Raw genomic sequence first — 56,674 nt, 5'->3', positions numbered from 1 at the left:
AGCTATCGTTCCTACAGCGGCCATGCCGGCGCAGGCATCAAGACGCGCATTCCGCTGCAAGATGGCGTCGCCCTCGTTCCAGCACTGCGCCTGGACTACGGCACGGTTCGCAGCAATTCCTACGGCGAGAACGGTGCCGGCGGTTTCAGCCTCAACGTCGATCCTCAGATCTATCAGGAGCTCGTGACGACGGCGCAGCTGAAAGCTATCTACGCGCTCACCGGGCAGATTCGTCTGACCAGCGATATCGGCGTCGGCTACAACGCGCTGAATCAGCCGCTGCAGATCAGCGCGGCGTTCTCGGGCGGCGGCGAGAGCTTTGTCACCCATGGCCTCGGCCTGTCGCCATGGATCTATTCGGCGGGCCTTGGTCTTGTGGCCGCCGGCAATGACCGGCTCGACCTCAGCATCCGCTACGGCATCAACGCGACATCGTCGGGTCTCGTCCAGCAGTCGGGCCACGCGGTGCTGAAGATCAGGCTGTGACGCGCCTGAGCTCGTCGTTCTATTCGCGCCCGAAATAGGCCGGCAAGCGCTGGTCGAGCCCGAACTTGAGCATCGAACGCGCCATGTCACGCAGCACATTGTTGTTCGCAGCCTCCGGCGGCGAGGCGGGGAATGCGGAGATGTCGACGTCTCCGGCGTGAGACGGCGGGCCGACGCCGGAGGTCAGCCGTGAGAGCAGCGACTTCGAGCTCATGGCAGGCTCGCGCGTCTCGAATGTCGCCCCGTCGTAGAGCTGGATATCGAGCATGATGAAGACGTGGCTGATCCGGCCAAATCCCTCGCCCCTGTTGATGACACCGACGCCGGTAACCTCGTCGTTTGTCGACGGTTCGCTGTCGGTCCGGCGCGTGATCACGAGGTAACGAGCACACCCCACCGAGCCGGCCACCTTCCTGACGATGGGCGTGAGCTTCCCGTTCTCAGCCTTGATTGGGGGCGACTGATAGAACGGATCGAATGCGCCCTTGGGGACGCCGATGCGGCGGATTCCGGCATCACCCGCGGCTGCCTTCACACGCGCGTAGACGATGTCGTCGAAGCCCCAGGGCACCGGCACTTCGGCGTACTCGTTGCCCAGGCGGGTCATGCCGTTCTTCTGCACCGTGAAGACATCGCCGAGCGCGGCGATCACCCCGATGTCGCACGGTCCGCCCTCGCGGAGGGCCGTCGCCGGCTTGGCGGCCTTGGCATTGCTGCCTGCTGGCTTCGCGGGCTTAGCATTCAGCGGTGCCGGGGCCGATTGCGCCAGGGCATTGGTGGAGGACCAGAGCATGGCAATGATGAGCGCAGCAAATCGGCGAGAGATGGTCACTGGGAGAGCTCGTCGCAGGGAGGAAAAGGATCAAGCCAAGGGAGCTCGAAGGGAGCTCGTTCGAGTCGTCCGAAGTCTGCGCCCGCATCATTCGATCTTCAGATAGCTCGGCAGGTCGCGATCGAGCTTCGCCGCGACCAAGGTGCGCAGCCGCTCGCGCAGGACGGTGCTGGAGGCCGCAGCCGCGAGAGGCTCGGGGAAGTCGGCATTGTCGAGCTTGTTGAGAGGGTCTTCGGTGAGCCTCATGGTCTCGGCAAGCCTGGCGCCGGTGTCGGCCGAGAACGAGCTGATCTTCTCGTAGGACTGGCCGTCGATGAGCGTGATGTTGACGTTCGCAAACAGATGCGAGTGCCTGAGGATCGATCCGACCCCCTGATTGTAGGCGCCGATGCCTCTGAGCCTCAGGGTGGTGTTGGGAATGGTCGTCTCGAACCTGGTGACGACGAGATAGCGCGCGCAGCTCGCATTCGTCGTGACGTTGCGCACGATCGCGGTCAGGCTCTCCTTCGGATCGGGCAGGAAGCGCGATGTCGGGTGGTAGTAGACCTCGAACGCGCCTTTCGGATAGCCGATCCTGTGCACGGTCGGGTCGCCGCCGGTGGCCGCGCGCACGCGCGCCATGGCGAGGTCGTCCAGTCCCCATCCCGGCAACGTGACTTCGTCCTCTTCGGTTTCAAACACGGTGAGACCGAACTTGCTGACGGCGAGCTGGTCGCCAAGTGCGGAAATGACGCCAAGACGGCACGGACCACTTTCGATGGCGCCTGGTTTCGCCATCGCCTTTGTCTTTCCGGAGGGTTTCTTGGCCGCGGGCGCGGCCTTGGGCGCCGTTGTTGACGGAGCCTGGGCCCAAGCCCCGGTTGCGAAGGCAGCGGCGAGGGCGACGAGCGCAAGGCGGCGGATCGACAGGTGCGGAACGGACATGGGTACGGTTCGAGAATGCGAGGTCGTCGCGAACTCGAACTTAGTTCGCCTGCGAAGGCGCACGCAATGGTTTCCGGTCGCCACGCGTAAGATTTGCGCTTGCACGCCCTGCGATCAGGAGCCCGCCGCCTGACCGTCACGCTTCCATCGATAATATTTCATGATCCGGCCGTGCAGCGGGTCGGCTTCCTCCTTTTCCAGCACGAAGCCCTCGCGCTCATACCAGCGCCAAGCCTTGTCATTGCCCTTTGCGCAGCGCAGCCACACTTCGTCCGGCAGCAGCTCGCGGGTGAAGGTGAGCAGCCGGCGGCCGAGCGAGCGGCCCTGATGGGACGGGGCGATCATCAGCTGGTCGAGATAGAGCGCGGGGACGTTGATCGCGAGCATCGCGGCGAGGCGGCCGCCGTCGTCGGCGACATACAGGCTCCAGCCGCCAGCAATTTCACGCGGCACGCGCTCCCTGAGGAGCGCGAGCAGCCTCTCGCTCGGGGTCTCCAATCCGGTCGAGCACCAGCTCTCCATCCAGAGCCTGGCGACGGCGTCGTATTCGTCCGGGCGGGCAGGGCGGATGATAGGATGGAGCATGTGTGGTGACCTGAAGCGAGGTGACGGCTTGGCCTCTGCATCCGCAGCCGTGACCTGGGACGCGTGAGGGTGCGCGACCAATAGGACAACAAAAAAGGGCGGCCTGAAAGCCGCCCTTTGTATTTCATTCGAAGGGTGCGCCGGCTTTACTCGCCGGCAGCTTCGCGCGCCTCGGCGGGCGCGTCCTTCTGCTTGGCCTCGAGATCCTCGCCAGTGGTCTGGTCGACCGCCTTCATCGACAGCCTGGTCTTGCCGCGGTCGTCGAAGCCGAGCAGCTTGACCTTGACCTTGTCGCCTTCCTTGACGACGTCGGAGGTCTTCTGCACGCGCTTGTCGGCGAGCTGCGAGATGTGCACGAGGCCGTCGCGGGTGCCGAAGAAGTTCACGAAGGCACCGAACTCCATCACCTTGACGACGGTGCCGTCATAGACCTGGCCGACCTCCGGGTCGGAGGCGATCGACTTGATCCACTTGATGGCGGCCTTCATCGCCTCGCCGTCGTTGGAGGCGACCTTGACGGTGCCGTCGTCCTCGATGTTGACCTTGGCGCCGGTCTTCTCGACGATCTCGCGGATCACCTTGCCGCCGGTGCCGATCACTTCGCGGATCTTGTCGGTCGGGATCTTGAAGGTCTCGATGCGCGGCGCGTATTCGCCGAGCTCGGCGCGCGCGGCGGTCAGCGCCTTGGACATCTCGCCCAGGATGTGGATGCGGCCGTCGCGGGCCTGGCCCAGCGCAACCCGCATGATCTCCTCGGTGATGCCCTCGATCTTGATATCCATCTGCAGCGAGGTGATGCCGCTCTCGGTGCCCGCGACCTTGAAGTCCATGTCGCCGAGATGGTCCTCGTCGCCGAGGATGTCGGAGAGAACCGCATAGCGGCTGCCTTCGAGGATCAGGCCCATCGCGATGCCCGCGGTAGGCCGCTTCAGCGGCACACCGGCATCCATCAGCGCCAGCGACGAGCCGCAGACGGTGGCCATCGACGACGAGCCATTCGACTCCGTCACCTCCGACACCACGCGCGTGGTGTAGGGGAACTCGTGGTGCGGCGGCAGCACCGGGTGGATGGCGCGCCAGGCGAGCTTGCCGTGGCCGATCTCGCGACGCTTGGTGCCGCCGAGACGGCCGGTCTCACCGACGGAGTAGGGAGGGAAGTTGTAGTGCAGCAGGAACGTCTCTTTGTACGTTCCCGACAGCGCGTCGATGTACTGCTCGTCCTCGCCGGTGCCGAGCGTGGTCACGACCAGCGCCTGGGTCTCACCGCGGGTGAACAGCGCCGAGCCGTGGGCGCGCGGCAGCACGCCGACTTCGCAGACGATGTTGCGCACGGTCTTGGCGTCGCGGCCGTCGATGCGCTTGCCGGTGTCCAGGATGTTCCAGCGAACGATCTTGGCTTCCAGCTCCTTGAACACGCCGGAGAGGCGGAGCTTGTCGTATTTCGGCTCCTGCCCTTCCGGGAAGAAGTGCGCCATCACCTTTTCCTTGACGGCGCCGACGGCGGCGTAGCGCTCCTGCTTCACGGGAATCGCATAGGCCTTGCGCAGGTCCTGCTCGGCGATCCCAAGCATCTCCTTCTCGATCGCGCCGTTATCGATGATCGCGACGTCGCGCGGCTCCTTGGCGGCCTTCTCGGCGAGCTCGATGATCGCATTGATCACCGGCTGGAAGTGACGGTGACCGAACATCACCGCGCCGAGCATGATGTCCTCGTTGAGCTCCTTGGCCTCCGATTCCACCATCAGCACCGCGTCGGAGGTGCCGGCGACGACCAGGTCGAGCTGGGTGTCGGCCATCTCGTCGAGGGTGGGATTGAGGATGTATTCGTCATTGGCGAAGCCGACGCGAGCGGCGCCGATCGGGCCCTTGAACGGCACGCCCGACAGCGTCAGCGCGGCCGACGCGCCGACCAGCGCCACGATGTCCGGATCGTTCTCCATGTCGTGCGACAGCACGGTCACGATGACCTGGGTCTCGTTGCGCCAGGCGTCGACGAACAGCGGGCGGATCGGGCGGTCGATCAGGCGGGAGACCAGCGTCTCCTTCTCGGTCGGACGGCCCTCGCGCTTGAAATAGCCGCCGGGAATGCGCCCCGCAGCGTAGGTCTTTTCCTGGTAGTCGACCGTCAGCGGCAGGAAGTCGACGCCTTCGCGCGGCGCCTTGGCGGCGACGACGGTGGCGAGCACGACGGTCTCGCCATAAGTGGCGACGACGGCGCCGTCGGCCTGGCGGGCGATCTTGCCGGTTTCAAGCTTGAGCGGACGCCCGCCCCAGTCGATCTCGACGGAATGCTTGGTAAACATGGGTATCTTCTTTCATGAGATGATCGAAGGCGGACCCCGCAGAAACAAAAAAACCATGCGCAAGATTGCAGGGCGCTGGATTGCGATCAGCGCCCTGCGATCCTGCCATGGTTTTCTTATTTCGGATGGCGTCCATCCTTCTCGTAAGTAACGGGCACCTTGCCCGTCACGCCCAGCGGCCGGATTGCTGCTGAGGCGTACTGCACGGTCCGGGCAGGATCAGTCGAAGAGCGCATCTGCCTCTTTCCAGATCCAGCCAGACCGCATGATCCCGGATTCGCGAACGCCGCGATCGAAGCGGCGTCCTCGGCATCATGCCATCAACGCGCGCAACACCGCGCGCGCTCATTCCCAGTCGAAGCTCAACGGCGAATGTTGTGCTTCTCGAGCAGCGCCTTGTAGCGCGCCTCGTCGTTCTTCTTCAGATAGTCCAGCAGCGAACGGCGGGTCGAGACCAGCTTCAGGAGGCCGCGGCGGGAGTGGTTGTCCTTGCCATGGGTCTTGAAGTGGCTGGTCAGGTTGTTGATGCGTTCCGAGAGGATCGCAACCTGCACCTCGGGAGAACCGGTATCACCGGCCTTGGTGGCATTCGCCTTGATGATTTCCGCCTTGCGCTCTGCGGTCACCGACATCGTCAGTCTCTTTCGTTGCGACCGGAGCTGGCAGTCAGTCCGGTCAGGTTGAACACGCGCTTGGGGATGAGTTCGCCATTGCCAATTTCGGCAAGCGCCAGAAGGCGGCCTGCGACCGTGACATAGACTGTGCCGCTACTATTGGGCGCATCCCGTCCGCGCAACAAGACGGCCTGGCCCCTGTGGAGCCTTGCCGCATCAGCCCGAGTGACGGCCAGTGCCGGGATGTCGTCCAGCGCGGTCTCAACGGGCAAGAGTGCGTCGGCGAGGCTTCCCTCACCGGACGCGGCTCTATTGCACAAAGCCTCCAACTGTTCCAGCGGAATCATGTCGTTCTCGGTAAACGGACCCACCAGGGTCCGCCGGAGCGCGCTGATATGGCCGTAACAGCCGAGGATTCGGCCCATGTCGCGGGCCAGCGCCCGGACATAGGTTCCCTTGCCGCATTCCGCCTCGAACACCGAATGGTCCGGGTCGGGCTGGTCGACGAGGGTCAGTTCATGGATCTCGACCGGGCGCGGCTGGAGCTCGACGACCTCGCCGTCGCGGGCGAGATCATAGGCGCGCTCGCCCTGGACCTTGATCGCGGAATAGCGCGGCGGCGTCTGCTCGATCCGGCCGGTAAATTGCGGCAGCAGCGCCCGGATCGCCGCGGCATCCGGCCGGCTCTGGCTGGTCTCGACGACCCGTCCTTCGGTGTCATCGGTATCGCGCTCCTCGCCCCAGGTCACGGTGAAGCGGTAGCGCTTGCGGCCGTCCATCACGAACGGAACTGTCTTGGTGGCTTCGCCGAGCGCGATCGGCAGGCCGCCGGAGGCGAGCGGATCGAGCGTGCCGGCATGGCCGGCGCGCTTGGCCTGGAACAGGCGCTTCACCACCGCCACGGCCTGGGTCGAGGTCATGCCGATCGGCTTGTCGAGCACGACCCAGCCATGGACGTCGCGGCGATCGCGGCGTGGCTGGTTGCCCTGACCGTTTCCTTGGCGCTGCTTGTTGCGCGGATCGTTGTTGTCGCGCGGCGGGCGTCCGTCGGCAGAATGGATCGTCTTGGCGGCGGTCGGTTCGGCGCTCGGCGCGTCGACAGTGCCGGTTTCGGGGGGAATGGTCATCAGCTCTCTTCCGAATCCGAATTGAGGTCTCTCTGCACCGCGGGTGTTCGCAGTAATTTCTCGATCCGTTCCGCTTCGTCGAATCGCTCGTCGACGCGGAAGCGGATGTCAGGTGCAAATTTCAGGTTAACGCGCCGCGCGATGTCGCCGCGCAGGAACTTCTTGTTGCGCTCCAGCGCAGCGAGCACGACGTCCGTATCCTGTCCGCCGAGCGGCATGATGTAGATCGTGGCGAGCTTCAGGTCGGGCGACATGCGGACTTCGGGCACCGTAATGATGTGTCCCTCCAGGTCCGGGTCGTGCACGTCACCGTGGCTGAGAATGTCGGCGACAGCGTGACGCACGGTCTCGGCCACGCGCAACTGACGCTGCGAGCCGCCGGAAGCGGCGCTTCCCCTCTGGTGATGGCGAGGCATTTTTCAAAAATCCAATGGATCGTCGCCCGGCGTGAGCACGGGCGAGAGGATCATTCTGATTGAGTTCAACGACGCTTCGTTAAGTTCAAGGGACGCAGCGATTCCGCATGCGCACGGAATCGCTGCTCACTCGAATTGCAGCGCGCTCTGTAGGATTCGGACTTACAGCGAGCGCTGGATGGTCTCCACGCGATAACACTCGATGACGTCGCCGACACGCATGTCGCCGTAGCTCTCGAAGGCCATGCCGCATTCCTGGCCGGCCTGCACTTCCTTCACTTCGTCCTTGAAGCGCTTCAGGGTCGACAGCTTGCCCTCGTGAACCACGACGTTGTCGCGGATCAGGCGGACATTGGCGCCGCGCTCCACGGTGCCGTCGGTGACGCGGCAGCCGGCGACCTTGCCGACCTTGGAGATGTTGAACACCTCCAGGATCTGCGCATTGCCGAGCATGGTTTCCCGAAGCGTGGGGGCCAGGAGACCGCTCATCGCCTTCTTCACGTCATCCACGAGGTCGTAGATGATGTTGTAGTAGCGGATCTCGATGCCGTTGCGCTTGGCGAGCGCGGCCGCTTCCTTGTTGGCTCGTACCGAGAAGCCGATGATCGCGGCGTTGAAGCCTTCGGCCAGCGTCACGTCGGACTCGCTGATGCCGCCGACGCCGGCATGCAGGATGCGGGCGGCGACCTCCTCGGTGCCGAGCTTCTCCAGCGAGCCGAGAATGGCTTCCAGCGAGCCCTGCACGTCGGCCTTGATGACCAGCGGGAATTCCTTGCGGCCCGCAGTCTTCAATTGCGACATCATCTGTTCGAGCGAACCGCGCATGCCGGAGATCGAGGCTGCCGCGTTCTCGCGCTTCTGGTGCGCGCGATAGCTGGTGACCTGGCGGGCACGGGCTTCGTTCTCGACGACGGCGAGACGATCGCCGGCTTCCGGCGGACCGTTGAAGCCGAGCACCTCGACCGGCACCGACGGGCCTGCCTCCTGCAATGTCTCACCCTGATCCGAGATCAGCGCGCGGACGCGGCCCATCTCGGCGCCGGCGACGATGATGTCGCCGACCCGCAACGTGCCGCGCTGGACCAGCACGGTGGCGACCGGGCCGCGGCCACGATCGAGCTTGGCTTCGATCACGGTGCCTTCGGCCGGGCGATCCGAATTGGTCTTGAGGTCGAGAATGTCGGCCTGCAGCGCGATCATCTCGAGCAGACGATCGAGGTTGGTCTTGTTCTTGGCGGACACCTCGACGTCGACGACCTCGCCGCCGAGCGATTCGACCTGCACCTCGTGCTGGAGCAACTCGGTGCGGACGCGCTCGGGACGGGCGTCGGGCTTGTCGATCTTGTTGATCGCGACGATCATCGGCACCTTCGCCGCCTTGGCGTGGTTGATGGCCTCGATCGTCTGCGGCATCACGCCGTCATCGGCCGCGACCACCAGCACCACGATGTCGGTGACCTTGGCGCCGCGGGCGCGCATCGCGGTGAACGCGGCGTGGCCGGGCGTGTCGATGAAGGTGATCTTCTTGCCGGAATCCGGCGCGGTCACCTGATAGGCGCCGATGTGCTGGGTGATGCCGCCGGCTTCGCCCGAGACCACGTTGGCGTGACGCAGCGCGTCGAGCAGCGAGGTCTTGCCGTGGTCGACGTGGCCCATCACGGTCACGACCGGCGAGCGCGGCTCGGTGTCGGTCGAATCGTCGACGACGTCGAACAAACCCTCTTCGACGTCGGACGCCGCGACGCGCTTGACGCTGTGGCCGAGCTCCTCGGCGATCAGCTGCGCGGTGTCGGCATCGATCACGTCGGTGATCTTGTGCATCGCGCCCTGGCGCATCAGCAGACGGATCACGTCGACCGCGCGCTCCGACATGCGGTTCGCCAGCTCCTGGATGGTGATGGCTTCCGGAATCGTCACCTCGCGGACGAGCTTCTCCTTCTGCTCGTTGGCGGCATGGCCCTTCAGGCGCTGCGTGCGGCGGCGGAACGAGGCGATCGAGCGCTCGCGCACATCGTCGGCCGTCAGTGCCGTGACCACCGTCAGGCGGCCGCGCTGCTTCTGCGGACCCGGCTTGTGCGTGGTCTTCGGCGGCGGCGCGGGACGTGCGGCTCCGCCGGGACCCCTGCGGATCTGGCGCGGACCCTCATCCTCGTCCGGACCGGCGGCAACTGCCGCCGGCGCGCGGCCGAGCGGACCGCCGGCGGCAGGACGGGCGCCGGCCGGGCGTGCGCCCGCCGGCTGAGCGCCGCCGGGCCGCGAGCTCGGACCACCAATCTGCTGCGGCCGGCTGCCCGGTGCGCCGACGGGCCTGCCGGGGGCGGGCGTCGAGCGGGCCGGTGCGGTCGCGGCGGGCTGCGGCGCGGATGTCGCCGGACGGGGCGCCTCGCCTTCGCCGAACCGCTTCTTGGCCTCGAGCTCGGCCTTGCGTTTGGCTTCCTCTTCGTGGCGGTGCCGCTCTTCCTCGGCCTTGCGGCGCGCCTCGGCAGCCTCACGCTCGGCGCGTTCGGCGGCTTCGCGCTCGGCACGGCGGCGCGCTTCCTCTTCGGCCTGGCGGCGTTCCTCGATGTCGCGCACGCGGGCATCGGCCAACGCGCTGGCGCGGGCCGACCGCTCGTCCTCCGTCAGGGTGCGCAACACGACCCCGGACCCGCCGCGCTGCGACGAGCCGGATGGGCGCGGTCCGGATGAGCGCGGCGATGGCGGGGGCGGCGGCGCCTTGGCGACGGTCGGCTCCGGCGCATGCGGAGCATCGGGCCCCCCATCGCCGACGCGGCGCTTGCCGCGCTTCTCGACCACCACCTGCTTGCTCCGGCCATGTGGGAAGCTCTGGCGTACCGTGCCGGTCTCGACGCGCGGCTTCAGCGTCAAGGTCTTGCTCGGGACACTCAGTTTCTTGTCGCCCGGAGTGTTGTTGTCGGCCATTCAGTCGTCCTAATCTCGTTACCAGCGTGCGGGCTACCGCACCGTCTCATTCGTGCAATCGTCGCGATGTCTTCGTAGCTATGGCTTCAAAGTGCTATGTCTTCGAAGTCGAAGCAGATTTCGTGGCCGCGGTTCCGGCAATCTTGTCAGCGTCGGCCGACCGGTATCGGACCAGTGTCTGGCTGCGCGACAGGAATGTCCTGCTCGCCGGGCCTGCGAGCACGGCAGCATGTATCACATTTGAGCGCCCAAGTGCCAAATCCAATTCTGCCGAAGTGAGACAGCAGATGATCGGAATTGTCGGGGCTTGACCCTGGTCCCCGTCGTTCGGCCGCACCAGAGCGTCGAGCTTGCGGATCCCGTCGGCTGCGCCATCCGCGGCATGGACGAGGGCAGCCAATGTCGACCGCGATTGCCGCTGCGACAGCGCCGCTTCCACCTTGGAGAAACCGGAGACGACCTGGCCGGCCTTGGCGGCAATCCCCAGCGCTTCGATCGCGCTGCGGGCCAGCAAGGCTTCCAGGTCTTCGGCAAGGGTCGGCGGGACGCGGACGTTGGTCTTGAAGCCTCGGCTGAAATGGTGACGCCGCACCGCCTCCGCAACCGCCTGGCGCGAGGCGGTGATCCACAATCCCCGACCGGGCAGCTTGCGCTTGATGTCGGGCACGACCTCGCCCGACGGGCCGACGACGAAGCGGATCAGCTCGCCGATCGGCCGCACGTCGCGGCTGACCGCGCACATGCGCATGGTCGCGGACTTCTCGGTCCGCGGTCCATTGTCGAGCTCGGGGTCGGCCAAAGCGAGCATGCGGTGATGCGGCTCCTCATCTCAAGCGAGCTGGGTCAGGGTGGGGGTCATCGTGCCGTCCATGGGGCGAGCCAAACGGGTCAGGCGGGCTGTCCTTCGGTCGCTTCTTCCTCATTCTCGGCTTCCGCTTCGGTCTTGGCGAGGTCGGCCTCACTGATCCAGCCGGCCTTGACGCGGGCCTGCATCACCATGGCTTCGGCGTCGTCGCGGGAGACATCGAGACCATCGAGAATGCCGGGGAATTTGGTGGCTTCGCCGCCCTCCTTGCGCTCCGTCCAGCCGACCAGATCGTCGGTGGCGCAGCCCGCGAGATCCTCGACCGTCTTGATGTCGTTCTCGCCGAACTTGACCAGCATCTTGGTGGTCACGCCGGGCACATCCTTCACCGCGTCCTCGACGCCGAGCTCCTTGCGCCTGGCCTCGAGCTCGGCTTCCTGCTGCTCGAGGAATTCGCGGGCGCGGGTCTGCAGCTCGGTCGCGGTCTCCTCGTCGAAGCCCTCGATGCCGGCGAGATCCTTGAGGTCGACCAAAGCGAGCTCCTCGACCGAGGTGAAGCCTTCGGACGCCAGCAGCTGGCCGACGACCTCGTCGACGTTCAGCGATTCCATGAATACGCGGGTGGAATTCTCGAAGTCGGCCTGACGGCGCTCCGATTCCTCCTGCTCGGTCAGAATGTCGATGTCCCAGCCGGTCAGCTGCGAGGCGAGGCGGACGTTCTGGCCGCGGCGGCCGATGGCGAGCGAGAGCTGGTTGTTGGTGTCGGGCACCACGACCTCGATGCGCTCGCGGTCCTCGTCGATGACGACCTTGGCGACTTCAGCCGGCGCCAGCGCGTTGACCACGAAGGTCGCGATGTCGGGCGACCACGGGATGATGTCGATCTTCTCGCCCTGCAGCTCGTTCACCACGGCCTGCACGCGCGAGCCGCGCATGCCGACGCAGGCGCCGACCGGATCGACCGAGGAATCGCGCGACACGACGCCGATCTTGGCGCGCGAGCCGGGGTCGCGAGCGACCGCCTTGATCTCGACGATGCCGTCATAGATTTCCGGCACTTCCTGCGCGAAGAGCTTGGCCATGAACTGCGGATGGGTGCGCGACAGGAAGATCTGCGGGCCGCGGGTCTCGCGGCGGACGTCGAACACATAGGCGCGGACGCGGTCGCCGTTGCGGAACACCTCGCGCGGCAACATCTCGTCGCGGCGGATGATGGCCTCGCCGCGGCCGAGGTCGAGGATCACGCTGCCATATTCGACACGCTTGACGACGCCGTTGACGATGTCGCCGATGCGGTCCTTGAACTCCTGATACTGCCGGTCGCGCTCGGCCTCGCGCACCTTCTGCACGATGACCTGCTTGGCCGACTGCGCGGCGATGCGGCCATATTCCAGTGGCGGCAGGGTGTCGGCGATGGTGTCGCCGATCTGCGCGCCCGGATTGGCGCGGCGGGCATCATCCAGCGAGATCTGGTTGGAGGGGTTCTCGACCTTCTCGACCACCAGCATGTGGCGCGACAGCCGCAGCTCACCCTTCTTCGGATCGATCTCGGCGTGAACGTCGGTCTCGCTGCCATAACGAGCGCGGGCGGCCTTGGCGATCGCGTCTTCCATGGCAGCGATCACGATGCCGCGGTCGATCGACTTCTCGCGTGCGACGGCGTCGGCGATCTGCAGCAGTTCCAACCGGTTGGCGCTGACGGCCATGGCTCAAATCTCCTCTAATCAGGATCGATCTCGCCTCTGCGCGCGCGGTCGGCGGCGAGGCGATGTTTCTTGGTGTTGGTCGGCAGCGGCTTCTTGACCGGCTGCTTGTCCTTCGATTTCGGTTTTGGCTTGGCCTGGGCCGCCGGCTTGGCGTGCGGCGCCAACGGTGGCGCCAGCCCGAGGTCGCGCTTCTTCTCGCGCTCGGCGGCCTTGCCGCGGCGCATGGATTCGGCGATCAGCTCGTCGGTCAGCACCAGCTTGGCGTCGCCGATGTCGGCCATCGGCAGCACGACGTCCGGCTCCTGGTCCTTGGCCACGTCGTCGCGGATGATGCGCACGCCATCGCCTTCGACGCCGGCGATGATGCCGCGGAAGCGTTTGCGGTTCTGATGTGCCACCGCCATCTCGATCTTGACCAGATGACCGGCGTGGCGGGCGAAATCGGAACGGCGGACCAGCGGCCGGTCGATGCCCGGCGAGGAGATCTCGAGCCGGTAGGCGCGGTCGATCGGGTCGGCGATGTCGAGCACCGGCGACAGCGCCCGCGACACCGCCTCGCAATCCTCGATCTGCATCGTGCCGTCGGGACGCTCGGCCATCACCTGGACCGTGCAACCGCCCTCGCCCGAAATGCGGATACGCACCAGGCGGTACCCCATTCCCTGCAGCACCGGGTCGGCCACCGCCGCCACGCGCGCCGCAACCCCCGGCTCGACGACGAGACGGGGCTCGGTCAGGAGGTCGGTGTCAGCGGCTGCGAACGTAGGTTCCGTCATCGAGGCGTCGATCGCGTGTCTTGCTTGGTTGGGCCGTGGGGCCTCTTCGATCGCGCTCACCGGACCGATCCCGCCCGTGGCGGAGCGATCCAGGTAACAAAAAAGAGCGGGTCCGGAAGGGCCCACCCTCACTACGCGATCGTATATGAGATGATGTTTGATGGCGCTCATATAGCCGCTTTGCCGCCAGACGGCAAGGGTCGTGTCGGCTCAAACGGGACCTGGAACTGGGAATTCATTCCGCGCCGAGACCGCGGATCGGATCGTTTTCCCCGACCGGCAACGGCTGAATGCCGCAGGGTCTAACCCTTCATTCACCAAGATCGCTTAAAAATAAGCTGAGTTCGCGCTTTTCGCCCCGTCGTCATGCCGCAAGGAGCGGAGCGCACGGAAACGTGTCGTGTTGCGTATCGAGTAGACGTCATGACCCCCGCTACCGCGCTGATCCCCGGCCTCGGCGGGATCGTCAGGCATGGCAATGCTGAACGCGGCCTTGAGGCCACGCGCCGCATCGCCGACCTGTTCTTCGAGGATGCGACGAAGCTGCGTCCCGAGCACATCAATCTGTTCGACGGTCTCCTGATCGATCTGGTCCCGTTCGCGGATCTGCCGACGCGGATCGATCTGGCGGAGCGGTTGTCGCAGCTCCTCAAGGCGCCCCGTGCCGTCGTCAGCCGGCTGGCGCGCGACGACGAGGTTGCGGTGGCGGGTCCGCTGTTGCGCCGTTCGCTCGTGCTCGACGATCCCGTGCTCATCGCTATTGCGCGCGACAAGAGCCAGGGTCATCTGCTCGCGATGGCGGAGCGGTCGCGCCTGTCGGCTGATATGACGGACGTGCTGGTGCGCCGTGGTGATCGCGACGTGGTGCGGCGGACCGCTGCCAATGATGGCGCAGCGTTTTCCCCGCGCGGCTACGCCGCGCTGATCCACCGCGCGAGTTCCGACGGCGTGCTGACCCTCACGGTCGGTCGGCGCGACGATGTTTCCGACGATCATCTGAAACAACTGCTGGCCGGCTCGCTCGATGTCGTCAGGCGGCGGCTGTTCGATGTCGTGCGGCCGGACAAGCAGGCGAGGATCAAGCAGGCTCTCGCCGAGCTTGCCGATGCGGCGCGCGCAACGAACAGCACGCGCAATTTCGTGCCCGCGCAGCGGACCATCCTGTCGCTGTATGAAGCCGACGCCTTGGACCAGTCGGCGCTGTTCCGCTTCGCATCCGAGCACAAATACGAAGAGGTCATCGCGGCGCTCGCCGCAATGACCGGACTTAAGATCGCGACGCTCGACCGGCTGGTGTCGGGCGATCGTCACGATCCGCTTCTGATCCTGGGGCGCACGATCGGGCTCGACTGGCGCACCGTGCATGCACTGATCCTGCTGCGCCTCGGACCGAAACGCGTGCCGGCGCAGCGCGACATCGATGCGATCAGGGTCAACTACGCGCGCCTGCTGCCATCGACCGCCGAGCGTATCGTCGCGTTCTGGAAGACACGACATTGAACGACGTCGCCGGCATAGAGGTCAGCGCCGGCGGAAGATCAGATAGCTGGCGACGCGGCCTTCGCGCGTCGCCTTCCGTCCGTAGCGCGTCATGGTGTAGCCCGGCCAGGGCAGGCGCCAGTCGTCGGCGCGCTCGGCCGTCCAGGCGAAGTCGGGCGAACGCAGCAGATGCCACAGCGTCCAGGCGCAATAGTCGGCGATGTCGCTGACGAAGCGGAACTCGCCGCCGGGCTTCAGGACGCGCGCCATCGCGGCGACCGTTGCATCCTGCACGAAACGCCGCTTCCAGTGCCGCCGCTTCGGCCAGGGATCGGGATGGATCAGGTCGATCCGCTGCAGCGACTGCGGCGGCAGCCAGGCCAGCAGCTCGGCGGCATCGCCCGCCAGCAGCCTGATATTGCCGATGTTGTCGGCCTCGATGGCCGACAGGATCTTGGCCATGCCGTTGACATAGGGCTCGCAGCCGATGAAGCCGGTGGTCGGAAACGCCTTTGCTTCGGCGGCAAGATGCTCGCCGCCGCCAAACCCGATTTCCAGCCGCAGCGCGTCGACCGGCGGATGGTACAGCGTGGGCAGCACGGCTTCCGCGGGCGCGGCGAGATCGAGCGCGAGGTGTGGCAGCAGGTTGTCGACCAGGCCGGCCTGATGCGCCCGCAGCTTGTGGCCCTTGCGCCGGCCGAAGAACGAGCCCTGACCATGCAAGGCCTCGGTGCTGGCGTGATCGTCGTCGACAGGCATGTTGATCGCGGCGCTCATCGCAGGGTTTGATAGAGACGGTAGAGCAGCCTTGTCCGCGGCTCGATCGAGGAGATGTACATCTGCTCGTAATGCGTATGCGCGCCCTTGCCGTCGACGCCGAGCCCATCGAGCGTCGCCGTGAATGGTGCGGTGAAATTGCCGTCGGAACCGCCGCCCGTGTGAGTGTCGACGAGCTCGAATCCGATCTCTTCGGCCAGTGATTTCGCATGCTCGAACAAGGCCGCGCCGGCGTTGCCCTTGACGTAAGGCGGCCGGTTCACCTCGCCGCTGACTTCAACCGTGACGCCATCGCTGCGCGAGGTCAGCCCCAGGATCTTGGGCAGGATTTCCTCTGCATCGGCTGGCGTCGGTAGCCGCGCATCCACCTCCGCATGGGCTTCCTCTGCGATGACGTTGGGACGTGTGCCACCGCGCACCACGCCGACATTCACGGTAATGCCGCGCGCGGGGTCGTTGAGCGCTTCGAGCGCATGGATGACGTTGGCGAGTTCGCGGATCGCACTGCGTCCATCCTGTGGACGCGCGCCGGCATGCGCGGGCACGCCGCGGATGGCCACGTCGAACCGCGCCACGCCCTTGCGCCCGGTCACGATCTTGCCGCCGTCACGCGCCGGCTCGGTGACGAGGACGTATTTGGCCTTGCGGCCCTCCTCCTCGATCAGCGCGCGCGAGGTCGGGCTGCCGATCTCTTCATCCGAGACGAACAAATGAGTAATGCCGAGCGGCGATTTTTCACCGCCTGCGCAGAGCTGACGAAAGGCGTGAAAGGCGAGATACGCGCCGCCCTTCATGTCGTAGATCCCCGGACCGTACGCGACGTCACCGTCGACCGAAAACGGCAGCCGCGCGATGAACCCGATCGGGTGCACCGTATCGAGATGGCTGAGGACCAGAATTCCGGGCTCGGCCTGTCCCCATGACGAGCGCGCGATGAGATGGTCGCCGCAGCCGTCGCGTCCGGCGATCCGTTCGATCGTGGCATCAAGCCCGCGATAGCCATCCGCGACAAGGGAAGCCAGCTTGTTGACCTGATCAGGCGCCTCGGTTGGGGTCTCGATCTCGACCCATTGGCGGATGCCTTCGAGAATTGTGCGACTATCGAACGGGCTGCTGCTGGTGGTCATAGCTGTAAATCGTTCTCGATGGTTACGAAGTGGTAGCAGGCGGTGGACGCGCTGGCGCGTCGCAGGGCGGGTTGGCGGCTGGGACGCCGGAGTTCCAGGCCACATGTGCATAAAACGATTTAGAGCGCGATAGCGTTTCCCGAAGGGGAGCCATCGCGCTCTATTGGTCGCAATCGAAGTTGTCTATCGGCCCATTCGTCCTGCGAAGCGTTGCATGCCCAGCGCGACGCTCGCAAAACGCGTTCTGCTAATGGCCCCCCGAGGCGCTGACATTCATATGAGAGGAAATCGCGATAGGAATGTCAGCGCCGGCGCATCAGCTAGCCTTCTTCCGGAGCTTCGCGATCAGCGATCTGCTCGACCAGGTCGACGATGCTGCGACGAAGCTTTGAATCGTGGATCCGCGTGAATGCGCGGGTCAACGCCAGTCCTTCTGAGGTTGCCAGGAAATCAGACACATAGGCGGGCGAAGCGCCTTCGCCGAAAGCTTCACCGTTGGTCCCGCCACTCGGGACCCCTTCGAACAGGAAGGAGACCGGGACCTGCAGAACCTCCGAGATCTGCTGAATCCGGCTGGCGCCGACTCGATTGGTGCCTTTTTCGTACTTCTGTATCTGCTGGAACGTGAGTCCGAGAGCCTCACCAAGTTTTTCCTGGCTCATGCCCAACATGATACGGCGCATCCGCACCCGGCTGCCGACATGCTTGTCAACAGGGTTGGGCGCTTTCGTCGACATCTCTCAACTCCTTAGAATGGGCCTCGGAACGAGGCGGTCGCAGTATGCCTCAGGCGCTCACACCGTCAATTTCTGTTCGCATGCGTACTAACGAAGACGGCCGAGCAACGATCTGGACGGCTCATGCTGCCGCGCGAGAATGCGAATTGCAGCAGCTATCTGTCAACACTTGGGGTTTTGCTTGTCAAAAAAAATCTTACGGAGCCGGAAAGAATCGAGATCTTGCTGTCGTCAGGGAAGCTTTTGAGCAACACGTCTGCGAACGACGGTGCTCAGGGCGATCACTAACAGAATCGCAACCGGAATGTCGCCGAGCTTTGCATAGACTGTCGGCTGCAACGCAACAGGCAGCGCGGAATCCAGCACGCCCTCTGCACCGAGTGGCAATTGCTTAACGATACGGCCGACGGGATCGATCACTGCAGAGATGCCGGTGTTCGCAGATCGAACTAATGGAAGTCCTTGCTCGATCGCGCGCCACTGCGCCTGCTGCAGATGCTGATGAGGACCGGTCGAAATGCCGAACCATCCGTCGTTGGTCAAGTTGACGATCCAGCCCGGGCGTTCTTCGCTCGGCACGCTGTCACTCGGAAAGATCGCCTCGTAGCAGATCAAAGGAAGAACACGCGGAGCGTGTGGCACGTCCAGATTGCGTCGCGCCGTGCCCGGGATGAAACCGCCCTGCACCCGCGTCAGCTGCTCGAGCCCGATCCGCTCCAGCAGAGTCTGGAACGGCAGGAACTCGCCGAACGGGACCAGATGGAGCTTGTCGTAGACCGACAGCACGGTGCCGTCGTGGTCGATCACGTAGATCGAATTGTAGGCCCGGGTGATGGGAACGTTCCGAGGCACGTCGGGGGCGCGGACCGAACCGGTGATCAGCACCGCGCCCGGCGACAGCAGGTCGGCGATCTGGCCCATCGCGTCCGCCTCGCGGGTCAGGAAGAACGGGAACGCCGATTCCGGCCAGATCAGGACATTGGTGTCGCGGACACCGGTGGCTGTCGGACCGGAGGCGCGATCCGACAGCGCCAGATAGCGGCGCATGACGTCGGCCTTGGCGCCATAGTTGAATTTGACGTCCTGCTGCAGGTTCGGCTGCATGATCCGCAGCTTGAGGTCGGCGACGAAGGCGGTCGGATGCAGGCCGATCCGGATGACGCCGAACACGCCCATCACCACCAGCAAGGCGGCCGCCGCGGCCGGCGCCCGCCAGCGCTCGCGCCAGGTCTTGCCGTCGATCAGCACCGCAGGGCTGGCAAAGATCGCGATCGCCAGGAACGTCATGCCCCAGATCCCGATCAGCGATGTCGCCTGCGCCAGCGCGAGCGGCTGCGACAGGGCATAGCCGAACGTGTTCCAGGGGAAGCCGGTCAGCGCGTGGCCGCGGAGCCATTCGCTCGCGGTCAGGCAGACGGCGAGCGCCAGGATACGGGTTGCACCACGCGTCCAGATCAACCGCGCCAATGCGAAGCCCAGTGCCGGAAACAGCGCGAGATAGGCCGGCAGGCCCAGCACGGCGAACGGCATCAGCCAGGCGAAGGTGTCGGCATCGACCAGGAACGCGTTGCCGATCCAGTACAGGCCGGGCACGAAATAGCCCATGCCGAAGCAGAAGCCAGTGAAGGCGGCAGCCGGGATGCCGCGCCGCCGTCCCGCCGCCGCACCATCGATCAGCCAGACCAGCACCGGGAAGGTGATCGCAAGCACCGGCCAGGCGTTGAACGGAGCCATCGCAAGCGAGGAGAGCGCGCCGGCGGCGAGCGCGATCCCCGCGCGCTTCCAGCCCCAGGCCAGGACAACGCCGATGGCGAGGCCGCGAATCGTCGATGGGCGGATCACTGTGAGCTGGCTCCGTCGCCGCGTGGCGGGCTGCTATCGTCATGGCCCGGCGCCGGGCCGGCCTCTGCCGGCGGCGGCTCGGCCGGGACGTCCGTGTCCGGCGGGGTCGCTTCCGGCGCCATTTCGCGGCGCCGGCTCTCGCGCGGCGGGCGGGGTGTGGGACGCTCCTTGCGCGGCGCGATGCGCAGCCGCTTGACCCGGCGCGGATCGGCATCGAGCACCTCGACCTCGAAATTGCCGGGGCCGGAGATCAACTCGCCGCGCACCGGCAGCCGGCCGACATGATTGACGAGATATCCGCCGAGCGTCTCCACCCCTTCGCCTGCCTCTCCGGTCACGAACTCCTCGCCGATCACCCGGCGCACGTCGTCGAGGCTGGCGCGGGCGTCCGCGATGAAGGCGTTGTCGGCCTGCCGCACGATCGCCGGCGGCTCGTCGCTGTCGTGCTCGTCGTCGATCTCGCCGACGATCTGCTCGACGATGTCCTCGATCGAGACCAGCCCGTCGGTGCCGCCATATTCGTCGACGACCAGCGCCAGATGGATGCGCGAGGCCTGCATCTGCGCGAGCAGGTCGATCGCGCGCATCGACGGCGGCACATAGAGCAGCTTGCGGATGATGTTGGCCTCGAACAGCGGCATCGACAGGTCGACGGCCTTCAGGTCGAGACCGGCCGGCAGCGGCTTCTTGCGCCGCGCCTTCACCTCGTCCGAGACGCGCGCCTGCGCGGTGGTGAAGGCGAGCAGGTCGCGGATATGCACCATGCCCTCGGGATCGTCGAGCGTGTCGTTGTAGACCACGAGCCGTGAATGCGAGGCGCTCTCGAACAGGCTCATCAGCTCGCCGAGCGTGATGTCGCGCCTGACCGCGACGATGTCGGCGCGATGCACCATGACGTCGGCGATCCGCCGCTCGTGCAGATCGAGGATGTTGCGCAGGAGCGTGCGCTCGACCGCGGAGAAGCCGATGTCGTCGGGTGTCGAGGCGTCGAGCACGACCTGCAGATCGTCGCGCACCGATCCGCCGCCCTTCCATCCGAACAGATTACGCAGCGCGCGCAGGAGCCAATTCTCGCTCGGCGAGCGGCCGAGCTCGGATGCCGGCACCACGGCCGGAAGATTGCGCGTGTTGCGCGGATTGTCGTGAATGGGTTCGGAGTCGGCCATGATCAATTCGTCCGCTCCCGGTCGGCATAGGGATCGGGGATGCCGAGATGGGCGAGGATCTCGCGCTCGAGCGCTTCCATCTCCTCGGCCTCGTCATCGGTCTCGTGATCGTAGCCGACGAGATGCAGGAATCCGTGTACGGTCAGATGGCTCAAATGGTGCGCGAACGGCTTCTGCTCCTCGTCGGCCTCGCGCCGCATCGTCTCGTAGGCGATGGCGATGTCGCCGAGCATGCGCGGTGCGTCGTCCTCGCCGCGCGGCCCGGTCGGCTGCAGCGCCGGAAACGACAGCACGTTGGTCGGCTTGTCGATGCCGCGCCAATTGCTGTTCAGGGTGCGGATGCCATCGTCGTCCGTCAGCATCACCGCGATCTCGGCGTCTCCGACGTCCGCGTCGACCGTCTCAGCGGCGGCGACGATGGCGCGATGTATGACGTCCTCGGCGTCGGGCTGGTCCTGCCAGCAGTCGGCTGCGACGATCACCTCGGTGGTTGGAATGGGACTTTGTGGCATCCTGGTCGTTCTGTGCGGATGGCGCTCGGATCATGCGCCGATCGGCGAGCCTGCTCCGGGGGTCAGCGCGCCTTTGGGCTCTCATAGGCGGCGACGATACGCGCCACCAATTCGTGGCGAATGACGTCCTCGCCGGTGAACCTGACCTGTGCGATCCCTTCGACGCCGTCGAGCAGCCGCGCGGCCTCGGCAAGGCCCGACGTCTGGCCGTTGGGCAGATCGATCTGGGACGGATCGCCGGTGATGATCATGCGGCTGTTCTCGCCCAGACGCGTGAGGAACATCTTCATCTGCATCGACGTCGTGTTCTGCGCCTCGTCGAGAATGATCGCGGCATTGGTCAAGGTGCGCCCGCGCATGAAGGCGAGCGGCGCGATCTCGATCTCGCCGGCCTGCAGCGCGCGCTCGACGATGCGCGCATCCATTAGATCGTACAGCGCGTCGTAGATCGGACGCAGATAGGGATCGACCTTCTCGCGGAGGTCACCAGGCAGGAAGCCGAGCCGCTCGCCAGCTTCGACCGCCGGGCGCGAGAGGATGATGCGGTCGACTTCCTTGCGCTCGAACAGCTGCGCCGCATGCGCGACCGCAAGCCAGGTCTTGCCGGTGCCGGCCGGGCCGATGCCGAACACGAGCTCGTGGCGCTTCAGCGCGCGGATATAGGAATCCTGCGCGGCGGTGCGGGCGCGCACCGGGCGCTTGCGCAGGTTGATGCTCTCGAACGCGTTCTTGGCGTTCTTGGCGTCGAACTCGAACAGCGAGCCTTGCGCCACCACAGCGCGGATCGCGCCCTCGACGTCGCCCTGCGCCAGATCCTGGCCCTTGACGGCCTGCGCATAGAGCGATTCGAGCACGCGCCGCGCGGCATCGCAGCCGTCGCGGCTGCCGCCGATGGTGATGTGGTTGCCGCGGGAATCGACGACGACGCCGAGCCTTCGCTCGACCAGGGCCAGATTCTGGCCGTAGGGACCGACCAGGGCGGAAGCGGCGCGGTTGTCGTCGAAATCGATGACGACCTGGGTCTCGGGAGGCATGGACATGTCGCGATCGAACTTGCGGCTGGGAGCGAGGGAAGACGAATCCGATGCGCTCTTGGGCAAGTGCTCAGCCTCCGATGGATACAAGGGGCGTGGGGGAGATCACTGCCGGCGCGGCCGTGACGAGCTCGCCGAGCAGGCTGTAGCGTTCGAGACTGTCGATCCGCACCGGCAGAACCTGACCGATGATGTCGTCGGAGGCCATGACGTGGGCTGGCTGCAGATACGCGGTCCGTCCAACCAGCTGTCCGGGCTTGCGCGCCGCGCGCTCGAACAGCACGTCGACGACCTGGCCGATCGCGGCCTTGTTGAAGGCTGCTTGCTGGCTGTCGATCAAGCTCTGGAGGCGCTCCAATCGCTCGTCCATCTCGGTCGCTGACACCATCTCCTGCATGTCCGCTGCCGGGGTTCCCGGACGCGGCGAATACTTGAACGAATAGGCTGCAGCGTATCCGATTTGATCGATCAGCGCGAGGGTGGCGCGAAAATCTTCCTCGGTCTCACCCGGGAACCCGACGATGAAATCCGAAGAGAATGCAATGTCGTGACGGGCGGCGCGAAAACGGTCGACGACATCCCGGTAATCGGACGCAGTGTGTTTGCGGTTCATGGCATTCAGGATTCGGTCGGATCCCGACTGAACCGGAAGATGCACGAACGGCATCACCGCTCCGAGATCGCGATGCGCCGCGATCAGGCTGTCGTCGACGTCGTTGGGATGGCTGGTCGAGTAGCGAAGCCGCGCCACGCCCGGAATCTCGGCGATCCTGTAGAGCAGCCGCCCCAGCGTCCAGGGCCGGCCGTCAGGGCCTTCGCCGTGATAGGCGTTGACGTTCTGGCCGATCAGGGTGATCTCGCGAACGCCGTTCTCGGCGAGCTGCGTCACGTCGTCGACAATGCGCGCCACTGCGCGCGACATCTCGCTGCCGCGTGTATACGGCACCACGCAGAAGGTGCAGAACTTGTCGCAGCCCTCCTGCACGGTGACGAAGGCCGAGACGCCGCGGGCGCGGATCGCCTCGCGGCTGGGCTTCGCCAGGAAGCCGAACTTGTCCTGGGCCGGGAATTCGGTCTCGATGGCGCGCTCGCCGCGGCGGGCCTGGGCCAGGAGCTGCGGCAGATGGTGGTAGCTCTGTGGGCCGACCACGACGTCGACGGTGGGGGCGCGGGCGATGATCTCCTCGCCTTCCGCCTGAGCCACGCAGCCGGCCACGGCGATCTGCATCGTCCGGCCGGCCCTTGCGGCGTCCTCCTTCGCGACCCGCAGCCGCCCGAGCTCCGAATAGACCTTCTCGGAGGCCTTCTCGCGGATGTGGCAGGTGTTGAGGATCACGAGATCGGCGTCGCCGGCCTCAGCGGTCTCGACGAAGCCCTCGGAGCCCAGCGTGTCCACCATGCGCTGGGCATCGTAGACATTCATCTGGCAGCCATAGGACTTGATGTGCAGCTTGCGCGGCGGCGTCATGAACCCTTGCATGCAGTCGGAGGCGCGCCAATGCGGCGCCGCGCTCAAATATAGGCTAGGGGGCCGAAAATCCAGCGACCGCGGGCTTTTTCTCGGACAGCCGGCCCAGAATCGCCGGCAGCTGCCGCATGTCGTCGAAAACCAGGGTGGCGCCGGCCGCGCGCAGATTGTCGGCGTGCCCAGGCCGGCAGTGGCTGCCGCCATGGAACCCGAGCACCGTCATGCCGGCGGCGACACCGCCCCGGATGCCGGCCAAGCTATCCTCGACCACCACGCAGGCCCCGGGACGCGCCCTCATCTGCGCTGCGGCGAACAGGAACAGATCGGGCGCGGGCTTGCCGTTCTCGACCTGGGAGGACGAGAAGATGTGCGGGGCGAGGCGATCGTAGAGCCGGGTGGCGCCAAGGCTGACGCGCATGCGTTGGTGCGATCCGGAGGAGGCGACGCAGACCGGCACGTCGATGGTGTCGAGCGCCTCCGTGATCCCGTCGATCGCCGCGAGGTCCTGCTCGAAGGCGCGGAACAGGCGGTCCTGCAGTTTCGGGTTGAAATCGTCGGGCAGGCTGTGGCCGAGCTCGGCCTCGACCTCGAGCTTCGCCTGTTTCAGGGAGCGGCCCAGGAACCGCGCGAACACCTGCTCGGTCGTGATCGGATAGCCGCACAGGCTGAGCACGTCGGCGTGGGTCTGACAGGAGATCACCTCGCTGTCGACCAGCACGCCATCGCAATCGAAAATGACGAGATCGAAGCTGGAAGCCGGCGCTGCGTCAGCCATTCGTCTCTTCGTCGAGGGGCACGCAATACAGCTCCAGCCGGTGGTCGACCAGCTTGTAGCCGAGCTTGCGGGCGATCTCGGCCTGCAGCTTCTCGATTTCCTCGGAGGTGAACTCGATCACCTTGCCGTCGCGCAGATTGATCAGATGATCATGATGGCTGTCGCGCATCTGCTCGTAGCGGGCGCGGCCCTCGCGGAAATCGTGGCGCTCGATGATGCCGGCATCCTCGAACAGCTTCACGGTGCGATAGACCGTGGAGATCGAGATCTTGTCGTCGACGGCGACGCAGCGCCGGTACAACTCCTCGACGTCGGGATGGTCGCAGGCTTCCGCGAGCACGCGGGCAATGACGCGGCGCTGCTCGGTCATGCGCATGCCGGTGGCGGCACAGCGGGCCTCGATTCCCGTGGAATTGAGCGCTGGCGTGGTTTTCAAGGAGGTCATCGTGTCTCGCCTCAAGGATGCGCTTTCTGCCACCAAGCGCAGGTTACGACAAGTCCCGGCGCATCAGAAGCGCATTCAACTGTTCCCCGCCGGGCTGAAGGTAATAACGTTCCCGACGGCCCACGGTCGCAAATCCGGCGCGTTCATAGAGTCGGCGGGCCGGCTGGTTGTTTTCCTCCACTTCGAGAAAGACCGTCCGGACCCCGCGTCCCGCGAGGTGCCCGAGATGCTGCAGCAACAGATCACGAGAAAATCCGCGGCCGCGCTGATTTGGGTCAAGTGCAACCGACAATATTTCCGCTTCGTCCGCGCCGATTCGCGAGACGATGAGGCCGACGAGTTTCCGCCCGAGCCGCAGCCGATGGATCATGGTGTTGCGCTCGGCCAGCATGGCCTCGAACTCGCCTTCGCCCCACCCGCGGTGAAACGAGGCGGCGTGGATCTGGGCGAGCCTGGCGGCGTCGCGCGGCGCGGCCGCTTCGATCAACGGTTTGGGGCTGCCGAGCCAGCGGAAGAACATGTTCATGACGAGACGGCCGTCTGCGCCGGCGCGCGCGCCGCGCCGGCAGGCGGCTTGACGTCGGGCGCGCGCAGATAGAACGGCCGCGCCGGTGCGTGCGCCGGGTCCGCGGCCGCGCCGAGCCAAGCAACCCAGGCGATGTCGGGTCCGTTTTGCGAGTCGACCGCAACTGGCGCGGCGGCTTCCGGAGGCCACCGTTCGGCCAGCAGCGCTGCGGCGTTGCCGACGAGGTGCGGGGCGCCGAGCCGCGCGACCGCCAAGACGTCGTCGATCGCAGCGACCTGAGGCGCGACCAGCTCTTCGCCGCTGCCGCTCACGACTTGGTAGTAGACATGGTCGTGCCGGGCATCGATCGCCGAGATCACCGGGTTGGTACGGTCTTCGCTGACAATGGGTGCGGCGTAGGCCGAGAGCGTGGTGACGCCGATGACCGGCTTGTGCGCCGCCAATGCAATGCCGCGCGCGGCGGAGAGGCCGACGCGCAGTCCGGTGAAGCTACCAGGACCCGTCGTTACCGCGATGCGGTCTAGCTCGTGGAAGCCGACGCCCGACTGGCGCATCACGCGCGCGATCAGCGGCATCAGCGCCTCGGCGTGGCCGCGCTTCATCGGCAGCGTTTCCTCGGCGCGCATCGCGGCCGAATCAGTGTCCAGAACGGCAGCCGCGCAATGGTCGAGGGAAGTATCGATGGCGAGGATCAACATCCGGTCAGATTCGCATTGAAGGGAGCGCCGAATACCTTTTTGGGGCTTTGATAAAGTCGGTTGCCGCTTTCTTACATCCTGATCGGGAAAAACGCATCAAGACGCACGACCAAGAACGCAAACTACTGAATTGGCGCTCATTTAAGCAAATCTTTCCGGGCTATTGGAATGATCGTCCCGTTCGACGTTCAGGCCGCCGCGCCATCCGGTCGCAAAGGCCATGCCCGACGGTCCAGGTCGAGGCGATCAATCGCTCGCAAGCCCGTGCTCAGGATCGGCACCGACGGCATGGCGCGCAGAGCGCGGTAACCAGCGAGGTATCGTGGAGCATTCGGCGGGCGGCGGCCGTGGCCGCCACCGTCGGCAACGCAGCGTGAGCAGAGGCAGATGGCGATTGGCGCGCAGATCTATTCGCCAACCCCGTTCGCCGTTGGCTTGCTACATCGGCCGGACTTCGACCACCTCGGGCACGAAGTGCTTCAGCAGGTTCTGGATGCCGTGCTGCAGGGTCGCTGTCGATGACGGGCAGCCGGAGCAGGCGCCCTTCATGTTGAGATAGACGATACCGTCCTTGAAGCCGCGGAAGGTGATGTCGCCGCCGTCATTGGCTACGGCCGGGCGGACGCGGCTCTCGATCAGGTCCTTGATCATGCCGACCGTCTCGGTGTCGGCCTCGTCGTAGAACTCGTCGTCCTCGTCGGCGGATTCGTCATTGGCGGCGCTGCCATCGGCGAGCAGCGGCGCGCCCGACATGTAGTGCTCCATGATCGCGCCGAGGATCGCCGGCTTGAGGTGTTGCCACTCACCGTCGCTCTTGGTGACGGTGATGAAATCGGCGCCGTAGAACACGCCGGTGACGCCGTCGACGGCGAACAGGCGCTCGGCCAGCGGGGAGCGCGCGGCGGCGTCGCGGCTGCCGAACTCCATCGTGCCAGCAGGCAGCACGACGCGGCCCGGGATGAACTTCAAGGTGGCGGGATTGGGGGTGGCTTCGGTCTGGATGAACATGGTTTTCTCCGGCAGCGCCGGTTCAAGGCCGGCCTGTGGTGTCCTCATAGCAGATGGCGCGAGCGCGCGCACGATCAAGGGGACATGGCCGGCGTCTCCGATCTAAGCCTATGAAAGAGCGTCGAGATCGGCGTCACCGAGATCGCCCGGCACGATCACCAGCGGGATCGGGAAGGCGCCGCTGGTCTTGGTGACATGGGTGACCAGCGGGCCGGGGCCCTCGGGGCCGGAATGGGCGGCGAGCACCAGCAGCGCGATGTCGCTGTCGTGCTCGATCGTCTCCAGGATCTGCGCCGTCGGCTCACCCTCGCGGATCACCCGTTCCGGCGCGGTCACGCCGATCGCCGACAGCAGCGCCGCGGCCTGGTCGAGCTCGGCATGCGCCTGCTCCTGCGCCTCGGCCCGCATCAGGTCGGCGACCCCCAGCCATTGCTGGTTCTGGTCCTCCGTTTCGATGACGTGCAGCATGACGATACGGCCGCCGGAACGGACCGCCCAGCGGCCGGCATAGCGGACCGCGCGGTCCCACTCCTCGCTGTCGTCGACCACGACCAGGCATTTCGGCGCATGGCCGGTCTGGTAGCTCTGCCGCTGCGCCGCCATCGCGTTCCCGCCTGCTGCTGCAAGTCGATCCGGCTGCGATGCTGCCACAGCCCGCCTCCGTTGGGGAGAGGGCTGCGGGTTCCATCGCGCCCGCAATGACACCGGTGGTGCGGCTCCTAGTAGCCCGGATGTCGCTTCGCTCATCCTGGCTACGGCCGCAAGGCCGACTCCGGAGCGCGCGCCGTGCTGCTCAGGGCTTGCGGATGAAGCCGACGATGTCCTTGGCCGTCTTCATGGTCTCCGCGGCGATGGCCTGGGCGCGGTCGGCGCCGTCGACCAGGACGGACTCGACGTAGCCGGGATCGGCGGTCAGGCGCTTCATCTCGGCGGCGATCGGCCCGAGCTTGGTGACGCACAGCTCGACCAGCGCGTTCTTGAAGCTGGAGAACTGGCCGCCGCCGAAATCCCTGAGCACGTCGGCCTTGCTGCGGTCCGACAGCGCGGCGTAGATGCCGACGAGGTTGTCGGCCTCGGGACGTGCGTCCAGCCCCTTTTCCTCGGTCGGCAGCGGCTCCGGATCGGTCTTGGCCTTGCGGACCTTTTGCGCGATCGTATCGGCATCGTCGGTCAGGTTGATGCGCGAATAGTCCGAGGCATCGGACTTCGACATCTTCTTGGTCCCATCGCGCAGCGACATCACGCGCGTCGCGGGACCGGTGATGAAGGGTTCCGGAAGCGGGAAGAACAGGCCGTCGCCGAAGCCGTGGCTGCGGATCGAGTCGCCGTAGTCATTGTTGAACTTCTGCGCGATGTCGCGCGAGAGCTCGAGATGCTGCTTCTGGTCCTCGCCGACCGGAACATGGGTGGCGCGGTAGAGCAGGATGTCGGCGGCCATCAGCACCGGATAGTCGTAGAGGCCGACCGATGCGTTCTCGCGATCCTTGCCGGCCTTCTCCTTGAACTGCGTCATGCGGTTCAGCCAGCCGATGCGCGCGACGCAGTTGAAGATCCAGGCGAGCTCGGCATGCCCGGAGACCTGGCTCTGGTTGAACACGATGTGCTTCTTCGGATCGATGCCGGCGGCGATGAAGGCGGCCGTGACCTCGCGGGTGTTGCGCGCGAGCTCGGCCGGGCCGCCCCAGACATCGATCGGCATGGTGATCGCGTGCATGTCGACGACGCAATAGATGCAGTTGTGCGTCTCCTGCATCTTCACGAAGTTGACGATCGCGCCGAGGTAGTTGCCGAGATGCAGGTTGCCGGTCGGCTGGACGCCCGAGAAAACCCGTTCCACGAAAGCCATGGTCACTGTTCCGGATGATGATTTTGGGGGGTCGTTTGGCACGTGCGCCTCAAAGGTGCAAGTCGCCGGCAGGCTTTTGCCGGATCGCCCGGACGGTTTCGCGCCAGCCTACGGCGCCCAGGGACAATAGCAGCACTCCGTAGAGGATGATGGCGCCGCTGATCAGGGCGGCGAGCAGCACGGCCGCGCCGAGATGGCTGCTGCTCCACGTGCCGGCGAAGCGTCCGGCGACGGTCCAGAGGACGGTGCCCATGATCGCGGCGGCCAGGGTGATGCGCGGCAGCCGGCGCCGCGAGGCGGGAGGAAGCGCGAAGCCGAAGCTCGTGGCGCCACGCCGGATCAGGACCGCCGCATTGGCCCAGGCACCGAGCGCGAGCCCTGCCGCGATGCCACTTGCCGCAAACAATTGTGCGAGCAGGAACGCCAGCGCGATCGCGACACCGCATCCGATCAGCGTCGCGCGCAGCGGCGTCTGCGTGTCCTCGCGCGCGAAGAAGGCAGGCTGCAGCGCCTTGGTCAGTACTTGCGCCGGCAATGCCGCCGCGAGCCATGTCAGCACCTGCGCCGTCGCGGCGGCATCGTCCGAGCTGAACGCGCCATGTTCGAACAGCAAACGAATGATCGGCTCGTTCAGGATCATCAGTCCGAGCGCCGCAGGCAGCGCGAGCCCGATCGTCAGTTCGAGGCCGCGCGATTGCACTTCCGCCAGCGCCTGCTTGTTGCCCTCGTGCAGCGCGCGCGTCAGCTCCGGCACCAGCACCGTGCCCATGGCAACGCCGACGAGCCCGAGTGGTAGCTCGATGAGGCGGTTGGCGAAATACAGCCACGAGACCGCGGAAGGCGAGGCGGAGGCGATGATCGCGCCGCCGACCGCGATCAGTTGCGGGCCGGCGCTGGCGACCATGCCGGGCAGCGCTTTGGCGAAGAAGCCGCGCATTTCCGCATGGAAGGTGACGCGCACCGGTGAGGCGAGGGGGCCATCGCGGCCTCGCCGCGCGAGGACGGCGAGCTGCAGCAGCCCGGCGACGCCGATCGTTGCGGCGAGCAGCAGCGCGGCGTTCGCAGGATCCGGATGTTGCATCAGCAGCACGATGGTCACGACGATCAGCGCGACGTTGAAGAGCAGCGGCGCAAACGCGGCCAGCGCGAAGCGGCCTCGTGCACTGGAGAGTGCGAGCAGCACGGTCGCGGGGCCGGCGAAGGCGAGATAGGGCAGCATCAGCCTGGCATCATTGACGGCCAGGGTGAGCGTCTCTTCACCGGCGAAGCCTGGTGCGAGCACCGTCATCGCGAACGGCATCAGCAGCGCCAGCACGAGCGTTGCCGCGAGCAGGCCGGCGCTGACCGTGCCGAGCACGCGCCCGGCAAAGGCTGCCGCCTGCATTGTGCCACCGTGCTGGTATATTCGCAGCCAGGCCGGCACCAAAGCTGCATTGAGCGCGCCCTCCGTCAACAATCGCCTGACGACGTTGACGAGCTGAAACGCCGCGAGAAATGCGTCCGCGACCGGACCGGCGCCGAGCAGCGCGGCCATCAGCGCATCCCGGATGAAGCCGAGCAGGCGCGAGGCCAGTGTTCCTGACAACACAGTCACGAATGAGCGGATCATCAGGCTTCTATAGCAGCGCTGCTTGTGATAGGCCGCAGCGTTTGCAAAACGCCGTAAACGGGGCCAGTGGATGACTGACGCGAAATACGATGTTCTCGGGATCGGCAACGCGATCTTCGACGTGCTGGTGCATGCCGATGAAGCCTTTCTCGCCCGGCACGGCATGACCAAGGGCAGCATGGCGCTGATCGACGAGGCCCGCGCGGCCGCGATCTATGCCGATATGGGCCCGGCCACCGAGATGTCCGGCGGTTCGGGGGCCAACACCATCGCTGGCCTCGCCAGCCTGGGCGCGCGTGCCGCTTACGTGGGCAAGGTCAAGGACGACCAGATCGGCCGGATGTACAGGCATGATATCCGCGCCGCTGGCGTGACCTTCGATACCGCGCCCGCTGCCGACGGCCCGGCGACCGGCTGCTGCTACATCCTGGTGACCCCCGACGGCGAGCGCACCATGAACACCTATCTGGGCGCCGCGCAAAATCTCACCGCCGCGGACATCGATCCCGCGCAGATTGCGGCGGCGCGCTTCATCTATCTCGAAGGATATCTGTGGGACCCGAAGGACGCCAAGGATGCGTTCGTGAAGGCGGCGGCGATCGCGCATGACGCCGGACGCGAGGTCGCGCTGACCTTGTCGGATTCGTTCTGCGTCGATCGCTATCGCGAGGAGTTTCTCGACCTGATGCGCGGCGGCACCGTCGATCTCGTCTTCGCCAACGAGGCCGAGCTGCATTCGCTGTACCAGACCTCGGATTTCGACGGCGCCCTGAAGCAGCTGCGTGAGGACGCCACGCTCGGCATCGTCACCCGCAGCGAAAAGGGCTGCGTCGTGGTGTCGAACGACGGCGTGATCTCGGTGCCGGCGCATCCGATCGAGAGCCTGGTCGATACCACCGGCGCGGGCGATCTGTTCGCCGCCGGCTTCCTGTTCGGGCTGGTGCGCAAGTCCGGCTATGAGATGGCCGGCCGCCTCGGCGGCCTCGCCGCCGCCGAGGTGATCCAGCATATCGGCGCAAGGCCGCAGGTGTCGCTGAAGGAATTGGCGGCCCAGAACGGACTGAAGGTGTAGGTCGAAGCTGTGGTCACGCGTTCTTTTTCACCAGAGACACAACTCTCTCCACCGTCATGGCCGGGCTTGACCCGGCCATCCACGTTTTATTGAGCTGCGGGACCGAAGACGTGGATGGCCGGGCCAAGCCCGGGCATGACGCCAACTAACTCATTACGAGCTCACTCCGGTCAGTTGGCAATCTGCTCACGCCGCCTTCTGTCCGCCCGCGGCATCGAGTCCGGCATAGACCCCGCGCTCGAAGCCTGCAAACGTCTCCAGGCACAGCCGGTCTGCGAACGGCAGGAGCTGCATCAGGATCACGCCGGTGACGTCGCGCGCCGGATCGATCCAGTAGTAGGTGTTGGCGAGGCCGGCCCAGGCGAGGCTGCCGGCACTGCGGCCTTCCGGCGTCTGCGCCGTCGTGATCATGAAGCTCAAGCCCCATTTCTTGACGATGTCGGGATAGAGATCGACGTCGTTGGTCACACCGGGCACCGCCGCGGCCATCTTCGTCATCTCCAGCTCGCCGATATGGTTGTCGCGCATCGCCGCGACCGTCTCAGGCTTGAGCACCTGGTTGCCGTTGCCGCGGCCGTTGTTGAGGATCATCCGGGTGAAGCGGACGTAGTCGCCGGCGGTGCCGTAGAGCCCGCCGCCGCCCATGTGGAATTCCGGCTCCTGCTCGAGCTCGAACGGGATCGGCGCCAGGGTGCCGTCCTCGCCGCGGGCGTGCATGCCGACCAGGCGGGCGCGCTGCGATGGACCGAGCTTGAAGCCGGTGTCGTCCATGCCGAGCGGCGCGAACAGATTGTCGCGCAGATAGGCGTCGAGCGTCTGGCCGCTCGCGGCCTCGATCGCCTTGCCGACGAAATCGATGTTGATGCCGTATTCCCAGCGCGTGCCGGGATCGGAGGCGAGCGGCAATTTGAGAGCGTCGTTCTTGCAGGTGATGATGCCGGGCGTGCCGGCCTTCTGCACATAGGTGGCCATGTCGCCGTTCCACATGTCGTAGCAGAAGCCGGCTGTGTGGGTCATCAGATGGCGCAGCGTGATCGCGGTCTTGGCCGGCCGCAGGATCGGCTCGCCATTGGCGTCGAAACCGTCGAGCACCTTGGGCGCGGCGAGGTCGGGCAGCACCGCGCCGATCGGCGCATCCAGCGACAACCGGCCCTGCTCGACCAACTGCATCCCGGCCGCGCAGGTGATGGCCTTGGTCATCGAGGCGATCCAGAACACGCTGTCGGCGGTCATCGGATCGTCGCGGCCGAGGTCGCGCTTGCCGAAGGCGCCTTCATAGATGATGCCGTTGCTGTCAGCGGCGACGGCGACGACGCCGGGAACCTCTCCCGCCTCCGCCTTCTGCCGCAGCACGCCGTCGATGTCGGTCTTGTTCTGCATGGTCTCCTCCGTTCCGTTCTTGATGACGGTAGGCGATTGTTCCTCGGGCCGGCCCGGCCAGCAAGGACCGTCGGTCGAACGGCCGGTCGCGATCTCGTGATGATGCGGCGCGGACGAAGCAGGCGGGGACAACAGCGCCGCGGCAAGGCCACAGCGCTTCAATTTTTCGCCAGAATCATGATTAGTTCCACCCAGCCGCGAGGCCGACACATGGGGGCCACGTTCCCACCATGGGCTTGCGACTGTTGTGAGTTGCAACCATTTTTGCATTAAAGGGTTGAAGGACCGGCATTTTCGAGCCGATGACGTGTTTTTGGCGGCAATGTCCGCCGTTGGGGGCGATATGATTTCGACGTGGAGCGAGTGGAAGCGGTATCCCCGCCCGGGGCGCGGTGACAATATCGAGGCACCGATCACGCCCGGCCTCTATGAGGTGCGCATCGCTGCGACCGGTGCGCTGTATTCGTTCGGAGCGGTCGACAATGTGGCGCAGGCGCTGGCGCTCTTGCCCGTCGGCCACAAATCGTGGTTCGGGCGCCGCGATCCCGCCTCCTTGCCCGATCTCGAATACCGCACCTGCGCGACCTCGACCAAGGCCGACGCCAAGGCGGCGGCGGAGCGCATGATCGGCCGCCGCGAGACCTACATGAGCGGCGCGGCCTGATCCTGGTCGACTCCTCGTCATTCAGCATTTGGTGCCGTACAGGCACGGATCGCCGGATCGAATGTACCGTTGAGGAGGGGCACGAGCCGTGCGCCTCGGCCGGCGCGTGGCTATATTCGGGGGAAAGATCGCTCGCTTTCGAGGAGGAACCCGATGACACCGCCCGCCGCCGCCCGCGCCTCCACTGCCGCTCCGAGCCTGCGTGACCGCCTGAAGGATCCGTCGCTGCTGCGCGAGCAGTGCTACATCGATGGTGCCTGGGTCGGCTCGCCGGTGTTCCCCGTCGTCAACCCAGCCACCGGCGCCGAGCTCGCCAAGGTGGCGCAGCTTGGTGCTGAAGAGACGACGCGGGCCGTCGATGCTGCCGCGCGCGCGTTCCCGGCCTGGGCCAGGCTGACCGCCAAGCAGCGCTCCAATACCTTGCGCAAATGGTTCGAGCTGATCACGGCCAACCGCGAGGACCTCGCGCTGATCCTCACCTCCGAGCAGGGCAAGCCGCTCGCTGAGGCGCTCGGCGAGGTCGACATCGGCGCGGCCTATATCGAGTTCTTCGCCGAGGAGGCGCGCCGCGTCTATGGCGAGACCATCCCGACGCAGAAGCCGGATGCGCGCCTGTTGGCGTTGAAGCAGCCGATCGGCGTCTGCGGCGCCATCACGCCGTGGAATTTCCCGAACTCGATGATCACCCGCAAGGTGTCTCCCGCGCTCGCCGCCGGCTGCACCGTGGTGCTGAAGCCGGCCAACGAGACACCGCTGTCAGCGCTGGCGCTCGCCGTGCTGGCCGAACGCGCCGGCTTGCCGAAGGGCGCGCTCAACATCATCACCGGCGATGCACCTGCGATCGGCAAGGTGCTGTGCGAGCACCCAGCGGTGCGCTTCGTCGGCTTCACCGGCTCGACCGAGGTCGGCAAGATCCTGTATCGCCAGTCGGCCGGAACGGTGAAGAAGCTCGGGCTCGAGCTCGGCGGCAATGCGCCGTTCGTGGTGTTCGACGATGCCGATATCGATGCGGCTGTCGAAGGCGCCATGGTCTCGAAATATCGCAACATGGGCCAGACCTGTGTCTGCGCCAACCGCCTCTATGCGCAGGACGGCATCTACGACCAGTTCGTCGAGAGGCTCGCCGCCAAGGTCGCGGCGATGAAGATCGGCGACGGCACCGAGGCCGGCGTGACGCAGGGCCCGCTGATCAACGAGGAAGCGGTCGAGAAGGTCGAGCGCCACATCGCCGATGCGGTCAAGGGCGGTGCCAGGATCGTCACTGGCGGCAAACGCCATGCGCTCGGCCGCACCTTCTTCGAGCCTACCGTGTTGTCGGACGTGAAGTCGGACGCGCTGGTCGCGCAGGAGGAGACGTTCGGCCCGCTCGCGCCGGTGATCCGGTTCAAGGACGAGGCCGACGTCATCGCGATGTGCAACGCCTCGCCATTTGGTTTGGCGTCGTACTTCTACGCCCGCGATCTCGGCCGGGTCTGGCGTGTCGCGGAGGCGCTGGAGTCCGGCATGGTCGGCGTCAACACCGGCCTGATCACGACAGAGGTGGCGCCGTTCGGCGGCGTCAAGGAGAGCGGCCTCGGACGCGAGGGCTCGCACCACGGCATCGAGGAATATCTCGAGATCAAATATGTGATGATGGCGGGGGTGTGAACTTTGGACGCCTGCGCTCAGGCCGTCTTGGGCAGCTTGTCCACCGGCACCATGTAGGACTTGTTGCCGACCTGGTAGATGACCTTGCCGGTCTTGCCGTCGTCGGTCGAGATCTGCGTCTGGCCGAACATGATGACGTTCTTGTAGACGATGCCGGTGCCCTGGCGCGTCACGCCATTGGCGGTGACGCTGACCTGCGCCTCCTTGCCGGTGACGGACAGCACGCGAAAGCTCGCGCTCATGCCGTTCTCGCCGGAATAGCCGGCCCAGCTCCCGGTCAGGTTGCTCTGTTCGGCGGGAGGCGCATGCTTTTCCAGCATCGCCGTGGCCTTGCCGCCGCCGGCCGAGAACAGCAGCACCGCGTTCTTGCCGTTCTTGGTGCCGAGCGTGACGGACCCGAAGTCGATGGTCGAGCCGTTGACCTGGCCGATGCCGCGCTCGGTCCGTCCATTGTGGGTGTATTCCACCGTCGCCGCGGCGCCGCGAATGTTGACGACCTTGAAGCTCACCGCCTGGCCACTGGCCGTCCAGCTGCCTTTCCATTCGCCGAGCAGGTTGCTCTGGTGATAGACCCGCTCCATCGCGGGAGAGATCTGGCTGGTGCTTTGGACGATCGCCATGTGCTCTTCCGAAAAGTCTGAACGCTCTCTTCTCTATGTTTCTGATCGTTGCCGTCTGTTGCAAGAAGACGTAGGTCGATGAGGTTAACGGGTGATTAATGGCGCCTTGCCGGGCCGATGCGCCGCGCGCGACCTATCGCCTCAGTGCGGGATCTCCTTCGGGCTCAGCCGTCGCGCCGTCGTGTCACGGCCGTAGCCGGATGAACGCAAGCGCGCGCCGCCGCGCGCCGTGCCCATCCAGGACAGCCGCTTGCCGAGAGCCGTCTGATCATCGACCATGCCGAATGTTGCCACTGACCTCGAGATTGCGAGCTCAACCATGACCGCGGCACCCGCGCGCACCGGCGTCGGCCGGCTTTCTGAAGCCGATGCGCATCGGCTGGGGGAGGACGGTTATCTGCTGCTGCGCGGTGCGATCCCGGCGGACTGGATCGCGCCACTGCGCGATGCGTTCGAGTCCGGCACGCTGCCCTCGGAGCAATGGCCGGTGCCGCGCGGCCGCGACTGGCGGCACGCCATGGTCGATCTCGATGCGACGGTGCAACAGGTCTGCCGCCTGCCGGTGATGCTTGCCGCCGTGCATCATGTCCTGAAGGCGCCGTTCTTCCTCGGCCAGGTCGAAGGGCGCGAGCCGTGTGCCGATGGCGGCGCGCAGCCGCTGCATCGCGACAGCGTCGAGCGCCGGCGCACCGATTCCGTCTCCGCGCTGGCCTTTCTCGATTCCTTCGGCCCCGACAATGGTGCCACGCAAGTGGCGCCAGGCTCGCATCGCCCCGACACGGACGATGCGCAGGCCGCGTCCTCGGCGTTCGTCACGGCGGGCGAGGCCGGCGACATCCTGCTGTTCGACGTCAACATGCTGCACGGTGCGACGCGCAACCGCAGCGGCGCGCGCCGCCGCTCACTGCTGATCACCTACGCCACATGGGTGCAGCTGGAGGAGTGGCGCCGGACCCGCGCCTTGCGTGCGGTGCGCATGGATCAGGACGAGATCTTCGGCGCCGAGTAGCGGCACCATCCCGCTGCTTCCAGCCAAAATCCCGCAGAGAGGACGCTCATGAGGCTCTACGATTCCGCCACCGCGCCAAGCCCGCGCCGCGTGCGCATCTTCCTTGCGGAGAAGGGCCTCACGATTCCCACCGTCCAGCTCGACCTGCGCGCCGGGGAGCAGTTTCGGCCGGAATTTCGCGCGCTGAACCCGCAATGCACGGTTCCGGTCTTGAAGCTCGACAGCGGCGCTGCGATCACCGACATCATCGCGATTTGCCGCTACATCGAGGAGCAGCATCCCAAGCCGGCTCTGATGGGACGCAATGCGGAGGAGCGCGCCGTGATCGAATGCTGGGTCCGGCGGATCGAGTGGGACGGCATCTATGCCATTCAGGAAGCGTTCCGAAACAGTGCGCCGGGGCTGGAGAGCCGCGCACTGCCCGGCGCGCTGCCGCTCGAGCAGATCCCGGCGCTCGCCGAGCGGGGGCGTCTGCGCGTCGCGCACTACTTCGCCTGGCTCGACGCGCGGCTGGCCGATCACGCCTTCGTCTGCGGGCCGGACTTCACCATTGCCGACATCAGCGCCATGGTGACGGTCGATTTCGCGGCCCGCGCTAAGCTCGACCCGCCGGATCATCTCCGCCATCTCAAGCGATGGTACGGCGAGGTGTCGAGCCGTCCGAGCGCAAAGGCTTAGGCCGGCTGTGCGGCGCGCGAGACCGCAGCGGCAGGTTCGCGCGCCGGGCCTTGAGGTTCCACAGCGCGATGTCGAGCGCCGACAGCGCCAGCACGGTCGGTCCGCCGCGTCCGCCAAAATGCAGGCCCCACCACACCCGGTGCCAGATCGCCTCGGTGTCGTCGGCCTCGTGACGCGTGATCAGATTCGGGAATCTCCCGTCCGAGGATATCGGCGACGGCGCCGCCATTGCGGCCGACCGTGTAGGTGTAGCCCACGCCCTCCGCGCCGTCGGCATCGCGCACACGGCAGGTGTTCAGCTCGAATTCCGTCATCTCGCCATGCGTGCTGTCGGACAGCGTCACGCCGAGCGGAATGCGTTAGAGCCCGGTTTCGATCGTCGCGATCTGCGCCATCGGCGTGGGTCCTTCCCTGGAGTTACCTGACAGGGTAGGCCTGCGGCGGACCGCGGGCAGTTGTTCATGCCATCGGCCTGATGCATCCGTTCGAGCGGCGGAGCCGATGCCTGCGTGAGCGCGGGGCGGAGCGGTCGTTTACGCTTCTCGCGGCCGCCGCTATGATTGGACATGTCTTCGGTTCACTCTGTCCTGCTCGACCTCGACGGCACCCTCATCGACTCCCAGCCCGGCATCGCCGCGAGCACCCTGGCCGCGTTGCGCACGCTCGGGCATGCGCCGGACGAGACGCTCGATATCCGCAGTGTCATCGGGCCGCCGCTGCAGGACATGTTGCGGACGCTGCTGCTGGCCTATGACGACAACCGGGTCGACGAAGCGGTGACCGCCTATCGCCAGCATTACGGCGAGAGCGGGCTGTTCGGCAGCGAACTCTATCCCGGCATTCGCGACGCGCTGCACGAGATGCATGGCGCGGGCTTGCGGCTCTATCTCGCGACATCCAAACGGGAGGTGTTTGCGCGCCGCATCCTCGAGCATCTCGATCTTGCGTCGCTGTTCGACGCCATCCACGGCTCGGTGCCGTCAGGCATGCTGGACCACAAGCCGGAGCTGCTCACGCATATTCTCACTGAGCGGAATATCGCGCCGTCCCAGGGGATCATGGTCGGCGACCGCCGCCATGACATTGCTGGCGCCCACGCTGTCAGGATGCGCAGCCTGGGTGTGCTCTGGGGCTATGGCAGTCGCGACGAGCTCGAGACGGCCGGCGCCGACCGCCTCGTGGAAAGTCCCGCCGATCTCGCGCGCGTGGTTCTGGCGATACTGAAGGGATAGTTCGATCACAACCTCCTGTGTTCGCGACACCCCGATCGGTTCGCGCGTCAACCTTGCACCGGAACCGGAAAGCCGCGAATATTCGCGGCAGATCAGTTGTCATCACGGGACTATCACACACATGCAGTTCGACGACGTCATCCTCGGCCGCCGCAGCATCCGCGGCTACAAGCCAGATCCGGTGCCGCGGGCGCTGATCGAGGAAATCATTGCTCTGGCGATGCGCGCGCCGTCGTCGATGAACACCCAGCCGTGGAATTTCTACGTCATCACCGGCGAGCCGCTCAACCGCATCCGCGCCGGCAACACCGAGCGGATGCTGGCCGGCGTGCCGCAGTCGCGCGAGTTTCGCATCGGCCAGCCGTTCGACGGCGCGCACCGCGAGCGCCAGATCGGCGTCGCCAAGCAATTGTTCTCCGCGATGGGGATCGCGCGGGACGACAAGGAGAAGCGCCAGGACTGGGTGCTGCGCGGCTTCCGCCAGTTCGATGCGCCGGTCTGCATCATCGTCACCTATGACCGCGTGCTCGACGGCAGCGACGACACGCCGTTCGATTGCGGCGCCGTGACCACGGCGCTCGTCAACGCCGCCTGGTCGCGCGGCCTCGGCGCCGTCATCAACAGCCAGGGCATCATGCAATCGCCCGTGGTCCGCGAGCACGCCGGCATCGCCGACGATCAGGTCATCATGAAGAGCGTCGCGCTCGGCTGGCCCGATCATGATTTCCCGGCCAATGCCGTCGTGTCGGAGCGGAAGTCGGTGAAGGACGCGACGGTGTTCGTAGGGTTCGAGGACTAGACGGACATTTCGGGGACCGCAGGGGACAACAGACGCCGTGGCTTCGATAGCTCGAAAAATCACAGATGCCTTATTGGATCAGACGGATACTTCTCAAGTCTGGAGAGCTCGTTACCGAGAAGGAGCTCCGCCGGGATGAAAATTATTGCGAAGGTATCGCGCCGATCGTCGGAGAGGTTCTGACCGTGCACTGTCGCGGGCGGACGTTCCGCGCGGAAGTCGTCTGGGGAAACTGGCCCGGACGAGGTCATTCGGCCGATATGGTCGTGCCGCTCCGCGTCAAAGAGATCTAGCAGAAGAAACTCCGGCCAAAAAAGAACCTAGTCAGGGCGTCATTCGGCGCTGCCGATCGAGGCGAGGAGCACACGTCTTGCGTCAGCTATCGAAAAATTTGACGTCGAATTCCTCTTGCAGGATTTTGTTGTTGCTATTTTTCCGAAGTCGTGCTCTTGTCCGCGCATCCCGTCCTCATGCAGAGGGGCGTACGCGTCGTCACGATACGTAGAGGCGGGGAGCGGTGGCCGCGTGCCTGTCGGGCGCTCTTGCGCTGACGAATGGCAGCTCGCGGACGGTCAAGCCGTGTGGTCCTGGCGCCCCGATGCTGGCGTCAAGCTCGCGATGACGTTCGTGCGGTGACGCTCGTTCGGTCGTTGCGGGCGACGGGGGCAAACAAGCCGGTCCCCGGGGAGAGTACGGAGCAGCCGTTAAACCCATCGCGCAGGGAGGGCCGGGATGTCTCGGCTGAACCTGTGGTACCTGCCGCCTGCATTTTTTTGAGCAGGCGGGCCATGGGGGCAGCCAGCTCCCGGCCTTCCCTGCACCCTCGGCAATTTCGAGGGGCTTGATGCGATCAACTCGGGCGCGATGGCGCCGCGGGACGTGTTGATGCGTCTGTGCGCATCATGATGGTCTCGTCGAGTGGTCCCCCACCCCCGACCCCTCCCTGCAAGGGGGAGGGGAGAAGGAGAGCGAGCCTCTCGCCAAATTCACTCGCAGAAGAGCGGAGAAGTTTCGTGTCAGCGAAGAACGCGGCCGCGGATTGGCCCCTCCCCCTTGCGGGGAGGGGTCGGGGGTGGGGGTCCCCGAAGCACTCTGTTAGTTATGAGCTCCTACGAGATAGCTCAACCCCAAGTGCGAACGTCGACGCGTGAACCTGCGATCCTCAGATCTTCAGCTCACTCCCCGTCACCCGCTTGAACGCTTCGAGATAGCGCTGGCTGGTGGCATCCACCACGCTCTGCGGCAGAGGCGGCGGCGGGGCGTCGCCGTTCCAGCGGCCGGCGCGGCGCTCGGCGTCGAGATAGTCGCGCAGCGGCTGCTTGTCGAAGCTCGGCTGCGGCTGGCCCGGTTGATAGGCGTCGACGGCCCAGAAGCGCGAGCTGTCAGGCGTCATCACCTCGTCGATCAGGATGATGTGGCCGTCCTTGTCGCGGCCGAACTCGAATTTTGTGTCGGCGATGATGATGCCCTGTTCGCGGGCGAGCGCCTCGCCGAGCGTATAGACCGCGCGCGTCATGCTCTCCAGCGTGTAGGCCGTCTCGTCGCCGACCACCTCGCGCATCCGCGCGATCGTGATGTTCTCGTCATGGCCGGTCTCGGCCTTGGTCGCCGGGCTGAAGATCGCGGGCTCCAGCTTCTGACTCTCGACCAGGCCTGCAGGCAGCTGCTCGCCGGCGAGCGTGCCGCTCGCTGCGTATTCCTTCCACGCCGAGCCGGAGAGATAGCCGCGGATCACGCATTCGATCGGGAACACAGTGGTGCGCTTGCACAGCATCGCGCGGCCCAGGATCTCCTGGCGATGCGGCGCGAGTTCCGGAACCTCGGCGATGATCGCGTCGGTGTCGGCCGAGATCATGTGGTGATGCACGACGCCTTCGAGCGCATTGAACCAGTACGCCGAGATCTGCGTCAGCACCGCGCCCTTCATCGGGATGGTTTCGTTCATCACCACGTCGAAGGCGGAGATCCGGTCGGTGGTGAGCAGCAGCACGCGGTCGTCGCCGACGGCATAGATGTCGCGGACCTTGCCGCGGCCGATCTTCGGGAGCGGCAGATTGCTGGTGAGGAGCGTGGTCATCGTGCGGGGCTTTCGAAACGGGAGCGTTGCGCTCTCAATAGCCTATTCCGGCAGCGGAATGAACTCGTGCTCCTGGGGAACGGCGGCGAAGCGGCCGGTTTTCCAATCCTGCTTGGCCTGCTCGATGCGCTCCTTGCTGGAGGAGACGAAATTCCACCACACGTGGCGCGGCCCTTCCAGCGCGTCGCCGCCGAGGAACATCATCCGGGTCGGCTTGACCGTGCGCACGCTGATGGCGTCTCCAGGGCGGAAGACCAGCAGCCGCGGTCCTTCGTGGCGTTCGCGCGCGATCTCGACCTCGCCGTCGACGATATAGATCGCGCGCTCCTCGTGGTCGGGATCGAGCGGCACGACCGTGCCGGCCTGCGCGGTGACCTCGACATAGAACCAGGGCGAGACCATCGTCACCGGCGAGGCCGCGCCGAACGCGCGGCCGGCGATGATGCGCGCGGAGAAGCCGGTGTCGCTGACCGTCGGCAGCGCGTCGGCCGCATAATGCTGGAAGCTCGGTGCGATCTCTTCGGATTCGACCGGCAGCGCGATCCAGCTCTGCAAGCCCAGCATCTTCTGCCCGTTCTGCCGCTGCAGGTCGGGTGTGCGCTCGGAATGCGCGATGCCGCGGCCCGCCGTCATCAGGTTCATCGCGCCGGGCTGGATCTCGCGGACGTTGCCCTCGCTGTCGCGATGCATGATGGCGCCGTCGAACAGATAGGTGACGGTGGCAAGGCCGATATGCGGATGTGGCCGCACGTCCATGCCCTTGCCGGACATGAACTGCACCGGGCCGAAATGATCGAAGAAGATGAACGGGCCGACCATCTGCCGCTGGCCATGCGGCAGCGCGCGCCGCACGGCGAAGCCGTCGCCGAGATCGCGGGTGCGCGGCACGATGACGTGCTCCAGCGCGTCGCAGGATGTGGGATCGCCGAACTCGGGATCGATCGATGGCTGCCAGCTCATGGGGCGCTCCTGCAATGTGGTCGCGCGAGCTTAGCAGCTTCGCGAAGGCGGGGGCAGGGCACGAGGTCGCGGCGCTTGCCCGATTTGAACGAAGCGAAGCTCCGGCCTAGAGTTCCGGTGCTGACAACGGACCCATGACGATGACGCTCGAAAGCCTCGATCTCGCGCTTCGCGCCGCCGCCATCGCGCTGCTGGCCGTGCTCGCCGTCGCGCTGGGACGCGATCTCGGCAGGCAATGGCGCGGCCGGCTCGCGATCGCGCTGGCGCTGGGATCGGCCGCGCACGCGGCGACCTTCGACATCGGCGGCGCGGCTGCGCCATCGCTCGCTTCCGTGCCGCTGATTGCGCTGGCGACCGCCGATATCGTCGTGCTTTGGCTGTTCTGCCGCGCGCTGTTCGACGACGGCTTTGCGTTGCGTTGGCTGCACGGCTTGATCTGGCTCGCGGTGTTCGGTTTCAGCCTGCTGAGCTGTCTCGTGCTGGGGCCTGCCGGACATGCACGGCTCGTGATCGTCGCCAATAATGTGCTGGCTCTCGGCTTCCTTGGCCTGACCTTGGCGCAGACCATCCGCTCCTGGGCGGCGGACCTCGTCGAGGGGCGGCGGCGCATCCGTGCCTTCGTCGTCATCGCGGCGATGGCCTACGGCGGCGTCAACGCGCTGCTGCAGATCGCGTCCGCCGGCAGCGGGCCGTCGGAGCTCGCCAATGTCATCAATGCGGCGATGTTCTTGGGCGTGGTCGGCGCCGTTGCGTTGATGCTGCTCAAGGTCGGTGCCGGCGACGTGCTCGCGCCGGAGGCGCCACCGGCTGCGGTGCCCGAAGAGGTGGCTCCGAAAGCCGCCGACCGCAGGCTGGTCGACGCGCTGATGCGACTGATGGCGGACGAGCGGATCTATCGCCAGGAGAACGTCACGATCGGCGTGCTGGCGACGAAGCTCTCCATTCCTGAATACCGGCTGCGGCGGCTGATCAATGGCGAGCTCGGCTACCGCAATTTCAATACCTTCCTCAACGCCCACCGCATCGAGGAGGCCAAGGCCGCGCTGGCCGATCCGGCCCAGGCCGAGGTGCCCGTGATCACCATCGCGATGGACGCCGGGTTCCAGTCGCTTGGGCCCTTCAACCGCGCCTTCAAGGCGGTGACCGGGGTGACGCCGACCGAATACCGGCGCATGAGGCTGTCGGCGGCGTGATCTGTTCGGCCTTGAAACTGCAGAGGAATTCCAAAATCGGCGAGATCCCGGCGATTCTCGGCTGGGATGATTTCCGAAATCGGCGAGCGCCTGGGCCGCAGCCGCAGTCTGGTCCGGCAGATCCAACTGCCGGAGCTCCTCATGACTCGCCGCCTGCTGCTCGCTCTCGTCGCCACCACCGCGCTGGCCGCCCTGGCTGTCGGCAGCGCCCGAGCCCGCGACGTGCCGAAAATCGCGACAGGCTTCATCGCCAGCGTGCTGTGCTCGGAGACCTTCGTCTCCGGTCTCGACCCGGACCGCACGCTCTCCGAGACGCGGGCCGCGATGCCGGGCGCCGGCCTGCTGAGCTGGGCGATGGACATCCGCGTCGATCGCGCCGCCAAGGACGTCACCGTGACGCTGCTCGGGCTCGGCCGCAGCCGTGCAGTGTTTCGCGACGGGCTCGGCTGCCATATGGATCATGGCGAGAGTCCGGACTGGCCGGCCATCCGGCCGTCCCAGCCGGCCTTGCTGCCCGGCACCGCTCTGCCGCACGGCGTGGCGCCGGTGACACCGGCGCTGACTGCGGCGCTCGATCGCGCCTTTGCCGAGCCGGAGGTGCCGCCGTTCCGGCGCACCCATGCCGTCGTGGTGATGACGGACGGCAAGGTCATCGCCGAACGCTACGCGCCGGGCTTTGCGGTCGACACGCCGCTGCTCGGCTTCTCCGCGACCAAGTCGATGACCGCGACCTTGATCGGCATTCTCGTCCGCCAGGGCAAGCTCGCGCTGCATGCGCCCGCGCCCATCGCGGCGTGGCGCGACGACAAAGATCCGCGCCACGCCATCACCGTCGATCACCTCTTGCGCCACACCGCAGGCCTCGCGCTCGGCAGCTCGCTGCAGGCCTCGCTGTTCTCGGCGCTCGAGCCGGTCAACCGGATGAAATTCGTCGAAACGGACCGCGCCGCCTTCGCCGAAACCATGCCGCTCGAAACCACGCCGGGCGCGGTCAGCAATTATCACGACGGCAACACCGTCATCCTCTCTCATCTCATCCGCGACGCCGTCGACGGCAGCGCTGCGGATGTGCTGCGTTTTGCGCATCGCGAGCTGTTCGATCCGCTCGGCATGACCAGCGTCACCCTCGAATTCGACGCCGCCGGCACGCCGGACGGATCGAGCCAGATGCTGGCGTCGGCGCGCGACTGGGCGCGACTCGGCCAGCTGTATCTCGACGACGGCGTCGTGGCTGGCCGCCGCATCCTGCCCGCCGGCTGGGTCGCGTATGTCAGCGCGCCGACACCCGGCGCGTTCGTCGGCCTCGGCGCCGGCTTCTGGACCAACAGTGGCGACAGCTTTGGCGCCAACTACCGCAGCTCCCATGGCTGGCCGCGCGACGCGTTCTTCGCCAAGGGCACGCTCGGCCAATATGTCATCGTCATCCCCTCCGAGCGTCTCGTCATTGCGCGTTTCGGGCGCACCGTGAACTGGCCGCCGGAGGCCGACGGCGTGGCGCAGCTCGTGAGCGACGTGATCGCGGCGACCCATGGGGAATGACGCATGCGCTACGCTCTCCCCAGCGCGGTGGCCTGCGCGACACGTTCGAACCGCTCCAGCGACAGGATCGCATCGGCGAAGCTCTGCGCGCGGTTGCTCAGCACCGGCCGGGCGAGCGTCAGAAACTTGTCGCTCATCGCCTGCGCCGAGGGGAACGAGGTCGGCTCGCCCGAGGGATCGTCGTGCAGCCGCTCGTGCACGCCGTCTTCCGTGGTGATGGTGACGCGCGCGCCGAACGGATGGCTGCGGCCGACCTCCAGCCTGTCGTCCTGCACCACGTCGAACTTGTCGGCGAGCGCATTGATCGCGATGTCACCCAGCCTGACGTAGTCGTCCCAGCCGAAGCGGCCCTGGTCGAGCGCCAGCGCGCCGGTGAAGAACATCGAGAACTGGCCGCCGACGATCGAGGTCGGATGCCGCTTGGTCGCGGCGTCACCGGTCAGGGTGATGCCGTTGCGATGCAGGCCGACCTCGACGCGCTTGACCTGGTCCGGCGTCAGATTGTGCTCGCGGCGCAAGGCGATGATGGCGTCGATCGCTGCATGGGTATAGCGGCAGCTCGGATACGGCTTCACGCCGATCTTCATCGTCTCATAGGTGGAGCCGAGCCCGGCGACGGCCTTGTCGTGATGCGGCGCGTCGGTGTAGCCGACCAGAAGACCGTGCTTGCCCTCGACGGATTCGATCGCGCCGACGAAGTCGTTCTTGGCGAGCGTCGCCGCGATCACGCCGTTCATTGCCGACGCGCCGACCTGATAGCGCTTGTTCCAGGCGCCGTTGACGAGAAACTGCAGCGAGCCCGCGGCCTGGCTGCCGGACACGCCGAAGGCGTAGATCAACTGCTGCTCCGACAGGCCGAACAGCTTGCCGGCCGCGGCGGCCGCGCCATAGGTGCCGGCGGTCGCCGTCGGGTGGAAGCCGCGGGCATAATGCGAGGTCGGATCGAGCGCGTTGCCGAGCCGGCAGCACACCTCGTAGCCGGCGACGATGGCGGTCAGCACCTCGCGGCCGGACGCGCCGACCAGCTCGCCGACGGCGAACGCGGCCGGCACCACCGGCGCGCTCGGATGCAGCGAGGAATCGGCGTGGGTATCGTCGAAATCGAGCGAATGGCCCATCGTTCCGTTGAGCAGCGCCGCCACCGCCGGCGTCCAGGTTCTGTCGTCGCCGAATACGGTCGCCTCGCCCGCCGCATCGAGCTTCAGCGCCGCCAGCATCTTGACGATGGACGGCGTCGATTCCGCCTCGCGCCGGGCCCGGATGGCGCTGCCGAGGAAGTCGAGCGTCAGCACCTTGGCGCGGTCGAGCACCTCGGGCGGGATATCGTCATATTTCAGCTCCGCGACATAGGCGGCGAGCGTTGCGGTTTCCTGGGCCATCGTGTTTCCTCGCATCGTTGCAATGACCGTAGGCAAGCCGATTCCGCCTTTCAAGCCGGTTCGGCCGGGTGGGGAGCTGCCATGCCGGGATCGCGCTGGTGCTGTTCGAGGTGAGCGACTGATGATGTCCTTGAAGCGGCTGTTTGGCCGGTTGCGCGCCCGCAAGGCGCCGATGTCGCTGGCGGTTCGCGGCACGGTGGCGGCGACGCTTGCCTTCGCCATCGCCACGGCTTTTCAATTGAAGCTGCCGCTGTGGGCGGTGCTGACGTCGCTGATCGTGACGCAAGGCAGCGTCGGGCGCTCGCTGAAGGCAACGCGCGACTACATGTTCGGTACCATCGGCGGTGCCATCTATGGCGGCGCCATCACGGTCTTCATCCCGCATTCGGGCGAGCTGCAACTGCTCGGCATGCTGATCCTGGCGGTGACGCCGCTCGCTTTCGTCGCCGCGATCAATCCCAGCCTCAACGCCGCCACCGTGACGGCGGTCATCGTGCTGCTGGTGCCGACGATGGGCCATCTCGATCCGCTCGGCTCCGCGATCGACCGCGTGTTCGAGGTCGCGGTCGGCGCGCTGACCGGCCTCGCCGTATCGTTCATCGTGTTGCCGTCGCGCGCGCATGTGCAGATGCGTGCCGCGGCGGGGCGTCTGCTCGAACTGATTGCAGCTGCCTTCACCGAGCTGCTGGCCGGCCTGTCGCGCGGCCGCGACAACGACGCGCTGCATCGGATCCAGGACGGCATTGGTACCGCGCTCACCGAATTGAATGCGACAGGAGCGGAGGCCGAGCGGGAGCGCTCGGCGCGGCTGTCCTCCGGCGCCGATACCGGCCCGCTGCTGCGGACGATCCTGCGCCTGCGCCACGACGTCGTGATGATCGGCCGTGCCAGCGTGGTGCCGCTGCCATCCGAGCTGCAGGCGCGCTTGTCCGGACCAGTGTCGCGCGTCAGCGATGCCATCGCGAGCTATCTGCGCGGCTGTGCCGCGGCCATCCGCAACGGCTCCGGCCCGCCGGCGATCTGGCCGATCCACGTCGCGGTGAAGGCCTATGCGGAAGAGGTCGCCGCCGTCCGCAGCGACGGTCTCACGCGGGGCCTGCCGGGTGACGCCGCCGAGCGCTTCTTCGCGCTCGGCTTCTCGCTGGAGCAGATGCGCCAGAACCTGATCGACCTCGAGCGCGTCGTTGCCGAATGGGCGGGCGCGTCGACCGGGAAGCCGCATCGACCGGAGCGCGACGAGACGCCGGATACAGCGGGGGCCTGATCTCCTCATCGCGACAACCGCAGGAAGCGCAGCACCAGCAGGGCCGCATAGATGGCGGTGCCGATCGACAGCCCGATCCAGATTCCGATCGCGCCGAGCTTGGTGTGCAGGCCAAGCACGTAGGATGCGGGAAAGCCGATCAGCCAATAGCCGAGCACGGCGAGCAGCAGCGGCACGCGCGTGTCCTTGATGCCGCGCAGCGCGCCGACCGCGATGGTTTGCAGCGCATCGGTGATGAAGAAGGTCGTGCCGACCAGGAGCAGCGTGGCGGCGAGTGCCGCAGTCGCCGCGGCATCGGCGAGGCCGGCGCCAAGAAACAGCTGCACGATCTCGAACCGCGCAAGGATGATGCCGAGCGTGAACAGCATGGCAAGGACGAGGCCGAGCAGCATCGCCATCAGGCCGGCGCGGCGCACACCGTGCGCATCGTTGCGGCCGGCCGCATGGCCGACGCGCACGGTCGCGGCCATGCTGATGCCGAACGGCACCATGAACAGGATCGCCGTGATCTGCAGTGCAATCTGATGCGCGGCGAGAGCGGCCGTGCTGATCAGTCCCATCAGGATCGCCGCCGCCGAGAACAAGCCATATTCGAGCAGGAACGACAGCGAGATCGGAGCGCCGATGATCAGGAGCTGCCGCATCAGCCGCCAGTCGATGCGCCCGAGCCGGGCCAGGACATGATAGTCGCGGAACGGCGGGCGCAACGCGGCGAACCACAGACCGGCAAGAAACGTTCCCAGGTTGACGGTCGAGGTGGCGAGGCCGACGCCGGTCAGGCCGAGCTGCGGAAAACCCCAGTGGCCATAGAGCAGCGGATAGACCAGCAGCGCGTTGAGCGGGATCGCGGCCAAGGTGATCCAAAGCACCGGCTCGGGGCGGTTGACGGCGCCCATGAAGCTGCGCAGCGCCAGGAACCACAGCATCGGCGCAATGCCCCAGGCGAGGCCGGCCAGATAGTCCTGCGCGAGATGCGCCACGCCCGGCGCCTGTCCGAGTGCGAGCAGGATGACCTCGCCGTTCAGCGCGATCAGCATGATCGGCAACGCGATGAACAGCCCGGCCCACAGCCCGACGCGCAGCGCGCGCCGGACCAGCCCGGCATCGGCCGCGCCGAACGCCTGCGCGGCGAGCGGCGCCACCGCGGACATCAGACCCATGCCGAAGGTGGAGCCGACGAAGTAGACGGTGCCCGCTAACGCGGCCGCTGCAACGGCATCGCCGCCGAGACGGCCGATGAAGGCGAGATCGGTCGACATCATCGCGATCTGCGACAGCTGCGTCAGCGCCATCGGCGCGGCGAGGCGGACCGTCTCCCAGAGTTCGAGCGCGAGAGAAGGTGTCGGCGCCGCCGGCGGCGGCGCGTGGTCGGTTCCGGCTGTGGAGGTCATGATCGAGGCTATAGCAGTCCCCGCAGTGTCGTGCACATCACGCCGTCGTCGTCATGGGCGGTGCGAGATGCGAGCGTCGCGGCAACATCATCGTTGGAGCTTGGGTTCGCGACGTCGGCCATCGCGGACTGCTCTCGTGCCGAACCAGATCGGATCGGACGGCCACACACGTTCCCGCGGCACGGCGTGCCCGGGTGATGCTCGATTTGCTCCCCTCGAACAGGAAGAGGGGCAGGGAAGGCCGGGTGCTTGACCACACCCATGGCCCGCCTGCAAAAGAAGTAGCAGGCGGCAGTCACCACAGGTGGGCCGCACATCCGGCCTTCCCTGCGCCATGGTTGGAACGGCTTATACGTACTCTCCCCGGGGACCGAGCTTGTTTGCCCCCGTCACCTTGCGGATCGCCCGCCGGCTTGACCTCAGCATCGGGAGGCCAGGACCATACGATTTCGCCGTACGCGGCCGCTCCTTCGTCCACGCGCCAGCCTCGAGGAAACCTCAAGTGCGCGCTGTGAGCTGCCGCATCCATCGCATCCCACCCTCAACGTCCGTGACGATCGCGAAGCGCCCCTCTCATGAGGACGGGATGGGTGCAGTATTTCTGACTTTCGGAATAAAAGCAAGCGTAAAATTCGGAAAAGCGTGAATAATGAAATCGCGGCTTGGCTGATAGCTCCGCAGTTCGATGTGTTCACCGTCATTGCGAGCGCAGCGAGGCCAGTCAGATTGCCTCCGCGGAGCTCCGGATTGCTTCGCTGTGCCCTCGCAATGGCGGCGGGGAGTGAGTGAAACGCTTGCGCGAGATCAGGCGGGCGGCGCGACCTGCCGGAGCATCGCTTTCACGACGAGGCGGTGAAACGGCTTGATGACGGTGAGATAGACGCGGCCGAGAACGTTGTGGGTCTGCACCAAAGTGGTCGCTGTCACCTGCGACGTTGCGCGATGAGAGGAGACGTCGACCAGGACGCGAAAGTCCAGATGCTTGTCGTCGAAGCCGAGCACGAGCCGTGCCGGCGTTTCGTCGACGACCGGAAACATCCCGATCAGAGGACGTGGGTTGTCTGGGTCCGCGCCCGAGGTCTTCAGACCGAAGGGCCTGACCAGCAGGTTGCGGAGCTTCAGGAGCGCCGCCATCCACCAAGGCGCGTGGCCGAGCATGCGCTCGGCCGCCGTGCGGGCATCGATGTCCGGCTCGTCAATCGTGATGCGAAAGGCATCGGCGAACTCTGCGCCCGCGAGCCATCTGGTACGGTCGATGTTGGGAGTGATCTCGCTGATGGCCATGTGCAGTGAGCCTCACATGTCACGGTTGTGCCCGCGCTGTGCGCGATGCGGAGCATCATCGCACGCTCATGTTCGCGAAGCCAGCGCGCGAATGGCATAGCGCTACGGCCGGTCATTCGTCATTGCTTCGCTTCGCGCCTCACTCGCAACGACGTCGGAGAAATGCTGCGTGAATGGCGCTACCGCCCGCGTTCCGGCACGCGCGTGATCTTGGCGCCGAGCGCGTTCAGCCGCTCGTCGATGCGCTCGTAGCCGCGCTCGATCTGGTCGGCATTGTCGATATACGAGGTCCCCTCGGCGCACAGCGCGGCCAGCAGCATGGCCATGCCGGCGCGGATGTCGGGGGAGACGACGCGGGCGCCGCGCAGGCGGCTCGGGCCGGCGACGATGGCGCGGTGCGGGTCGCACAGCACGATGCGCGCGCCCATCGAGATCAGCTTGTCGACGAAGAACATCCGCGACTCGAACATCTTCTCGAACATCAGGATCACGCCCTCGCATTGCGTGGCGGTGACGAGTGCGATCGACATCAGGTCGGCGGGAAAGGCCGGCCAGGGCTGGTCCTCCAGCTTCGGCACGTGGCCGCCGAAATCGTCCTTGATCCGCAGCGTCTGCTCCGAGGGCACGATGAGGTCGTCGCCGGCAACCTCGCAGACGATGCCGAGCCGCTCGAAGCCCATGCGGATCGAGCGTAGATGCTCGGTGCCGGCGCGCACGATGCGTAAGGGAGAGCGCGTCACGGCGGCAAGGCCGATCAGCGAGCCGACCTCGATGTGATCGGGCTGGATCGAGTAGCTCGCCTGGCCCAGCGTGCTGGCGCCATGGATCACCATCGTGTTGGTGCCGATGCCCTCGATGTTGGCCCCGAGCGCGACCAGGAAATGCGCAAGGTCCTGAACGTGCGGCTCGGAGGCGGCGTTGCGCAAGTAAGTCGTGCCGTGGGCGGCCACCGCGGCCACCAGCGCGTTCTCGGTCGCGGTGACACTGGGCTCGTCGAGGAAGACGTCGGCGCCCTTGAGGCCGGAGGCGCGCAGCTCGATCTTGTCGGTCGCGGTGACGGTGGCGCCGAGCTGCTCGAAGGCGAGGAAATGCGTGTCGAGGCGGCGGCGGCCGATGACGTCGCCGCCTGGCGGCGGCAGCGCCACTTCGCCGCAGCGGGCGAGCAGGGGCCCTGCCAGCAGGATCGACGCGCGGATGCGCGCGCAGAGGTCCGGATCGAGGTCCGCGGCGCGGATCTCCTTGGCATGGATCGTGAGCCTGTTCCGGCCGCGCCATTCGGCGGAGGCGCCGACCGAGCGCACCAGCTCGACCAGCGTCTCGGTGTCGCGGATGCGAGGCACGTTGTCGAGCGTGACCGGATGCTCGGTCAGCAGCGCGGCGGCGATGATCGGCAGGGCGGCGTTCTTGTTGCCGGACGGCTCGATCGCGCCCTTGAGCCGGTGACCCCCCTCGACGATGTACTGAATGGGCGCCATGCGCGAAAAGTCCGTTCTGAGATGGTGATTCGCCCGGGGACCGGCGAAAGCGGAACATCGATCTTCAACGGAATTAACACGGAAGGGACGGGCAGGCCACTGCTCCGCAGACTCAGGGTACGCCTGGTCGTCTATCGCGCCAGTGCGCGGTATCCTCGGGCTGGACGTCGCGACTACACGTCCACGTTCGCCGAAAGCGAGTTGTCCTGGATGAACTCGCGGCGCGGCTCGACCACGTCGCCCATCAGCTTGGTGAAGATGTCGTCGGCCTCGTCGACCTCCTTGACCTTCACCTGCAGCAGGGTGCGCGCGTCGGTGTCGAGCGTGGTCTCCCAGAGCTGTTGCGGGTTCATCTCGCCGAGGCCCTTGTAACGCTGCATGTTGATGCCCTTGCGGCCGGCATCGGTGACCGCCTCGAACAAATCGACCGGGCCATGGATCACGGTCTGGACGTCGCCACGGCGCAAGGCGCCGGGCTTCGCATAGGCCTCCTGCAGGCGGGCCGCATATTCGTCCAGCTTGCGGGCATCGACGGACGCGAGCAATGCGTCGTCGATGACTGCGACGTCCTTGACGCCCCGCACGGTGCGCTCGAAGGTGAAGCCCTGGCCCTCGACGAAGTGGCCGATCCAGCCGCGCTCGACCTCGTCGGCCAGCACGTCGAGCCGTTTTGCGATGTAGGCGGCCGCGGCGTCCGCCGTCGGGATATCGCGGGTGATGTCGGGGCGCAGGACGCCGGCGATCGCGGCCTGCTCGACGACCTTGCGGTCGTAGCGCGTGTGCAGGTTGCGCAGGATGTTGCGGACGAGACGCGCTTCCTCGACCAGCGCCAGGAGGTCGCGGCCCTTGCGCTCCTCGCCTTCCGCCGTCTTGAACACGCAATCGTCAAGGCCGGTACCGATCAAATAGTCCTCGAGCGCGCGCTCGTCCTTCAGGTACTGCTCGGACTTGCCGCGCGTCACTTTGTAGAGCGGCGGCTGGGCGATGTAGAGGTGGCCGCGATCGATGATCTCGCGCATCTGGCGGTAGAAGAAGGTCAGCAGCAGCGTGCGGATGTGGGCGCCGTCGACGTCGGCGTCCGTCATCACGATGATCTTGTGATAGCGCAGCTTGTCGATCGAGAACTCGTCGCTGATGCCGGTGCCGAGCGCGGTGATCAGGGTGCCGATCTGCTCGCTCGACAGCATCTTGTCCGGGCGCACGCGCTCGACATTGAGGATCTTGCCGCGCAGCGGCAGCACCGCCTGGAACTCGCGGTTGCGGCCCTGCTTGGCGCTGCCGCCGGCCGAGTCGCCCTCGACGATGAACAGCTCCGACTTGGCCGGATCCTTCTCCTGGCAGTCGGCGAGCTTGCCGGGCAGCGAGGAGACGCTGAGCGGGCTCTTGCGGGTCAGCTCGCGCGCCTTGCGCGCGGCTTCGCGTGCCGCCGCGGCCTGGATCACCTTGCCGACGATCGTCTTGGCCTCGCCCGGATGCTCCTCGAACCAGGCGGCGAGCGCCTCGTTCAGAACGTTCTCCACCACGGGCCGCACCTCCGAGGACACCAGCTTGTCCTTGGTCTGCGACGAGAATTTCGGATCCGGCACCTTCACGGAAAGAACGGCGGTGAGACCCTCGCGACAGTCGTCGCCGGTCAGCGCGATCTTTTCCTTCTTCGCATTGGCCTCGGCGTAGCCGTTGACCTGGCGCGTCAGCGCGCCGCGGAAACCGGCGAGATGCGTGCCGCCGTCGCGCTGCGGGATGTTGTTGGTGAAGCACAGCACGTTCTCATGATAGCTGTCGTTCCACCACAGCGCAGCTTCCACCGTGATGCCGTTGACCTCCGAGCGCACCATGATCGGTGCCGGGACGATCGCTTTCTTGTTGCGGTCGAGATATTTGACGAACTCCTCCACGCCGCCGTCGTAGCGCATCTCTTCGCGCTTCTCGACCGCGTGGCGCATGTCGGAGAGCACGATGTTGACGCCGGAATTCAGGAAGGCGAGCTCGCGCAGGCGATGCTCGAGCGTGGCGTAGTCGTATTCGACGTTCTTGAACGTCTCCGTCGAGGCGAGGAACGTCACCTCGGTGCCGCGCTTGCCCTTGGCCTCGCCGACCACCTTCAGCGGCGCAATCGCGTCGCCATGGGCGAACTCGATGAGATGCTCCTTGTCGTCGCGCCAGACCCGAAGCTGCAGCTTGCTCGACAGCGCGTTGACGACGGAGACGCCGACGCCGTGCAGTCCGCCGGACACCTTGTAGGAGTTCTGGTCGAACTTTCCGCCGGCATGCAGCTGGGTCATGATGACCTCGGCGGCGGACACGCCTTCGCCCTTGTGGATGTCGACCGGAATGCCGCGGCCGTCGTCGCGCACGGTGACCGAATTGTCCGGATTGAGCACCACCTCGACCGCAGTGGCGTGACCAGCCAGCGCCTCGTCGATCGCGTTGTCGACGACCTCGTAGACCATGTGATGCAGGCCGGAGCCGTCGTCGGTATCGCCGATATACATGCCCGGGCGCTTGCGCACGGCATCCAGGCCCTTCAACACCCGGATCGATTCTGCGCCGTACTCGTTCGCGGTTGCAGGCTCGTTGTCGGCGATGGTTTGCCGGGCGGGTTCGGTCATGTGGGGCCTTCGGAAGGGGTGGTCGAATCGGCATCGCAGATCGCATGCCGAGAGCGCTCTTTCTCTCACGAAAGAAGCCACGCGCCTAGCGCAAAGTGGTACTTCGTAAGACATTGAAGAGATAGCGCTTTTTAACGGTTTTTCAAGGCCTGGCGAGGGTCGTTTTCGTCCCCTCCGAAAGCCGGATTCAGGCCCTTCTCGCGGCTGGTTTTGAGGCGTGCAGCGGGGCGCTTTCGCGTGCGATTCAAGGCACGAGTCACGCGTGACGCGGCAGGCGCCTCCTCAGTAGAGCGGTAGCGGCAGGGCGGTGCCACCCGGGCCAACCATCAGGCCCGAGGCACGCCGGCGGCGAGCTCCAGCGTGTCGCTCACGGCGGGCCGCCGGGCGATCTTCAGTCGCCGACCTTGCCGAGCACGGGCATCGCTCTGGCTCTCGGCAGGGATGTGGGGCTCGTCGCCGAGCGCTTGGGCGCCGGCAGGTGCCTGCCGTCCAACGACAGCTCCTTGAACCGGCGAACTGACAGGTTCAGCGGCGGAGCGAGTTACCGCCGCGCGCTGATCCGCCCCGCCTCGACGTCGAAGATCTCGCCGAGCTCGCGTAGTTCGGCAAACGCCGCGGGATCGGCGCCGGTCAGCCATACCTGGGCACCGAGCGTACCCAGCTCGGCGAACAAAGCGGTGCGGCGGCCGGGATCGAGATGGGCGACGATCTCGTCGAGCAGCAGCATCGGCACGATGCCGGTGGTCTCGGCCACCAGCGTCGCATGCGCAAGGATGAGGCCGATCAGCAGCGCCTTCTGCTCGCCGGTCGACGCGTCGCGCGCCGGCATGTTCTTCGGCGCATAGACGACATGGAGATCGGTCAGATGCGGGCCGTCGAGCGTGCGGCCGGCGGCGGCATCGCGCGCGCGATTGTCGCGCAGGACAGCGCGATAGCGGTCCTCCACCGCGAGCGCGGGTTCGGTCAGCAGCGCATTCTCCATCCAGCCGTCGAGCGCAATCTCGGCGGACGGGAACGCGGAGGCAGCACCGCGCTGACGCAGCATCGCAGCGAGCTTCACCGCGGTCTGGCCGCGGCTGGCAGCGACGGCGACCGCGAGCTCCGCAGTCTCGCGCTCGATGGCGTCACACCAATGGTCGTCGAAATTGCGCACCTCGAGCAGCCGGTTGCGCGAGCGCAACGAGCGCTCCAGCGCCGACACCCGGCTCGAATGCGCGCTGTCGATCGCCAGCACCAGGCGGTCGAAGAAGCGCCGTCGCTCCGATGCCGCGCCCATGAACAGGCCGTCCATCGCCGGCGTCAGCCACACCATGCGGATGTGGTCGCCGAAGGCGGCCGCCGAGCCGACCGGCTCGCGGTCGATGCGGCAGCGGCGCGTGGTGTTCGCATCGCTGCGCGGCGGCTCGATGCCAGTGCCGAAGGTCGTCAGCCCCAGCGCGCCCTCGACCTCCGCCGAGACCGCCCACGACCCGTCGCCCTGGTTGTCGGCGACGTCCTCCAGGGTGGCACGGCGCAGGCCGCGGCCCGGCGCGAAGAACGAGATCGCCTCCAGGCAATTGGTCTTGCCGGCGCCGTTGGCCCCGACCAGCGCGACCATGTCCGCCTGCACGCTGACGCTGGCAGCGCGATAGCTGCGGAAATGCGTCAGCGCGAGGCGGTTGATGCGGGAGGGGGTCATCGGGAGGAGCTGGGACCTTGATTCGTCATTGCCGGGCTTGACCCGGCAATCCATCGTCCGCGTCAGCGGACTATTTCATCATATAGATCGCGCCAGTCAGGATTGCTCGCGACGATCAGGTCGATCTTCCATTCACGCGACCAGTGCTTGATATTCTTCTCACGCTGCAGCGCCGCCGC

The 56,674-nt window shown here is 66.3% G+C and carries 51 protein-coding genes and 1 pseudogene (2 of these 52 cut by a window edge); 12 read left to right on the top strand and 40 right to left on the bottom strand.

Going from position 1 to position 56,674, the window contains the following annotated elements:
* Positions 1-486 carry the final stretch of an autotransporter outer membrane beta-barrel domain-containing protein gene (locus QX132_RS12370; protein ID WP_316161308.1) on the top strand. Its footprint begins 1,500 nt before the window's first position, so 486 of the gene's 1,986 nt are visible here — the last part of the coding sequence; its start codon lies off the left edge, out of view; the stop codon is at positions 484-486.
* A 19-nt stretch (positions 487-505) separates the two neighbouring features.
* On the opposite strand, the gene QX132_RS12365 is transcribed toward QX132_RS12370, so the two are convergent.
* The 11 genes from QX132_RS12365 to rimP form a co-directional block, all read right to left on the bottom strand.
* Positions 506-1,318: a hypothetical protein gene (locus QX132_RS12365; RefSeq protein WP_315812179.1), complete on the bottom strand. Its 813-nt coding sequence runs from the start codon at positions 1,316-1,318 to the stop codon at positions 506-508.
* Positions 1,319-1,405: 87 nt separating this feature from the next.
* Positions 1,406-2,242 (bottom strand): hypothetical protein, encoded by an 837-nt coding sequence (locus tag QX132_RS12360; RefSeq protein ID WP_316161306.1) that lies wholly within the window; start codon positions 2,240-2,242, stop codon positions 1,406-1,408.
* A 114-nt stretch (positions 2,243-2,356) separates the two neighbouring features.
* A complete protein-coding gene (locus QX132_RS12355) occupies positions 2,357-2,827 on the bottom strand; it encodes a GNAT family N-acetyltransferase (protein WP_315812177.1) in 471 nt (156 codons plus the stop codon).
* A gap of 146 nt (positions 2,828-2,973) precedes the next feature.
* Positions 2,974-5,130 (bottom strand): polyribonucleotide nucleotidyltransferase, encoded by a 2,157-nt coding sequence (gene pnp, locus QX132_RS12350; RefSeq protein ID WP_315758130.1) that lies wholly within the window; start codon positions 5,128-5,130, stop codon positions 2,974-2,976.
* A gap of 362 nt (positions 5,131-5,492) precedes the next feature.
* A complete protein-coding gene (gene rpsO, locus QX132_RS12345; protein ID WP_009025947.1) occupies positions 5,493-5,762 on the bottom strand; it encodes a 30S ribosomal protein S15 in 270 nt (89 codons plus the stop codon).
* 2 nt (positions 5,763-5,764) lie between these two features.
* Entirely contained in the window at positions 5,765-6,871 is a 1,107-nt protein-coding gene (truB, locus tag QX132_RS12340; RefSeq protein ID WP_315735602.1) for a tRNA pseudouridine(55) synthase TruB, read from the bottom strand.
* The gene (gene rbfA / locus QX132_RS12335) at positions 6,871-7,287 is read right to left on the bottom strand and encodes a 30S ribosome-binding factor RbfA (RefSeq protein ID WP_315735600.1); all 417 of its coding nucleotides are present in this window, start codon (positions 7,285-7,287) and stop codon (positions 6,871-6,873) included. Before rbfA ends, truB begins: the two co-directional genes overlap by 1 nt.
* Before the next feature lie 162 nt (positions 7,288-7,449).
* Entirely contained in the window at positions 7,450-10,209 is a 2,760-nt protein-coding gene (gene infB / locus QX132_RS12330) for a translation initiation factor IF-2 (protein ID WP_315735598.1), read from the bottom strand.
* A gap of 94 nt (positions 10,210-10,303) precedes the next feature.
* On the bottom strand, positions 10,304-11,017 hold the full coding sequence (locus QX132_RS12325) for an RNA-binding protein (RefSeq protein WP_315735596.1): 714 nt from the start codon (positions 11,015-11,017) through the stop codon (positions 10,304-10,306).
* An 80-nt stretch (positions 11,018-11,097) separates the two neighbouring features.
* Positions 11,098-12,720 carry a transcription termination factor NusA gene (gene nusA, locus QX132_RS12320; RefSeq protein WP_316161305.1) on the bottom strand — a complete coding sequence of 541 codons (1,623 nt, stop codon included), beginning with the start codon at positions 12,718-12,720 and terminating at the stop codon, positions 11,098-11,100.
* A gap of 14 nt (positions 12,721-12,734) precedes the next feature.
* Positions 12,735-13,496 carry a ribosome maturation factor RimP gene (gene rimP, locus QX132_RS12315; protein WP_315735592.1) on the bottom strand — a complete coding sequence of 254 codons (762 nt, stop codon included), beginning with the start codon at positions 13,494-13,496 and terminating at the stop codon, positions 12,735-12,737.
* Between the two features lie 423 nt (positions 13,497-13,919).
* On the opposite strand from rimP, the gene QX132_RS12310 reads away from it, so the two are divergent.
* Positions 13,920-14,996 carry a DUF2336 domain-containing protein gene (locus QX132_RS12310; protein ID WP_316161303.1) on the top strand — a complete coding sequence of 359 codons (1,077 nt, stop codon included), beginning with the start codon at positions 13,920-13,922 and terminating at the stop codon, positions 14,994-14,996.
* Positions 14,997-15,017: 21 nt separating this feature from the next.
* On the opposite strand, the gene QX132_RS12305 is transcribed toward QX132_RS12310, so the two are convergent.
* From QX132_RS12305 to murJ, 16 genes are all read right to left on the bottom strand, one after another.
* Positions 15,018-15,752 (bottom strand): tRNA (guanine(46)-N(7))-methyltransferase TrmB, encoded by a 735-nt coding sequence (locus QX132_RS12305; RefSeq protein WP_316161301.1) that lies wholly within the window; start codon positions 15,750-15,752, stop codon positions 15,018-15,020.
* Positions 15,749-16,879 (bottom strand): M20 family metallopeptidase, encoded by a 1,131-nt coding sequence (locus tag QX132_RS12300; protein ID WP_315797185.1) that lies wholly within the window; start codon positions 16,877-16,879, stop codon positions 15,749-15,751. The genes QX132_RS12305 and QX132_RS12300 overlap by 4 nt, the downstream gene beginning before the upstream one ends.
* A 320-nt stretch (positions 16,880-17,199) precedes the next feature.
* Complete coding sequence (locus QX132_RS12295) at positions 17,200-17,616, bottom strand: helix-turn-helix domain-containing protein (protein ID WP_006615449.1); 417 nt, start codon at positions 17,614-17,616, stop codon at positions 17,200-17,202.
* Between the two features lie 231 nt (positions 17,617-17,847).
* A complete protein-coding gene (gene lnt / locus QX132_RS12290; protein WP_316161299.1) occupies positions 17,848-19,458 on the bottom strand; it encodes an apolipoprotein N-acyltransferase in 1,611 nt (536 codons plus the stop codon).
* A complete protein-coding gene (locus QX132_RS12285; RefSeq protein ID WP_315735582.1) occupies positions 19,455-20,624 on the bottom strand; it encodes a hemolysin family protein in 1,170 nt (389 codons plus the stop codon). The genes lnt and QX132_RS12285 overlap by 4 nt, the downstream gene beginning before the upstream one ends.
* 2 nt (positions 20,625-20,626) lie before the next feature.
* On the bottom strand, positions 20,627-21,136 hold the full coding sequence (ybeY, locus tag QX132_RS12280; protein ID WP_315775811.1) for an rRNA maturation RNase YbeY: 510 nt from the start codon (positions 21,134-21,136) through the stop codon (positions 20,627-20,629).
* Positions 21,137-21,198: 62 nt separating this feature from the next.
* The gene (locus QX132_RS12275) at positions 21,199-22,176 is read right to left on the bottom strand and encodes a PhoH family protein (protein ID WP_315735578.1); all 978 of its coding nucleotides are present in this window, start codon (positions 22,174-22,176) and stop codon (positions 21,199-21,201) included.
* A 64-nt stretch (positions 22,177-22,240) separates the two neighbouring features.
* Positions 22,241-23,638 carry a tRNA (N6-isopentenyl adenosine(37)-C2)-methylthiotransferase MiaB gene (miaB, locus tag QX132_RS12270; RefSeq protein WP_316161297.1) on the bottom strand — a complete coding sequence of 466 codons (1,398 nt, stop codon included), beginning with the start codon at positions 23,636-23,638 and terminating at the stop codon, positions 22,241-22,243.
* Between the two features lie 55 nt (positions 23,639-23,693).
* The gene (locus tag QX132_RS12265) at positions 23,694-24,413 is read right to left on the bottom strand and encodes an HAD family hydrolase (protein ID WP_315775809.1); all 720 of its coding nucleotides are present in this window, start codon (positions 24,411-24,413) and stop codon (positions 23,694-23,696) included.
* The gene (locus QX132_RS12260) at positions 24,406-24,858 is read right to left on the bottom strand and encodes a Fur family transcriptional regulator (RefSeq protein WP_315716937.1); all 453 of its coding nucleotides are present in this window, start codon (positions 24,856-24,858) and stop codon (positions 24,406-24,408) included. The genes QX132_RS12265 and QX132_RS12260 overlap by 8 nt, the downstream gene beginning before the upstream one ends.
* Positions 24,859-24,901: 43 nt before the next feature.
* Positions 24,902-25,384: a ribosomal protein S18-alanine N-acetyltransferase gene (gene rimI, locus QX132_RS12255; protein WP_315735571.1), complete on the bottom strand. Its 483-nt coding sequence runs from the start codon at positions 25,382-25,384 to the stop codon at positions 24,902-24,904.
* Positions 25,381-26,082: a tRNA (adenosine(37)-N6)-threonylcarbamoyltransferase complex dimerization subunit type 1 TsaB gene (tsaB, locus tag QX132_RS12250; RefSeq protein ID WP_315775808.1), complete on the bottom strand. Its 702-nt coding sequence runs from the start codon at positions 26,080-26,082 to the stop codon at positions 25,381-25,383. Before tsaB ends, rimI begins: the two co-directional genes overlap by 4 nt.
* 438 nt (positions 26,083-26,520) lie before the next feature.
* Positions 26,521-27,090, bottom strand: coding sequence for a NifU family protein (locus tag QX132_RS12245; RefSeq protein WP_315784395.1), 570 nt, complete (start codon positions 27,088-27,090; stop codon positions 26,521-26,523).
* 108 nt (positions 27,091-27,198) lie between these two features.
* Entirely contained in the window at positions 27,199-27,693 is a 495-nt protein-coding gene (locus QX132_RS12240) for a universal stress protein (RefSeq protein WP_315716941.1), read from the bottom strand.
* A gap of 190 nt (positions 27,694-27,883) precedes the next feature.
* Positions 27,884-28,936 carry a tryptophan--tRNA ligase gene (gene trpS, locus QX132_RS12235; protein ID WP_015663202.1) on the bottom strand — a complete coding sequence of 351 codons (1,053 nt, stop codon included), beginning with the start codon at positions 28,934-28,936 and terminating at the stop codon, positions 27,884-27,886.
* 49 nt (positions 28,937-28,985) lie between these two features.
* A complete protein-coding gene (gene murJ, locus QX132_RS12230) occupies positions 28,986-30,545 on the bottom strand; it encodes a murein biosynthesis integral membrane protein MurJ (RefSeq protein WP_316161293.1) in 1,560 nt (519 codons plus the stop codon).
* A 70-nt stretch (positions 30,546-30,615) separates the two neighbouring features.
* On the opposite strand from murJ, the gene QX132_RS12225 reads away from it, so the two are divergent.
* Positions 30,616-31,617: an adenosine kinase gene (locus QX132_RS12225; protein ID WP_316161292.1), complete on the top strand. Its 1,002-nt coding sequence runs from the start codon at positions 30,616-30,618 to the stop codon at positions 31,615-31,617.
* 186 nt (positions 31,618-31,803) lie between these two features.
* Here the strand turns inward: QX132_RS12225 and QX132_RS12220 are convergent, their stop codons facing one another.
* Complete coding sequence (locus QX132_RS12220) at positions 31,804-32,997, bottom strand: serine hydrolase domain-containing protein (protein WP_316161291.1); 1,194 nt, start codon at positions 32,995-32,997, stop codon at positions 31,804-31,806.
* Positions 32,998-33,340: 343 nt separating this feature from the next.
* Between QX132_RS12220 and QX132_RS12215 the strand changes: the two genes are divergently transcribed.
* The gene (locus QX132_RS12215) at positions 33,341-33,661 is read left to right on the top strand and encodes a hypothetical protein (protein WP_316161290.1); all 321 of its coding nucleotides are present in this window, start codon (positions 33,341-33,343) and stop codon (positions 33,659-33,661) included.
* A 153-nt stretch (positions 33,662-33,814) separates the two neighbouring features.
* Positions 33,815-35,308 (top strand): NAD-dependent succinate-semialdehyde dehydrogenase, encoded by a 1,494-nt coding sequence (locus tag QX132_RS12210; protein WP_316161289.1) that lies wholly within the window; start codon positions 33,815-33,817, stop codon positions 35,306-35,308.
* A 17-nt stretch (positions 35,309-35,325) separates the two neighbouring features.
* Here the strand turns inward: QX132_RS12210 and QX132_RS12205 are convergent, their stop codons facing one another.
* Positions 35,326-35,928 carry a hypothetical protein gene (locus QX132_RS12205; protein WP_316161287.1) on the bottom strand — a complete coding sequence of 201 codons (603 nt, stop codon included), beginning with the start codon at positions 35,926-35,928 and terminating at the stop codon, positions 35,326-35,328.
* Between the two features lie 141 nt (positions 35,929-36,069).
* Positions 36,070-36,249 carry a hypothetical protein gene (locus tag QX132_RS12200; protein WP_315797193.1) on the bottom strand — a complete coding sequence of 60 codons (180 nt, stop codon included), beginning with the start codon at positions 36,247-36,249 and terminating at the stop codon, positions 36,070-36,072.
* Here QX132_RS12200 and QX132_RS12195 point away from each other — a divergent pair.
* Both QX132_RS12195 and QX132_RS12190 read left to right on the top strand, forming a co-directional pair.
* Positions 36,248-36,937, top strand: coding sequence for a phytanoyl-CoA dioxygenase family protein (locus tag QX132_RS12195; protein WP_315797194.1), 690 nt, complete (start codon positions 36,248-36,250; stop codon positions 36,935-36,937). The genes QX132_RS12200 and QX132_RS12195 overlap by 2 nt on opposite strands.
* Positions 36,938-36,985: 48 nt before the next feature.
* Positions 36,986-37,615 (top strand): glutathione S-transferase, encoded by a 630-nt coding sequence (locus tag QX132_RS12190; RefSeq protein ID WP_315797195.1) that lies wholly within the window; start codon positions 36,986-36,988, stop codon positions 37,613-37,615.
* A gap of 25 nt (positions 37,616-37,640) precedes the next feature.
* Here the strand turns inward: QX132_RS12190 and QX132_RS12185 are convergent.
* Positions 37,641-37,971 (bottom strand): annotated as a pseudogene (locus QX132_RS12185) (uroporphyrinogen decarboxylase); the annotation flags it as partial.
* A gap of 210 nt (positions 37,972-38,181) precedes the next feature.
* On the opposite strand from QX132_RS12185, the gene QX132_RS12180 reads away from it, so the two are divergent.
* Positions 38,182-38,847, top strand: a complete 666-nt coding sequence (locus QX132_RS12180; protein ID WP_315797196.1) for an HAD hydrolase-like protein — start codon at positions 38,182-38,184, stop codon at positions 38,845-38,847.
* 121 nt (positions 38,848-38,968) lie between these two features.
* Positions 38,969-39,646, top strand: a complete 678-nt coding sequence (locus tag QX132_RS12175; protein ID WP_315735543.1) for a nitroreductase — start codon at positions 38,969-38,971, stop codon at positions 39,644-39,646.
* A gap of 1,162 nt (positions 39,647-40,808) precedes the next feature.
* On the opposite strand, the gene QX132_RS12170 is transcribed toward QX132_RS12175, so the two are convergent.
* Both QX132_RS12170 and QX132_RS12165 read right to left on the bottom strand, forming a co-directional pair.
* Positions 40,809-41,723 carry a phosphoribosylaminoimidazolesuccinocarboxamide synthase gene (locus QX132_RS12170; RefSeq protein ID WP_315797197.1) on the bottom strand — a complete coding sequence of 305 codons (915 nt, stop codon included), beginning with the start codon at positions 41,721-41,723 and terminating at the stop codon, positions 40,809-40,811.
* A 42-nt stretch (positions 41,724-41,765) separates the two neighbouring features.
* Positions 41,766-42,683, bottom strand: coding sequence for a pirin family protein (locus tag QX132_RS12165; protein ID WP_315784376.1), 918 nt, complete (start codon positions 42,681-42,683; stop codon positions 41,766-41,768).
* A 140-nt stretch (positions 42,684-42,823) separates the two neighbouring features.
* On the opposite strand from QX132_RS12165, the gene QX132_RS12160 reads away from it, so the two are divergent.
* On the top strand, positions 42,824-43,876 hold the full coding sequence (locus QX132_RS12160; protein WP_316161360.1) for a helix-turn-helix domain-containing protein: 1,053 nt from the start codon (positions 42,824-42,826) through the stop codon (positions 43,874-43,876).
* Between the two features lie 141 nt (positions 43,877-44,017).
* Positions 44,018-45,415: a serine hydrolase gene (locus QX132_RS12155; RefSeq protein ID WP_316161284.1), complete on the top strand. Its 1,398-nt coding sequence runs from the start codon at positions 44,018-44,020 to the stop codon at positions 45,413-45,415.
* A gap of 8 nt (positions 45,416-45,423) precedes the next feature.
* Here QX132_RS12155 and QX132_RS12150 read toward each other — a convergent pair whose 3' ends face one another.
* Positions 45,424-46,794, bottom strand: coding sequence for an MmgE/PrpD family protein (locus tag QX132_RS12150; RefSeq protein WP_315797200.1), 1,371 nt, complete (start codon positions 46,792-46,794; stop codon positions 45,424-45,426).
* Between the two features lie 121 nt (positions 46,795-46,915).
* Here QX132_RS12150 and QX132_RS12145 point away from each other — a divergent pair, with 121 nt between their 5' ends.
* The gene (locus tag QX132_RS12145; RefSeq protein ID WP_315812153.1) at positions 46,916-48,058 is read left to right on the top strand and encodes an FUSC family protein; all 1,143 of its coding nucleotides are present in this window, start codon (positions 46,916-46,918) and stop codon (positions 48,056-48,058) included.
* Between the two features lie 5 nt (positions 48,059-48,063).
* Here the strand turns inward: QX132_RS12145 and QX132_RS12140 are convergent, their stop codons facing one another.
* The 6 genes from QX132_RS12140 to QX132_RS12115 all read right to left on the bottom strand — a co-directional run.
* On the bottom strand, positions 48,064-49,449 hold the full coding sequence (locus QX132_RS12140; RefSeq protein ID WP_315773303.1) for an MATE family efflux transporter: 1,386 nt from the start codon (positions 49,447-49,449) through the stop codon (positions 48,064-48,066).
* Positions 49,450-50,253: 804 nt separating this feature from the next.
* Positions 50,254-50,733 carry a DUF2867 domain-containing protein gene (locus QX132_RS12135; RefSeq protein ID WP_316161282.1) on the bottom strand — a complete coding sequence of 160 codons (480 nt, stop codon included), beginning with the start codon at positions 50,731-50,733 and terminating at the stop codon, positions 50,254-50,256.
* 179 nt (positions 50,734-50,912) lie between these two features.
* Positions 50,913-52,208 carry a UDP-N-acetylglucosamine 1-carboxyvinyltransferase gene (murA, locus tag QX132_RS12130; RefSeq protein WP_315715017.1) on the bottom strand — a complete coding sequence of 432 codons (1,296 nt, stop codon included), beginning with the start codon at positions 52,206-52,208 and terminating at the stop codon, positions 50,913-50,915.
* A 173-nt stretch (positions 52,209-52,381) separates the two neighbouring features.
* On the bottom strand, positions 52,382-54,817 hold the full coding sequence (gene gyrB, locus QX132_RS12125) for a DNA topoisomerase (ATP-hydrolyzing) subunit B (RefSeq protein WP_315758099.1): 2,436 nt from the start codon (positions 54,815-54,817) through the stop codon (positions 52,382-52,384).
* Positions 54,818-55,358: 541 nt separating this feature from the next.
* A complete protein-coding gene (gene recF / locus QX132_RS12120; RefSeq protein ID WP_315735526.1) occupies positions 55,359-56,495 on the bottom strand; it encodes a DNA replication/repair protein RecF in 1,137 nt (378 codons plus the stop codon).
* Between the two features lie 62 nt (positions 56,496-56,557).
* On the bottom strand, positions 56,558-56,674 hold the 3' portion of the coding sequence (locus QX132_RS12115) for a GIY-YIG nuclease family protein (RefSeq protein WP_316161280.1). The gene runs 171 nt beyond the window's last position; the window shows 117 of its 288 coding nt (coding positions 172-288); the start codon falls outside the window, past its right edge; it ends in the stop codon at positions 56,558-56,560.

This window comes from Bradyrhizobium sp. SZCCHNRI20481, assembly GCF_032485055.1.
GTDB lineage: Bacteria > Pseudomonadota > Alphaproteobacteria > Rhizobiales > Xanthobacteraceae > Bradyrhizobium.
Note: the sequence above shows the minus strand (reverse complement) of the source record. Positions and strands in the feature narration are given on the sequence as shown.

Excerpts from the sequence above, each read along its gene's own strand:
- QX132_RS12175 (WP_315735543.1), top strand. The coding sequence starts at position 38,969 with ATGCAGTTCGACGACGTCATCCTCGGCCGCCGCAGCATCCGCGGCTAC.
- rimP (WP_315735592.1), bottom strand. The coding sequence starts at position 13,496 with ATGACGGAACCTACGTTCGCAGCCGCTGACACCGACCTCCTGACCGAG.
- QX132_RS12300 (WP_315797185.1), bottom strand. The coding sequence starts at position 16,879 with ATGACCACCAGCAGCAGCCCGTTCGATAGTCGCACAATTCTCGAAGGC.
- pnp (WP_315758130.1), bottom strand. The coding sequence starts at position 5,130 with ATGTTTACCAAGCATTCCGTCGAGATCGACTGGGGCGGGCGTCCGCTC.
- QX132_RS12295 (WP_006615449.1), bottom strand. The coding sequence starts at position 17,616 with ATGTCGACGAAAGCGCCCAACCCTGTTGACAAGCATGTCGGCAGCCGG.
- rbfA (WP_315735600.1), bottom strand. The coding sequence starts at position 7,287 with ATGCCTCGCCATCACCAGAGGGGAAGCGCCGCTTCCGGCGGCTCGCAG.
- QX132_RS12355 (WP_315812177.1), bottom strand. The coding sequence starts at position 2,827 with ATGCTCCATCCTATCATCCGCCCTGCCCGCCCGGACGAATACGACGCC.
- QX132_RS12285 (WP_315735582.1), bottom strand. The coding sequence starts at position 20,624 with ATGGCCGACTCCGAACCCATTCACGACAATCCGCGCAACACGCGCAAT.
- QX132_RS12305 (WP_316161301.1), bottom strand. The coding sequence starts at position 15,752 with ATGAGCGCCGCGATCAACATGCCTGTCGACGACGATCACGCCAGCACC.
- murJ (WP_316161293.1), bottom strand. The coding sequence starts at position 30,545 with ATGATCCGCTCATTCGTGACTGTGTTGTCAGGAACACTGGCCTCGCGC.
- QX132_RS12170 (WP_315797197.1), bottom strand. The coding sequence starts at position 41,723 with ATGACCACGCTCCTCACCAGCAATCTGCCGCTCCCGAAGATCGGCCGC.
- QX132_RS12325 (WP_315735596.1), bottom strand. The coding sequence starts at position 11,017 with ATGCTCGCTTTGGCCGACCCCGAGCTCGACAATGGACCGCGGACCGAG.
- QX132_RS12165 (WP_315784376.1), bottom strand. The coding sequence starts at position 42,683 with ATGAGCTGGCAGCCATCGATCGATCCCGAGTTCGGCGATCCCACATCC.
- rimI (WP_315735571.1), bottom strand. The coding sequence starts at position 25,384 with ATGAACATGTTCTTCCGCTGGCTCGGCAGCCCCAAACCGTTGATCGAA.
- nusA (WP_316161305.1), bottom strand. The coding sequence starts at position 12,720 with ATGGCCGTCAGCGCCAACCGGTTGGAACTGCTGCAGATCGCCGACGCC.
- QX132_RS12150 (WP_315797200.1), bottom strand. The coding sequence starts at position 46,794 with ATGGCCCAGGAAACCGCAACGCTCGCCGCCTATGTCGCGGAGCTGAAA.
- QX132_RS12275 (WP_315735578.1), bottom strand. The coding sequence starts at position 22,176 with ATGTCCATGCCTCCCGAGACCCAGGTCGTCATCGATTTCGACGACAAC.
- QX132_RS12360 (WP_316161306.1), bottom strand. The coding sequence starts at position 2,242 with ATGTCCGTTCCGCACCTGTCGATCCGCCGCCTTGCGCTCGTCGCCCTC.
- QX132_RS12190 (WP_315797195.1), top strand. The coding sequence starts at position 36,986 with ATGAGGCTCTACGATTCCGCCACCGCGCCAAGCCCGCGCCGCGTGCGC.
- ybeY (WP_315775811.1), bottom strand. The coding sequence starts at position 21,136 with ATGCCACAAAGTCCCATTCCAACCACCGAGGTGATCGTCGCAGCCGAC.
- QX132_RS12160 (WP_316161360.1), top strand. The coding sequence starts at position 42,824 with ATGACGCTCGAAAGCCTCGATCTCGCGCTTCGCGCCGCCGCCATCGCG.
- truB (WP_315735602.1), bottom strand. The coding sequence starts at position 6,871 with ATGACCATTCCCCCCGAAACCGGCACTGTCGACGCGCCGAGCGCCGAA.
- gyrB (WP_315758099.1), bottom strand. The coding sequence starts at position 54,817 with ATGACCGAACCCGCCCGGCAAACCATCGCCGACAACGAGCCTGCAACC.
- rpsO (WP_009025947.1), bottom strand. The coding sequence starts at position 5,762 with ATGTCGGTGACCGCAGAGCGCAAGGCGGAAATCATCAAGGCGAATGCC.
- QX132_RS12145 (WP_315812153.1), top strand. The coding sequence starts at position 46,916 with ATGATGTCCTTGAAGCGGCTGTTTGGCCGGTTGCGCGCCCGCAAGGCG.
- QX132_RS12220 (WP_316161291.1), bottom strand. The coding sequence starts at position 32,997 with ATGCAGAACAAGACCGACATCGACGGCGTGCTGCGGCAGAAGGCGGAG.
- QX132_RS12245 (WP_315784395.1), bottom strand. The coding sequence starts at position 27,090 with ATGTTCATCCAGACCGAAGCCACCCCCAATCCCGCCACCTTGAAGTTC.
- recF (WP_315735526.1), bottom strand. The coding sequence starts at position 56,495 with ATGACCCCCTCCCGCATCAACCGCCTCGCGCTGACGCATTTCCGCAGC.
- QX132_RS12140 (WP_315773303.1), bottom strand. The coding sequence starts at position 49,449 with ATGACCTCCACAGCCGGAACCGACCACGCGCCGCCGCCGGCGGCGCCG.
- QX132_RS12310 (WP_316161303.1), top strand. The coding sequence starts at position 13,920 with ATGACCCCCGCTACCGCGCTGATCCCCGGCCTCGGCGGGATCGTCAGG.
- trpS (WP_015663202.1), bottom strand. The coding sequence starts at position 28,936 with ATGGCTTTCGTGGAACGGGTTTTCTCGGGCGTCCAGCCGACCGGCAAC.
- QX132_RS12195 (WP_315797194.1), top strand. The coding sequence starts at position 36,248 with ATGACCGCGGCACCCGCGCGCACCGGCGTCGGCCGGCTTTCTGAAGCC.
- QX132_RS12215 (WP_316161290.1), top strand. The coding sequence starts at position 33,341 with ATGATTTCGACGTGGAGCGAGTGGAAGCGGTATCCCCGCCCGGGGCGC.
- QX132_RS12225 (WP_316161292.1), top strand. The coding sequence starts at position 30,616 with ATGACTGACGCGAAATACGATGTTCTCGGGATCGGCAACGCGATCTTC.
- QX132_RS12240 (WP_315716941.1), bottom strand. The coding sequence starts at position 27,693 with ATGGCGGCGCAGCGGCAGAGCTACCAGACCGGCCATGCGCCGAAATGC.
- QX132_RS12265 (WP_315775809.1), bottom strand. The coding sequence starts at position 24,413 with ATGGCTGACGCAGCGCCGGCTTCCAGCTTCGATCTCGTCATTTTCGAT.
- miaB (WP_316161297.1), bottom strand. The coding sequence starts at position 23,638 with ATGACGCCGCCGCGCAAGCTGCACATCAAGTCCTATGGCTGCCAGATG.
- QX132_RS12205 (WP_316161287.1), bottom strand. The coding sequence starts at position 35,928 with ATGGCGATCGTCCAAAGCACCAGCCAGATCTCTCCCGCGATGGAGCGG.
- tsaB (WP_315775808.1), bottom strand. The coding sequence starts at position 26,082 with ATGTTGATCCTCGCCATCGATACTTCCCTCGACCATTGCGCGGCTGCC.
- infB (WP_315735598.1), bottom strand. The coding sequence starts at position 10,209 with ATGGCCGACAACAACACTCCGGGCGACAAGAAACTGAGTGTCCCGAGC.
- QX132_RS12135 (WP_316161282.1), bottom strand. The coding sequence starts at position 50,733 with ATGGCCATCAGCGAGATCACTCCCAACATCGACCGTACCAGATGGCTC.
- QX132_RS12210 (WP_316161289.1), top strand. The coding sequence starts at position 33,815 with ATGACACCGCCCGCCGCCGCCCGCGCCTCCACTGCCGCTCCGAGCCTG.
- QX132_RS12200 (WP_315797193.1), bottom strand. The coding sequence starts at position 36,249 with ATGGTTGAGCTCGCAATCTCGAGGTCAGTGGCAACATTCGGCATGGTC.
- QX132_RS12260 (WP_315716937.1), bottom strand. The coding sequence starts at position 24,858 with ATGACCTCCTTGAAAACCACGCCAGCGCTCAATTCCACGGGAATCGAG.
- QX132_RS12180 (WP_315797196.1), top strand. The coding sequence starts at position 38,182 with ATGTCTTCGGTTCACTCTGTCCTGCTCGACCTCGACGGCACCCTCATC.
- QX132_RS12155 (WP_316161284.1), top strand. The coding sequence starts at position 44,018 with ATGACTCGCCGCCTGCTGCTCGCTCTCGTCGCCACCACCGCGCTGGCC.
- murA (WP_315715017.1), bottom strand. The coding sequence starts at position 52,208 with ATGGCGCCCATTCAGTACATCGTCGAGGGGGGTCACCGGCTCAAGGGC.